Below are 47184 nucleotides of genomic sequence, written 5' to 3' on the forward strand. Positions count from 1 at the left end.
GCTCGCCGGATTGGATTACGCGATGCTTCGGTTTCATCCCCGGTAAGTAACTCCCCGGGCCAGCCGTTGTAGATTGCTGTGCCGTCGGAGCGGATGCGGAGTTCCAGCCCCCTTGTGTAACGCGGATCATATTCGATCCCTGGCTGATAGCGATCCGTTAAAAAATGGAACCGCTGGTTGGTAGAACCGACCCAGTGTCGCTTCGTCTCCGGATGATGGGCGAGGTACGGCCCGTCCACCAACAGATCGGTGGCCGCCAGGAGTTCTTCCACGCCGGGAAGGGAACTGTTGCGAAGGAACTCGATTGTGAAGCCGGTGAAGACCATCACCGAAAGACCGGCACGCCGGGATTCCGTCGCCACCAGGGCAAGCCCTCTGGCCTGGAGCATCGGCTCCCCACCTAGGAAAGTCACACCCTCCAAATGCCAACGCCGATGGGCCTCCAGGATCCACTCCACCACTTGCGGAGCGGGCACAAGATGGCGAGGGACAAACGCCAGCATGTGCGGATTGCAACATCCAGGACAGCGAATGTGGCACCCCTGGACCCAAAGGACAAATCTGCGTCCGGGACCTTCTACTTCTGTACAATCCAGCCAGTGGGCAAGATTCAACCAGGGTGTGTTCATAGGACTTCAAAAAAGAATTTGGGCTCGTTACCCGCCTGATGGACCACAAGTGTGCGTCCCACGTAGGCCGCCGGCTCATCTTCTTCAAATAAAAACAGGGCAAGGGGGTCGAGGAGGTATTTCACCAGTTGATTGAGGACGCCGCGTCCTCCCATCTGACGGTCTACTTGCGCCACAATGGTGCGGAGGGCCTTTGTTTCGTTGTCGAACACCAGGTCTTTAAAACGGTATTTTTCGCGGAGACGTTCGCGAATCGGTTGCAGCTTGGCCTGCGCAATGGCCACCAAGAATTCCTCATTGGTGATGAATTGGAAGGGGACGACGTTGTCCCCGATGCGATTGAGGAGTTCCGGCCTCTGCGCCACATGAATGAAATGGTGACGAACTTTGTCCAAGAATTGCTGGCGGATAGCTTCGGGATCGCTCTGACAAACGATTTCCGAGGCACCAATATTGGATGTGAAAATGATCACCGTTTCGGCAAAGGAAACCGTTTCCCCCTTCCCGTCCGTAAGTCGTCCGTCTTCCAGAATTTGCAGGAATTTGTCCAAAATCCGCACATGGGCTTTTTCTATCTCATCGAAAAGGAGTACGGAAAAGGGCCGCTTTTTCACGGCATTGGTGAGCTGGCCCCCTTCTTCGTAGCCCACATATCCCGGCGGAGCACCAACAAGCCTCTGATCGCTGTGCTCGTGGTTGAACTCGGACATGTCAAAACGGATGCAGGCGTCTTCGTCTCCAAAAAGGAATTGCGCCAGCGCTTTCGCCAGTTCGGTCTTGCCCACCCCCGTCGGCCCCACAAAAAAGAGGACACCTTTAGGAGTTTTCTGCTTGATCGAGTGCTGGAGTCCGGACAGCCCGGTGTAGGCCCGGATAATGACGCTGGCCACTTTTTCAACGGCCTCGTCCTGACCTTTGACCCGTTTTTTGAGTTCCTCGCGAATAGTTGCCAATCGCCCTCGACTCAGATCCTCCCAGGGGCTCTCTTTCTGCCCATATTTATAGAGATTGATGAGATGCTCGAATGACAGTGGCTCCGATGAGTCCACCCGGGAAAGTTTCAGGAGCTGATGGAGATCGCGGATTGTCATTCCCTCGAGGGAATCGACAAACTGGGAGAACTTCACTTCACCGGGCCGGGGCAAAGACTTTAGTCGCCAGGCATCGAGAGTCCGTTGGAGAAATCCCTCCCGTTCCGGGCGTCCGGGCGGTGGGACGAGGACGTCGGCCACGGCTGGGTTGCCCATATAAAGGGCCGGTGGCAGAGCACCGATTTGCGAGCACAGCAGGACGATGAGATTCGCTGGCCGAGTAAGCAGATCCATGTCGGCGACCGAAATCGGAGCGTTGCGAATCGCTTTCGAAATGATGAGCAGCCACTGCCGCTCCTGTTCCGAGAGAGCATTGGCGTTACCGAAAAGATATTGCGACCAGTCGATCACAAAGGCGTAACGCTCTGGCGGTGGGTGCACGAGATGGTGATACACCACGGCAAGAAAATCGTCGGCCTGGGGCACTGTCGTACGAGGTGGCATGGTGGGGGTATCCCCCACGTCATACGCTTCTCCTTGCAGCGCGCTGTGATTTCGCGATTGTAAGGCCGTCACGGTGTTGCGCATCAACCGCTGCCACACGCTTTCCGAGACTCCCTGCACACCGGAAAACCGGTCCCAAACCACCACGTGATCAAAGCCCATGGTTTTGAGAGTATTGACGAGCACTTCACTGACGCACCGATACTGCTGCGTATGGGGACAATAACGAAGATCGTGGATCTCCCCGTGGACGATGAGAGCGCGGCGGATGGCGGCCTGTCGGGTGAAGTGCTCCAGCCAGCGGTTTTCCCGGTTATTAACCATGGCTTTCTCTCCGCTGATTCCAATCCAAGGGGCGTGCCGACTTGGACAAACGGTCGGGATTCTGCCAGAGCAGGCGGGCGTCAGACAACTGAATGCCGTAGACCTGTTCCAGTAACGCGAGGACTTTGTCGATATCGTCTCTGCACTTCATGCCTTCATAGTGATCGAACTTGTATATCATCGTCCCGTTGAGGCGGATCGAGAAACTGGCCTCTGCACCAGCCGGCTTCTTGGCGCGGATCAGCACTTCGTCCGTTTCTGGAATACGTCGCGGCTGATCGACAATGAAACCCGAACGGTTCAGGCTCTCCACGATAGCGCGAACCGCCTGGCGACGGGCCTCTTCTCCGTAGGGAGCCGATTCCGTTGATTCCGTCTCGGCTAGCACACATGCCTGAAACTCTTCGAGCGACAATCCCTGCGACTGGGCCAGCTTATAGAGATTCTCGAGCCGTTCTCGCTTCTGCTGCGCCTGAAGTTGGTTAGGCTGTTTTGCGAGTTCCGCAGTATAAAGATCAAGAAGTTTGCGGCGAGCTTCGTCCTCCATTTGCCGGGCTTTCGCTTCCCGCCATTCTTGAGCCCGACTAGCTCCTTGCGCCCGAAGGTGCCGAATCTTTTCTGTGATCTCACGCTGAATAGCAGGGAGTTCCTCGGGGAGTACCGACCGCCCGGCAAACTCATGCCGCAGGGCCTGCAATTGTTCCAGGACAAGATCCTGTTCCACGGGATCAGTGATTTGGGCGATGGCCTGTTCGAGAAAGCGACCGAGCTCGGATGTCGCTTCCGCCCGCAGTTGCGCCAGACGTTCCTCCTGACGACGGCGTTCCTCCTCGTTCTCTCGTCGGGCCTGTCGGGCACGAGCAGGTAGCCGGCTGATGGTGGGAGCCAGTTGTAGACTCAAATCACGGGCCGCCAGGGGATCGTGCACCAGAAGCCGATCAAGCTCATCGAGCTGTTGTTCGACCTGGGCGAATTCCTGGGGCAGAAACCGGTCCAGACCTTGTGCAAGCAGGTCCTGATAGGTTTCCCTGTAGCGGTCGCGGTACCGTCTGGTTGTCTCGCGGACCCGTTCCAGGTGCTGTGCACGTCGGGCTTCCTCCTGTCGTTTCTTTTGCCGCTTTACTGCGGCTGTCCCACGGGCACTCACCGCCCCAACGATTGTCCACTTAAGAAGTGCCAGTTCGCTCATAGTATCATCTCCTACTCGTTCGGTCTCTGCTGTTTTTGTACGAAAGGCGCTGCCACGGCATAACAAAAAAACAACAGCATTGGCCGAGTCGCAGTACTCTTCCCTCCATGGGTGACCTTCGGGAGCCACTTCGGAACACGCAGCGTTAATTCCCGCTCCCAGGGAACCTGAGCCTGAACTCAGAAGACAGAAGTGAGTCCCAGTTTATTACGGGTTCCCGTCCCGTGTCCCACATATGCCTCTCCGTTCCTGGATGGTGGTATAGCGAGTTTGCAGACGAGCGATGAAAGCCTCCGCCTTAGACACGGAGTAGCCCGCCGCTACTAGCGTCTCTCGCGTTTCAGTCTCAAAGGGGTCTTTTGACTGCCACCAACGGGGGATTAAGAGGTGGTCTTCATTCACCGTTTGCCGTAACTTAGATGCAAGATCGCGGAGGACGTCAAATTGATCAGATTCTGAAGTTGGTTGTGGTGTCCACACACCAGCCGGCAGAAAAACCTCCTCATCCTGGACCCGCACTTGGATGCGACGGCCGATCAGCATCTCTCTTTCGCAGACACACAGTACATTTGGGGGAAATGGCCAGGAGGTCCGCCTTGTCACCTGGCAGGAGTCCCCTGCAGAGTTCCATTGCACAGTCAGATCGCGCGAGAGACGTGGATCAAAGCCGATGATGAGCCGCCCGGGAGCTTGCACCGAAAAAGCCAGTGACTGGAGACTGGGATGCACGATGCACCACCGTGCTGATTCGGGAATCGTCTCGGCAAAACGGGGAAGGACGATCCAATGCCTCGTATCTGAGTCAACCGACGATGGAAGCACCGTCGGCCAAGTCTCTGACTGTTCCCCACCGAACCGGTCTAAACCGAAAACAGGTCTGAGAAATCGCTCCACAATCTCTTGGCTGGAAAGTCGATTGACGTATTCGGTCTCATTTTCATTCGGTAATTGCAACATGATCCGCCCATCATCCAAGTGCACGCCGGCCATGACCTCCCGCCACAGAATTTCTGGTTCTGCAAGTTGTCGCAGCCCCTGGACCCGAGCCTGCGGTCGCCACCACGAGAAACGCGCCTCGGGAATGGCTTTGCGAATGAGGTTTTCAGGAAAAAGATTGCGGAAGGCTTCAGCATCGACCCTGATGGATGGGGGTTGAGGAGAGTATCGGATTAGATCTTCTTCGGGAAGGATTTTCCCAGTGATGGGATCAAAGAGAAACGATTCTTCATGAACTTGAGTCTGGGCTGCTATCTCATTCTCGGCAAGCATCTGCTGTCCCGCTCCGGTTATTTCTAGTTCTTCCAGACGCAGCCACTGTGGATCAGCGTCTTTTCTCTGCGTAACAACGGCTCCTAAAGTGATGAGTTCGTTGATTACGGGGCCGACAATCGGGGCCGCGTCCGGAACGCACAGAAAATCCTCGAAGGCTCTGACCACGGGCAGACGCCGAAACAGCGGGTCGGCAGACAACCGGTCGCACATGAGGAGGGTGATCCGCTCAAAGGCCGTAAGGATCCGCGGTACACTATGCGCAATCTCTACTGCGAATCGCAGGGCGGGCAATCCCACGCGAAACTCGGTCAAACGGATGGCCATGGCTTACCCCCTCTCGCGATGAACTGCGGGCTGCGTCCCATTTGTGGCTGGAACTCTCGGTATGTCTCCACGGACACGATATCGGCAGAGGAACGAAAACATCCCCAGCGCTCGATCTCCTCGATGATATGCCGGTAGACCTCGACATCCCGGTAACCCGGGCGGTCGAGATGAGGCAGCTTTACGGGATAGTGGCGGAAGGTCTGCTCAGCACCGACGATCACCAGCAGTTCCTGGGCCCTGGAAAATGCCACGTTAATGCGTTCAAACTGGGCTGTATTGGCCCGTCGTGACAACCTGTGGTCGGGATTGCGGACGAGGCTGACAAGCACGATCGGGCGTTCCTGGCCCTGATAACGATCCACCGTGTTGACGTCCACCCGGATAGCCTGAAAGTGAAAATTGTATTTTTTCTGGAATCGCCGAAGAGTTTCTCGGATCGTCCGCACCTGTCGGGCATAAAAAGTGATGACTCCCACGCGGCGCGGAGGCTTTTTGCCTGGCCCAAATCCCAGCTCTCGATAGGCCATCTCCATGTCATACAGGCACTGCGCGATGAGCAGTGCTTCCAAGGCGTTTGTTTTGCCTCCTGACCCAGTTCGCTGTTCAAAGTGCGGTTTTCCTAAAGGATCAATGGAAGAATCGATCCAAAGGACATGCTGGTTCGGGAAAAGGTAGGGGCGTTTTCCAGGGCCAAACAGCGTCAGATTGTGAAGGCGATGCTCACGAGGATCAGAATTGGCGTGGGCCCCATCGGGATCGCTGAGGCCACATACGAGCCGATTCTCATAGAAGTGGTTGATGACCTTCATGATTTGAGGATGCATCCGGTACTGCGTGAAGAGAAAAGACTTCAATGTCTCCGGCGCGCTTTCAAAGTGTTCTTTGAAGAGGGAGGCAGTCACCAACTTTCGGAAACGTTCAAACATCTCGCGTGTGAGGGGCACTGACTCCTGACCGTTCTCCTGTTGATCCTCTTCGACTTCTGAAACCAGTTCTTCCCAGGGCAATTCCCGTTCACGAAAGAGGGGCGGCAATTGCCGGTGGTCACCCACCAGGATGGCCGTCCGGGCCAACGAGAGAGGCATGACGATCTCAGGAGGGGTGGCCTTACTGACTTCGTCAACAATGGCCACATCGAAACGGACAAACCCGTAGTTTTCCAGGGTCTTGGGATTCTCGGTGCAGGTCACACCCACCACATTGCAGGCCTTCAGATAAAGGGGGAAAAACTGGTGGTGGTCATGTGCTGCCACGGTAGGGTCCATCAGGGATCTGGTCCAAACCTCTAGGATCTCGCTCCAGGCCTTGCGGATCGGCTCCTGCTGCTGCAGGAAATGGGTGAGCCGGTCAATCTGTTCACAGATACCTTGGCGAATACGTGGCAGATCCTCCCGGGTTGGGGCACCCTCAGAAATCCCCCGGTTTTTGCGCAGCAACTCCACCAAACGTGCCTCTTTTTCGGCCAGTTCCTTTTCCAGAGATGCCAGTTGATCTGTCACATCAGCAAGCTCAATTTCGTGTTTGCGTCGCTCCTCAGCCAAGGGCTCCTGTGGTGCCGGTGCGTTAACAAATTCTGTCACTTTCCTTCGGCACATTTCGAAAACCAGAGCCATTTCCTGACGCACTTCGCCGATCGCGCGAAGAGCCTCCTGGAGACGCGGCAGAACCTCTTGTGGCCGGGCATCAGGGCTGGTGAACTGACGGACAACCGGAACGCCGTCCACCTTGGCGGTAAACACTGCCTCGTAAACTTCGGCCTTTAGACCACTGCCACGCTTTCGAAGTTCGCGGATCTGTTTCTGCACTTCCTGCCAATCGGTGAGCTTAGTGTCATCCTCGGCCAGCTCTTCCAGCAGTTGCCGTGCCTTTCGCTGCAGCTCCTCCATGAGGAGTGCATCGCCTTGCGAGAGAATGCTTTCACTATCTGAAGCTGCCAAACGCTTGGCATCCACCTCCAACTGAGGGATATTTCTTTCCACTTCCTGCCAGCGGCGAAAGATCTGTATAAGTCCCAGAGATTGCTGCCGGGCGGGAAGCGGAACAGTGGTCACCTGCTCGGGATCGAGATCAATTCCCACACTCCGCAGTTTTTGGACCAGCGGCGACAACAGTCCCACGAGCTCGCCCGCAATCTCCGCGGGGAGTTCGCCCGGGGAATCTGTCGCCTCCTCCAGGAACGCTAAAAACTTTTTGGCCCGTACCCGCTTTTCAGCAAGCTGGCGGTTCCGTGCCTCCGCTTGATAGGACTCATCAATCGCCGCCAGGATCTTGTCACGGCGACCTGCGAGCGAATGCCGCTTTTGCTCCATGGCAGCCAGGTCGGCGGCGACGATGTCCAACTGGTTGAGCCATTCCCGAAGCTCCCGAACTGTCCGCTCGGCTTCCTCCCACGGCTGAAGAATTCCTTCCCGACAGGTCTTAGCGATGGCCTCGTAGTAGGTAGCAATGGCCTTACTTTCACTGAAGGGGCAGTTTTCGTCTGCCCGCTGCCCCAGTCGGATCGCTCTGATGCAGGGAAATCCCACCAGGCGTTCCAGAGCGTTATCCACGGCCAGGTTTGCCTGAGAGGCCACCAGGACCGTCTTTTTTTGGTCCACCAGGTGGCAGATGGCTTCTGCGATCATGGTGGTCTTGCCCGTCCCGGGTGGACCTTGTACAAGGGCCAGGTCCGGGGCGCTGATCATTTTGCGGACAGCGAGTTTTTGATCGTCATTGAGGTCCTTCCGGAACCAGCGATCATCAGGTATGGGGACGAGGTCGGCCGGCTGGTTGGCGGCCTGAATATCGAACAAATAACTCGACAATAGCGGGGCATAACCCCCTTGTTCTTGCAAGCGTTTGAGCGCCATCCGCTGCCGATTCACCAGGGCGAGGTCCCCCACAATGGAGAGGGAGAGGAAACCTTGACGAGGAACTCCGCGCAGAACCGCTTCTTCAATTCGCTCCCAACTGGCGCCTTCCTGACGCATCTGGTCGAAGTCCTCCTGCGCCGATTCGGTCAGCCGGTACACAGCATACGCCCACACAGGGTTTTCCCAGGGCATACCCGGTATGTCGACGTCCCCAGGCGGCGCAGATATCCGCTCGACTGTCACAAAATCACCCAACTGGACTTCCTGAGCCCGGCTATCATCTTTGCAGTCAAACGTCCAGGGGTCCTTCGAATAATGGAGGGAATAGGCCCGTACTTCGTCCTGCCGCAATATCCGACGCACGCGTTCCCAATGCTCAAGACCGGGAGCCACCACCAGAAAGCGGAGACACCCCTCCGGGGATTCCCGATCCAACGTGACCTGAATGTAACGGACTCCGTCCAGACTCTTTTTCGCCAGGGTTTCTTTCCAATCGAGATAGTCCCACCAATCGGCGAGGCGCTTTTGGGTCTCCACTGAAATAGGCGGGAGGGCTTCTACGAAAGACCGCGTGAGCACATTTTGCCGTCGCAGCCGTCCAGGATACACTCCGTTAGTACGGGCTGTCACACGGACCTCGCGTTCGAACGCCCGCCTGGGACAGTGCGACAGATCCACGATTCTCTGGACAAGGAGAACGGGATTGTCGGGATCGACACGGTTATCATGAAGCCGACCGCAAATTGCCAAGGTGACCCCGGGCGGAAGTCCCTCCTCCATGCGGGGTGTTATGTCCGCAGGCCGGATCAACAAATACGGCTGATCCTCCCGGTAGCTGATGTTGCACACGAAGTAAGCACGGACCAGTCCATCTGGGAAAAATGCCGTCCGGAACCACGCCAGCGGTTGTTCTGTTAGCGGAGTGTCCGTTTTTCCATAGCGCTCCAGCACCGCCTTCAACTGCGTATTCAGGCCGGGCCATGGATTGCCTTGGGGGTCTGAGTTGTCCTCCGCATTTCTGTCGAAGTCGAGATAGAGAGCGCCTTCAGCCACCGCACTCTGTTGGCTTGGAGCAGCGGAACTCGACGCAATTCGCCCTCCCACCAACTCCCATTTGGTGGCCAGGTTACTAACCGACTGCTCCAAAAGACAGGACACTTCCTTGAGACGATCCGTGCAGATTTGAGCGATCTCCGCAGCCTGCGCAGACTCGGGTAGCGTCACTCCGCAACCCTGCAGTCGAAGTGTGATTTCGTGCCGCCATCGCTCGCATTCGGCACGGCACTCTGTCACGCGGCGATTCGGTTCAGCCAGGCCAGATTTCAGAGCCTCCTCTCGCTGCGCCCGGAGAACCTGCAAAGAAGATTCGGCCTGCGTAAGATTTTGCTCGGCGAGAACTTTCTTCTGCTGCACGGTGTCGCAAGCCTTTTGGGCAGCGTCCAGCGCTTTCTCCGCTTCTGCCAGTAGGTTCTGCCAAGCTTCTTCCATGGCCTGCCCCAAGGCCCGCTCGCGATCGTCCTCGCATTGACCGAGTCTCATGAGCACATTCTGCAGTGCCTGCCTTGCCTTAGCCAGTGCGTTTTCACACTTCTCAAGGTCCTCAGAAATTCGGTTCCGCTTTTCGACAAAGGCCCTGTATTGTCGCTCCCGCTCGTCGCGGCATGCTCTGTCGATCCGTTTCCCTTCCTCCGACATCAAATCATTACGTTTTGACCTGGCTTGCGCGAGGGAACGCACAACCATCGATTCTTCTTTGATAATCTCGTTATAACGAGATTGAGCACTTGCTAACTCGGCCTCGGGGTTGTACAAGAACCGGGCAAGCTTGTGCCATAGGCCGCTCTTTCCCTTGTCTTGTTCCACTTCCCTTCGCAGTTCCTTTATTTCTCGCGTGAGATTGTCCCTCTTCGCGCGAACCTCAGACAGCTTCCTCTCCCACGCAGCGATTTCCTCATCCAATTGGCCGACTTCCTTTTGGTGGGCAGCACGCGTCTGCTCGGCGACTTTTTCCATCGCTCGCCCTACCTCTGGCGGCCACTTTCCGCTGTCCCAGTACTCGGCTTCGCGCTGGACTTTCTCCCACTGCGCTTTCAGGTCTGCCTGTTGGGCTTCCAGTATGCGAACCTTGCTTTTGAGGGCCTCGCCTTCCCTCTTTAGGCGCTTCAGTGTTTCTTCGAAGAACGCACATTTATCCCGTACGGTCTGCTCCACTTTCGCCCTGTCTTGGGGTGCCAACTCGCGGGCCCGGATCTGGGCCACGCGGTTACGGGCAGTTTGGAGGGCCCGCTGGCGTTGCTCGAGGGCTAGCTCGGTCTCGCGAAGCTCGCGCTCGGCAGTGTCACGCCGCTCTTTCTCATCCGCGAGTTTTTTATCCCATATCTCTTCGAGTTCGCGCTGAATTTTGAGGAACTTTTCCACCGCGCTGCGCTGCTCTGCTTCGGCCTTAGCCAGTGACGCTATAGACTCCGCTACCTCTTGGAGAACGCGCTGTTCCTCTTGGAGTAGAATCCACCGATAAGTTGGGGTACGGGTGAGCCGCAATGACTGGGCAATCTCTTCTGGTGAACGGAGCCGCTTGCAACCTTCACGGCCCGCTGTGCTTTGCCCGAAATCTTGCGTGCGCATAAAGGTACTCTCCGAAAAACAAATGGCCTTTTCTGCCCGTTTGTTTTCTCCTTTATAGCCAATACGTTGGAGAGTACAAATGAATAACAGCCGACGCCCCAGGATTTTGTTGACTTCAGCAGTAAACAAAGGAGCCTGGGAATTCTACGTTTCCAGTAGACAAAGGCTTGACCTGATCTGGCACACGGTATAGCAATTATTTAGGAGTCCGAAGTAATGTCCGTTTTCAGTCCGAAGCAACGTCACAGCCTGGGTGGGCAAATTGCGATCGCGCTCTACCGAATCAGCGAAGCCATCCATTACCTCTTTAAAGAGCGAGGAAAGATGAGACGGCTTTCTCCCACGCAGATCCAATCACTCTTGTTTCTCAAGTACGTGCGACCTGTGGCGCGCACGATCGGGGGTCTGGCTGACCGGCTGGGAGCTAGTTACGCCACCTCAAGCGAAGTGGTGGACGCCTTGGAACGAAAGGGGCTCGTCGAACGGAGCCCGCTGCCTGAGGACCATCGGGTCGTCACGTTGAGGTTAACTCCCAAAGGCCGGGTGGAAACGGAGATGGTGGAAAATATCCTCGACGAAATTGAATCAGCGGTCAACGCCTTGCCGGAAGAGGAGCAACGTTCCCTGGTCCACGCCCTCCAATCCGTTGTCCGCCACCTCCAAAGACGCGGCTTCATCCACATTTATGATATCTGCTGGGGCTGCCAGTTTTTTCAGAAGAATGCCCATCCTGATGATCCGCGCGGCCCGCACCATTGTGCCTTTATGGACTCACCCCTTGCCGAACCCGACACCTACTGGGAGTGCCCCGATTTTGTTCCCACAGAGGAACTCGATCAAGAGGAAAGGGGGTGAGGTCCATGGACCGAGGATCAAATTCTCAGAGAACGAGGCATGCGAGCTTACGTATTTCGAGGATCCTAACTACTGGACAACCTTTTCGACTTTTAGGGCAGTTTGCAACCGAGGAATGCGGCTCTGGGAGAGCGGCAACTACTTCGACCGCTTAAGGAACGGTTTTTGTTTACGGACCGGGGGTGGAGGAGGTGATCGGGTTACGAGGTTTGTTCAGTTTCTCTAGGTCTGTTCTCTCAATTAACCAAAGGAGGTATGGACATGTCCGCAACGCAGATCCCCGGTTACACGTATGGGACGACGCAAGTGCCCCGTTCCCCGCTTTCTCTGGAGGATTTGGAAAACCTCAAGAAGGCGCTGCTTTTTGGGCCTGAAGATGAGAAATATCTCCATCTCGCGGGCGAAGTTTTGAAAGACCAAATCGAGCAGATCCTTGATCTATGGTACGGCTTTGTTGGTTCTCATCCTCATCTATTGCATTACTTTACTGATGGCAAGGGGAATCCCAATAGTGAGTATCTTGCGGCCGTACGGAAGCGGTTTGGCCAGTGGATTCTCGACACGTGCAACCGCCCTTACGACCAAGCCTGGCTGGATTATGCCTACGAAATTGGACTGCGACACCATCGCACCAAGAAAAACGCAACCGATGGCGTGAACGCGGTCCCCCATGTGGACTTCCGCTACCTAGTGACCTTCATCTATCCGATCACAGTGACGATTAAACCGTTTCTTGCTAAGAAGGGCCACAGTCCCGAGGAAGTCGAAAAAATGCACCAGGCGTGGTTTAAGTCAGTCGTCTTGCAAGTGGCTTTATGGAGTTTGCCCTACGTTAGAGAAGGGGACTTCTAAGGAGATTTAAAAGCCTCAACTTCTCACGAACATTTTTTCAATTCGCTGATCGCCGGTGATCCGGTGAGCAGGAGCCTGTGCGCCTACTCGATTTTCATCCTTTCTTAAATCATCGGGACTCCGGCGGAGAGAATCGCAACCACCGCCGGGGGCGAACGGCACTGGCGTCCTGGTGGTCCTCCATGCTGGGCGTTTTCCACTCCGGCCTTGACAGGAGGACCGGTCTCTCGCTGGACTGCTCTGCGGTGCAGAACTGCATAATGGACAACGTGTTACAGCCGTATTTGGAACTATTACAATATAAGCTGCGGTCAATGGGCAGGAGGACTCGTTCACTTCGGGAAGCTGCTCTCCACGCTGAAAGGGTGCACTCCTCGGTGAACTGTCCTCGACGAAGCTGAACACGGATTGCGTCCGGGTTCAAAATTGCGTGCGTCCGTGTTCGAGAATAAACTACCAGCCTGGGAGAGCCCGGGATGCTGGCAAGCCCCAATTACCGACATGGCCCCAGGGCTCCTCAGGTTGGGGGAAGAATCCAGGACGTGCAATCGATCGACACGATCGACAATTCTTGACGGGATTCCGACGTTTGACGAGAGAGGCCATTTCAATCGGGCAGAGCTGAAGAAGGTGGCAAGACTTGCTTTTCGGGAGGTGGACCGTGGCTGGCTGAAAGACAGAGATGCCGAAGATCGGCTTGTCAGTTCGGAGGTGGGCCCGAAAGGGGGTGAAGCTGATCCGCAGGACATCCTCCATCGGGCGACGAAGGCTGAGTTTCGAGACACTGGAAGATCGCTGGGTTTTGGACGCGGCTCTGGCGAACATCTTTCCAGGTTTAGCGCTCCATCTCGGAAATGTCGGGCCTGCTTCGGTGGTTATCGGCGACCTCAACGAAGATGGGAATCCCGATCTGGTGACTGCCAACCGCCTGGCCGACACTGTTAGCGTGTTTTTGGGACAAGGTGATGGGCGTTTCACGGAAGCTCAATACGTGGTCGGGGACTCCCTCAAGATGTGAAATTGGGAGACTTCGACGGCGACGGTCACCTAGATCTCGTCGTTTCCAGCGCCGGTGACAATTCTCTCTCTCTTTTTTTTCGGGACCGGTGAGGGAAGTTTTGGAGAGGAAGTCCTGTGGTCTCTAGCATCATCTCCGCGTGATCTGGCTGTGGGGGATTTTGATGGCGATGGCAATCCTGATATGGCGGCCATCCTTGTTGGCGACGATGGGAACTTTGTGGCCGTTTTCACCTCGCAGGGTGATGGTAGTTTCGATCTCTTGTTCGAATCACCTGCGGGTATCTCGCCTGATGCTCTCACAGTGGCTGATGTCAACTGCGATGGGCGTCTTGATTTGATGGTTGGGAATTTTCGCAGCATTGATGTCTACCTCTCCAAGGAAGACGGCACATTCGAATTAGTCAGTACTCCGACGCCTATCCGCAGGGATTCCCTCGCTGTGGCGGACTTTGATGGCGATGGTCTCGTCGATGTCGCGGCCTGTGAGAGGGGATCGCCCTACCTCATTGTTGGGCTGGGTCGGGGGGATGGTGGTTTTGATCTTTTGTCCACTGAAACCCTTGATCGACCGATTGAGTGCGTGCTGACCGGAGACTTCAATGAGGACATGAGCATGGACCTGGTGCTCGTTGTTGGCGATGGGACCATCCTCTCACTGACAGGGCGTGGCGACGGGTCATTCGAGCGCACATCCCATCTGGACCGTCGGCGTCCTGGGGCAGCGCTGCGGGCAGCGTCGGCGATGTCAACCACGATGGACACCTCGACCTGGTAACAGCGAACGCCGATAACGTCTCATTGTCCTCGGTGATGGAACCGGAGCGTTCCCTTCGCGACAGTCCTACACAGCAGGATCCACCCCATCACGAGTTAGCCAGGCCGATCTCAACAATGACGGCTGGACCGATTTACTCGTGGCCAACTGGCTGGGTGGAGATATCTCCATCTTTCTCAATGATCGCCGCGGCCACTTTCTGGAAAACGGGCGTTATCCAGTTGGTTCGTCCGTGGGAGCCGTCACAGGTGGAGATTTTAACGGGGACGGCTTTGTCGATGTCGCTACTGGCAACCGACAGGATCATTCGGTTACCGTGCGTCTGGGAAACGACGACGGGACATTTGACGCCGAAGCCCGTTATCCTGTGGGAAATTTCGTGTCTGATGTGACGGTGGCCGACTTTAACGGCGATGGCCATCTGGACATCGCCACAACGAATAGCGGCTCAAACGACGTCGCAATTCTTTACGGCAAGGGGGACGAGACTTTCCTTTCCGCGATACGTTTCACCGCGGGAGATAGTCCCGAAGCACTCACCGCCATAGACGTGGATCGTAACGGTCGCGTTGACCTGGTGGTCCTCAACCAGTTGACGGATTCGCTCACGGTCCTCAAGAATCTGTTGCCCGATCGTTATCTGATTAACGATCTTGGCACAGTAAGCGACGTGACGATCCCCAATTTAAGCGCATCAAACCCAGCTAATGTCGTTTTCGAAGTGACTGCCGCACGGAATGGCGTTCTCACAATTCTGGCGGAAAGTGTCGAGATTCCCGGGTCTGTGACGGTGCAGCCCTTTGACGATAACCCCTTTGAGAATCCTGGGGCAACACTTGTGGCCGAGTCGGAAGCCACAGGCAGCCAGACTCGCCTGGATTACGAATTCGCCGAGGGTGGACAATCCTATTACGTAATAGTCTCGGAGATCGACACAGAGTTTTCGCTTCGGTTTATAAATCTTCTGGCCGTGCAGCCCCAGGGAGAAACGGGAACTCTGGTCTCCATTTTCGGTACCGACCGCGATGATTTTCTGGTCCTCCAGGCGGGGGCCGTACCAGGAGTGGTCATCAACGCTGTTGCCTACGGAGTCCCGGATATACCGGGGCCTCTCACTGTGCAGGGCGACCTGGGACCTGGTCGGGATATTCTGGTAGCCTACGATGGTGAGGGTGATGATCTTTTCGACTTACGTCCCGGCTCATTGAAGGCAGTTATCCCGGCACCGACTGCCATTACCATTGATGCCATTGTGGCGTTCGAGGAAGCCCACATTTATGCGACCAGCGGTGGCCAGAACACAGCGCGGCTGTACGACTCGGCGGAAGACGCCCCGGTCGGTCTGTCCGTTCGACTCAAATCCGAGCCGCAGTACAGTCATGTCAAAATGATCGGTCCCGACATGTATTATCGGGTCAAACGGTTTGAAGTGGTTCACGGCTTTGCCACGGGTGATGACGATCGCGCAATATTCTTCGACTCCTCGGGTGATGATACGTTCTCCGGCGGCTACGGGCTCAGCCGGATGTCAGGCCCGGGTTACGATGTCCTGGTCCACAACTTTCGAACTGTGACTGCCTTTGCGTCGCAGGGTCTCGACAGGGCAGCCTTGGTGGACTCGGTCTTCAAGGACGAATGCCACGCCAAGGCCGCTAAGCATGAGATCTTCGACCAGGTCACAGGAAAGGCGCGCTACCGGGTAACCGTGCGGGCCTTTGACTACGTGTTTGCTGAAGCGAGCACTGCAGGGAACAACCGGGATACGGTCAAACTCTGGCCAACGGTGGGTGACGACCTGGTGGCTATCAATGGGGACGTGGTGGACCACTTTTGGGTAAGCGGCTCGCAACTTCGCTGGCTCTTCCGTGCTGTAGGCTTCGAATTTGCCAAGCTCCAGCCCACTACCTCCAGCAACGACCGGGTGCAACTGACCGAGCCCGTTGAAATCAGTCTGGACATCGGCAGTGGCTGGCAGGTGACCTGAACGTGACGCTCCGCTGTTGCCAAATCCACTCAGATAGCGCGTTAGGGATTCCAGGGTCTCTCGTGCTGAGCTGGTTTCCCAATGGAAAGCCTGGTCTTCTTTACGGGCTCTGAATGAAACGGAGCCAGCTGCCGACCGGTGTCTGACGATGTTCAATGATCGCACGGCTGGCGAACAAACGTATTCCGGCAAGCTGTTGATAACGGCATCCTGTGGCTATATAACACTTTCGGATACTGACGGCATCTATAAGTCTGCAAGACATGGCCCCGAGGTGTTAAAAGCTGGAGTTTGCCCATGAACAGGTCTCGCTTTTCCGTTACCGGACCACTTATCACAGGGTTGTGCTTCGCATGGGGCATTGCATGTCCGATCGTGCTCGGCGAAGGACAACCGGACTGGATCTTCCACCACGGGAAGATTGTGACTGTGGACGACCAATTTCGGATCATGGAGGCGATGGCTGTGAGCGGCGACCGGGTCGTGGCGGTCGGCCGGAACGAGGAAATCCTCCCGCTCGCGGGTCCCAACACTCAGCTCGTCGATCTCCATGGCCGAATGGTCCTGCCCGGCCTGATCGACTCCCACGTCCATCCACCGACCGCCGCCGTGTACGAGTTTGATCACGAAGTGCCCCCGATGGAGAGCATTGCCGACGTGCTCAATTACATTCGCAATCGAGCCGCAGTGTTGCCTAAAGGAGAATGGATTGTCGTCCAACAAGTTTTTATAACGCGGTTGAAAGAGCGGCGGTTTCCTACACGAAAGGAACTGGATGAAGCGGCACCAGAGCATCCTGTTATGTTCCGAACCGGGCCAGATGCCGCGCTGAATTCTTTAGCCCTGAAACTCAGCGGTATTGATCGAGATTTCCGAATCACCGACGGCCAGCCGGGATTCATTGAAAAGGATCCGGTCACTGGCGAACCCACCGGCATTCTGCGAAGCTGCACTCGTCTCGTCAAAGTGAAATCGTTCGGCAAGTCACCTGATGAGGAACAATCACGCGAAGCTCTTCGTAAACTCCTTCGCGCTTACAACGAGGTGGGGCTCACCAGCATCGTGGACCGGAGCGGGAATGAGCGCACCATTGCCCGTTACAAAGCCCTTTTGGACCGAAACCAATTGACATGCCGAGTATTCATTACCTACTACGTTAATGCCCAGGATCCGCTGGAAAAAATTGAAGCGGCGATCGATCAGGCAGTGGCCCATCCGCTCCATCAATATAACCCGTGGATCTGGGTTCGCGGCCTGAAATTCTTTCTCGATGGCGGTATGCTCACCGGCACTGCCTACATGCGCGAGCCGTGGGGAGTCAGTTCGATCTATGGGATCACCGACCCCAATTATCGCGGCATCCTGTTCGTGGAACCAGAAAAGCTTTACCAGATCGTGAAGTTAGCGCTCGCGAAGGGACTTCAGCCAACCGCCCATGCTGTAGGAGATGGGGCCGTGCTGGCTCTCGCCGAAGCCTATCAGCGGGTCAATCGCGAGTTTCCCGTGCGCGAACTGCGACCTTGTATCTCTCACGCCAATTTTATGAGTCCTGAAGCCATTGCCCTTATGGCCCAGTGCGGGATTGTTGCAGACCTCCAACCTGCGTGGATATACCACGATGGGGCCACTCTCCTTGCGCATTTTGGCGCCGAACGGCTAAGATACTTCCAGCCGTACCGCACGCTTGCGCATCAGGGTGTGATCGTTGGTGGTGGGTCGGATCATATGCAAAAGATCGGCCGACGGCGCTCGATCAACATATACGATCCGTGGCTCGGCATGTGGACGGTCCTCACGCGCCGGCCACGGGGAAGTGACGATCCATTGCATCCGGAAGAGATCATCACGCGGGAGGAAGCGATCAAGTTGTACACAATCAACAACGCCTATCTGACGTTCGAAGAAAAGGTGAAAGGGAGTTTGGAACCCGGTAAGTATGCAGATTTTATTATCATCGATCGCGATATCCTGGCCTGTCCGGTGGATGACCTCGCGGATACTCAAGTCCTGGAGACCTGGGTCGGTGGCCGAAAAGTCTTTCCGTGAGGTCCCATTAATTCGGCCGCTGGTCTGTGTGTTATCTGAAAGGCCGGTTCCCATTGCTGCGGAAATGCGTGACGATAAATTCCTGTCTGCCGTTACTTCACTGTCCGGCTTGCCGAAGTTGCCTGAGAAGATCACTGATCCCCTGATGGGCTTCGTCGTTGGCACGAACAATAAGGGCACGTCTTGGCCGCCAATAATAAACGGCTCCCGGTCCGCCGGCAGGGGCCCAGTGAGATGGTGTGACGTGCCGATAAATGAGGTCCACCAGAGCCTGCCCCTCATTCCCCGGAGTGGCTGGATTTCCCATCCACGGGTTTCCCGTGCCGGGCTGAAGTGGTCCCCGGATCCCAGTATTAAGTCCGCCCGGCGCCTGGACAAATCCGCCTGCACGCGGTCCTCCGAACTGCGGCACCACCCACGCAGGCGGTTGCGCGACAAGACTGGCACCAGTTGTCACGCCCGCGAACACAGACACCGCGAACAGTAATCGAACTCCGGTACCCCGCCACCGCCGGACCAGCCAGTGAATCGTTACCCTGTCCATGCTTGCCGCACCTCCGTACCTGGACATGATTCCCTCACCTGCACTTCATCCTAACCCAAAAGAAGCTCCCGACAATGCCTCTGGGCGTCTAAAATTTTCACACAATTTCCGAAACATTGTAGCGCGACCCCTATTGGCATAAAATCGCCGCCGAGCTCGGCAGGCAGGTTCTCCAGACCCGTCCTTTCCCCTGTGCGTGAGCCTGTCAGACATTTGGAATCAGAACGGAGTTTCGGTTATCAGAAGGAAATTCCCAACCCACTTCAGCAAATCGGATAGACGACAGATAACGGAGGTGCGCATGGTGGCATCATACCGCCCCAGATCCTGCGTTACCGGGCCGATCCTGGTAGGTGCGATCGCTGTGGTGGCGGCCAGCATTCAGGCGGTGCACAGTCGGTGCGAAGTCACGGCCGTGTGGATGGGCCACAGGCAACCGCAGCCGGACGAACTCACCATCTCGTGGACCACAGATCATCCGGAACCGAGCCGGGTCACGTACCAGGAGGGCAACGTTTGGCGGGAGATTCACGATCCTCAGCCCACCATGTGGCATCGGCTCCAAATTCCCCTTTCCGACCCAACCCGCCCCTGTCCGATTCGCGTATTCAGTGGCGTGACAACAACAGAGGTGCTTTTTCCAGGGTATCCCGCGGACGGCTTGCGAATCGCGGTGGTAGCCAACTGGCAGAGCCGCCCCGATCTGAGCGCCATTCTGGCAAACAAGCCCCATCTTCTCCTTAGCGCAGGAGACCATGTAAATAATCTTCACTCGGCTTGCGGACCGGGGCACGCAGAGTGCGTGGAACCGTTTCTTCAACTCATTCGGCAGTACCCGGAGCTTTTCCGTCGGGTGCCGGTCCTGCCTGTACTGGGCAACCATGACCGGGAAATCCGTCCTCGCACGACACGACCGCCGGAGGAGCCTGTGTATGACATCGAAGCACGGGCGTTTCGTCGGGTTTTCGCTTTACCGGATGCTGGCTGGTACTGGCATTTCGCACTCCCGCAAAGTGGACTCTGTATCGTGGGGCTGGATCTCAATCACATCGGTGACCGAGGCACAACCTGGCAGTCCTGCCACGATTTTGGGCCGGATTCTGAACAATTTAAGTGGTACAAGAGGATTGTCACAGAAAACACGATGCCCTTCCTGATCACCCTTCATAATGAGCAGAACATCACCATGCGGAGTCAGTATGGTGGTCTTTGGGAGCAACTCTTCCAGAAAAACACTGCCATAATCTCGGGGTTTGGCCACTTTGGCGAATGCGCTGTGAAAGATAATGTGGCGTACTTTAACACCTCTCTACAGGGCAAAGGCGATCGATACCCCGACCCGAGGTCGGAATTCCTCGCGAGCGAGCACAATTACCTTCTTATGACGATCAATCGAGAACCCCTTTCAATGATCGTCCAGTTGAAATCCCTTCACGGACCAACGCTGTACACGTGGCTGGGGATGGTTCGCACAGGCGGAGGGAACTCGAGATAATCACCCAAGCCATTTGAATGGCATGCCATTGCCAAGTCCTGCTGTATTTTTTCTTTTATTCAGTTGGCTGTTTTTGCCCGCTGTTTTTGCGGACGAGCCGATTTAGGTGCAGGCTGCACAGGACTCGTCTTCTCGCCCGTGGATTCCCGCCACTGTTCGAGGATTCTGCGGTGTTCTTGCAAGACGCCTTGCATATCTGTATTGCCTGCCAGGTTTTTCAATTCCGCCGGATCGCTTTTCATGTCAAAGAGGAGTTCCACCGGATTGCGATTAGCCTGGGCAAGGCGGATGTATTTGTACTGCGCCGTTCGCACCATAAAACTCCGCCCAATCGCAGGTGCATGGGCAATCTCAGAGACCACATAATCCCGCCATGGAGCTTTCGGATTCTCAACTATAGGACGAAGGCTCTGGCCCCGCACATCGGCTGGGGGTGAGATGCCCGCGTAATCGCAGATTGTGGGGAGTACATCCACCGTGGAGACGAGATGTTCTCGGTCGATCCGTGTTGGAGTCACTCCCTCCCAACTGACGATGAGCGGGACGGCCGCTTCAGCGTCAAAGAACATCATTTTCCCGGTCCATTGGTGGCAACCGAGGCCCTCCCCATGGTCGCTGGTGAACACAATAAGAGTGTCTTTCTGGGCACCAATTTCCCCAACGACATCAAGAAGCTGACCGATTTGAGCATCCACGTCTTCTACCATCCGATAATAAGCGTAAATGTACCGCCGCCATTGCGATTCGTCCCAGTCAGGATGCTTGGGGCGCCGCTGTCCCAGCCACTCCGGTTCGTCACCGGGGAGCTGAAAATTTGGGGGAAGCGGTGGCAACTCCACCCCCGCCGGTGGTCCATATCTCTGCCAAATTTGCTCAACGAGGGGACTCGATTCGCCCGCCGGCAAACAGATGTCATGCGGGTTGATTAGGGAAACCACCAAATAGAACGGCTTCTTACGGGGCTGTTTCAAAAAGTCAATGGCGGCCTCGATTGTCGCTGCGTCCACATCCCGGGCAAGTTTTCCCTGCCGTGTCGTCCGATTTAATACCCGGAAACCGGGGATCCCTTCTGTTGGATAGACCGTCGGACAATGCCATTTTCCCGCGTATGCTGCGTCATACCCGGCATCCTGGAACAACTCGCCCGAAACAGGAATTCCCCCACGGATGGCCATGTTGTTGTGATCCACACCAATCTCATGAGGAAATCGCCCGGTGTGAAGACTCGCTCGAGAAGGACTGCACAACGGGTAAGAGCAATACGACTTGGTGAAGTACACACCACGGGAGGCCAGCCGATCGAGGTTGGGCGTTTTCAGCCACCGGTTGCCCACCACACTCGCCGCATCGACCCGCTGCTGATCCGTTGTAATAACAAGAATGTTCGGCCGTCGTGGAGGTTCCGCACCAGTCCATCCCGCTGCCGCTGCGGACCAAGCAAGAATCCCCATCAGAGCGTTCCATCCGCTCCGCCAGTTCAGACAATGTCGCCTTTTTGCATTTGCTTCCTGACGAGCAAGCTGTTCAAGTCGAGTAGTCATTTTCTTACCCTCCCCAGACCAGATTTAAAACGCCGCTTCGGAAACTTGAATAACCCTGATTGTTAAACAGCCGAACAGATTGGACGGCCATAAAAAAGGCTCCGCCACGGCAAATCTGCTATGTATTTAAAAGTGCCGATTATTTTGTTTACTATTCACGTCCAATCTATCTTTCTGCTCACTTAGACGCCTGACTATTCATTCCACCGCCCGACTTGGACGGGGTTTCTGCTGTCCCTGGCCCCGCCTTGGCCGCACATTGTCCGGCCCCGAAAACTCCGCTTTCACTTTTTCGTCAAGCTCAGGCGGGCGGATTCCTTCGTGGCTTTTTAAAACGGAGAGCAGTACCTGGTAGGACCGTGCAGCCTCCGCAGGGAGATCATTGATGTTCAACGGCGATTTCTCGTCCGGATCACTGATAATGTCAAAGAAACGCCCGTCTTTATATAGTTTGAACTGTTTGTTGAAGGCAAACTCAGTCGCCCTCAGATCGTTGCTTTGTCGAGGTGAATACCAGCAGTAGATCCATTCCCGCGGTTTACCGGGCCTGCCGCACAACTGAGGCCAGAAGCTTTGCCCGTCCAGAACCAGATCAGGGGGAATAGGGATGCCAGCCGCCTCGCAAATAGTGGGGAGAATATCCGTGCTGTCGATAAGATCACCGCATACCCTACCCGATTGAATTAGCCCCGGCCCGTTGACAATCAGAGGCACATGCATGCCAGCATCGGTAGTCCGCCCTTTGCCCCCCACAATCTCCCGATCCCCCATTTTCGAGCGGATTCCCCCACCGGTCCCGTTGTCACCCAGGAAGACGATGAGGGTGCGGTTGCGCAGACCCAGCGACTCCAAATGATCCACCAGCTTTCCAATTAACTTGTCCATATACTCGACCATCTCTCCAAAGTGGCGTGGATGACGATTCACGTTTTCCCCTACGGCATGCGGATCCCAATCCGGGCTGTCAGGGGTCGGTTGATACGGGGCATGAGTGAGGGTCATGGGATAATAGAGGAGAAATGGCTGGTTTTTATGACGGCTAATGAAATCACACGCAAACTGATGGAGCAGGTCCGGCCCGTACTCGCCGTTGGTATAATCCCGTTCCACCCCCATGATCTCCAGACCTGGGTTGGCGTACCTCGGAGGCCGTCGCATGTGCTGCCAGAGATAATACTCCTGAAAGCCGAGCCGTCGTGGTAAGTGCGGCTCTTGGCCTAATTGCCATTTGCCAACGATTGCCGTCGCGTATCCGACCCGTTCGAAAAGGTGGGCAAACGTGGTCACGTCCGGATCAATAACCCCGAACCGGAGATAATTGCGGGCATTGGACCGGCCCGTCATAAGCTGCACACGGGTAGGCGTGCACAATGGCTGGACGTAGCAACGCTCGAATCGGACGCCGGTGGCGGCTAACGCATCCAGCCGTGGAGTGCGGTAGGACGTTCCACCATTCGCGCCAATTGTTTCATACCCGAGGTCGTCAGCCAGGATCACGATGATGTTTGGCCGTGCTGCTGCTCCGCCCTGAGCTACGACGTGCTGTGCAGCCACTCCTACGGTGATGAGGACAGCCACCGTCAGGAACCCTTGTGATGGACACCCAGGTCGCAGCATTTCACGTCTCCCGATCGCCTTGCCGATGAGCTGATCCGAACTTACACCCCACTCGAGCCGCGCCCATTATAGAATGCGCTGGAGATTTTTGCGCGCACGGTCCCCCAATTTCACAGCGCGACAGTGACAAAATCGACGACGCAGTTTGCCCCAAAAAATCACACTGTTGCCTGGGTGCGGTGCTGAGTCACCGCCCGAACCCGAAGATGCACCGTTGTGGCTGGCCCAGCAACACTGCGTCGCAGTTCGACGCGTGCTCCGTAGGGATAGCTTCGCAGAACCCGCGCTCGAACATCGTTGGGCCAGACGACCTCAGCAACAACCTGGGGAAGCTGTTCAAACGGTGGGTCGAAGACGCAGTGGACAAACCGGACGCGCTCGCGATCCTTTAGCTTGACAAAGTGATGGGACTCCCAGCTTTCTTTTCGCTGTCCAACGGCTCTCCAGGCTTTGAAAATGATCCTCCCTGTGCCCTTCGCCGTTACCCGGAACTTGCCACCCCGGCGGCCGGCACTCCCCCATAGCTGGCGTCCGCCACCAGCTCCCTGGCGCAACGCGGGGCGAACGTCGCCCAAAAGTTTTCTAAGAGCAGCAAATTCCCGATGGATCGAGCACGTCGACGTTCCAATCTTCCGTTTTTGCTGCAAGTCAGAGGACGAACCCGGCCACAGTTGTCGCACACACTGCCACTTTCCGAGCACCGTGGCGATCGAAGACCGAGTCCTCAGTCTCAACCCCAAAATCCAACCCATGTAGACCGACGTGACTGCCACGAGAACGAGGAGGACAGACAGCAGTCCCCATCCTGGATTTCGCTCTGCTACCAATTCCTGAAAGGCTATGACGAGGCCACCAGCCAACGCCGTCCCCGAACACAGCACCATCGCGCCCCTTGCTGCGAGCAGGCCCCCGGGGCGGCAGGGCATCATCCTTCCCGCAGCCATCCACACAACATAATGAGCAGCGGCCAGGAGAACGACGACGAGCAGCAAAATCTCGGCGATACCGGACGCCCATCGCCCGTTCCCTGCGTAAAGGATAACGGAGAACACCGTAAGTGCCAGAATGGCCAAGGAGCCGGCCAGGGCACCGCTCGCCCACTCGAAAGCTACTAGCTCCCTTTTATTTATGGATGGGTCGCATCCTGATGGCGATCTGCCTTTCGCAACCGCACCACTTTGGTCCTCCAGAGGCTTCCGAAGCCTACCTCCGCGGGCCAAAGAGACCTCGGCCGATGGCACCGTCTGAAACCATGAAGCGGTCATTTAACAGAGACATGTCCCACAGCATCGAGGAGGTCGGCCGTGCGGTGAGTCTTCTCCCAGGTGAATTCGGGAAGCTCGCGCCCAAAATGGCCGCCAGCGGCTGTCTTGCGATAAATGGGCCGAAGCAAATCCAGGTACTCAATGATGCCTCCTGGTGTCAACGGGAACACCTCGCGAACGGCCTGACACAAGAGGGTCTCATCAACCTTCCCCGTCCCATCCGTATCCACGTAGATGCTGACCGGATCCGCCACCCCGATGGCGTAAGCAAGCTGAACCTCGCAGCGCTCGGCCAAACCCGCGGCCACTATGTTCTTGGCAATGTGACGAGCCATGTACGCCGCACTGCGGTCAACCTTGGTAGGATCTTTGCCACTGAAAGCTCCACCTCCGTGCCGGGCCCAACCACCGTACGTATCAACGATGATCTTCCTCCCGGTCACCCCCGTGTCGCCGTGAGGCCCCCCTGTAACGAACTTGCCGGTGGGGTTCACGTAGTACCTAATCTCCCCGTTCACCAATTCGCGGGGCAAAATGGGCTCCACCACCTTTTCGATTACAAAATCGCGAATTTCTTTCTGAGTCACATCGGGCGCATGCTGGGTGGAAACGACGACGGTATCCACCCGGATGGGCGTGGACCCATCGAACTCGATGGTCACCTGGCTCTTGCTGTCCGGTCGCAACCAGTCCACCACCTTCTGTTGCCGTAAGGCCGTCAAACGCTCCAGAATCCGATGCGCTAGGGAAATGGGCAGTGGCATGAGTTCCGGGGTATGGTTGATCGCATAGCCGAACATCATGCCCTGATCACCAGCTCCAATCGGTTTCCCGCGAGAAGCGTCTGGATCGACCCCCATGGCGATATCCGGGCTCTGCCGCCGCAGCGACACCAAGACAGCACAGGTTTCGTAATTAAACCCCATGCTATCGCTGGTGTAGCCCACCTCTCGAATAACATTTCGCACAACATCGGAATAATTCACGGCCGCCTGCGTGGTGATCTCGCCTGCCACCATGGCAAGTCCCGTGGCCACGAGCGTTTCACAGGCAACGCGACTTTTTGGATCCTCCGCTATCAGCGCGTCGAGAATACCATCGGAAATCTGGTCCGCCAATTTGTCGGGGTGCCCCATGCTCACAGACTCACTGGTGAACAAATACCGGCCTTTAACCACAGGACTGACCTCCTCTCAAGCAAAATCCAGCAATAGCCATGAGACCACCGAACACTGGCCGTATCCCATGCGTCGGGCGTGAAAGCAATCTTCCCGAACGAACTCCCGATTATAGGCCGGGGGATTGGCCAAGAGCAAGAACCACTCCGTCGGGCTCCGGTTTGCACTCATCTTGCCGCCGATTACTCGTCAAACGGAATCCGAGCAACCTGGTCCATCTTCAAAAGGGCATCCCCGGTTCACAACCCGGGAAACTTGCAACGGTCGCGGATGTACCGCGTTTTTATGGGCTCACCAGTGTTTGAAAGTATTGCCTCAGAAAGTTATCATTTTTCGTGCCGATTCGTTTCGACATACAGCGAGTCAGCATGCAATTCCACAGAACAGGGAGTAACTTCATGGACACCTCAGACGTTCGCCACAACCTGCCGGTCAATCGGCGGAACTTTTTGGGATTCGGGATCGCCCTCGCGGCCGGAACTGCCGCCTCCGGTCCTCGGCCGGTATTTGCTATAATCTCGGCCCTAAGGGCAGCTCAGGGAAAAGCAACCCTCTGGCCTGTTACCTGCCGGGACGCCATGTTACGGCGCTCCGGAGCAGCCCACTGCTGGGAAGCCATGACGCTGTATGGCGTGGATGGCGTCGAGTCGGACATCACTGATGATCTCACTTTGCCAAATCTTTATGGTGACGTTTCTCCCTTCAGTGTGAGTTCACGAGAGGACCGGGACCGGCTTCGTGCTGCCCTGGAGAAGGCTGGCAAGAAAATCACCGCCTTCTGCATGCACAATCGCTTGGACGAACGTCCTGAGTTCGAAGTGGAGTGGTGTTCTCGGGTTGCCGAGGCGGCCTCCGACCTGGGTGTTCCGGCGATCCGTATCGATGTCGTGCCCCGGAAGATCCCGCGCGAAGAGTTTTTGCCTTTCGCCGCGGAAATACTTCGCAAAGTCATCGCAGCCACCGAGAAGACGGGAATTCGCTTCGCCATTGAGAACCACGGGAATACCACCAACAATCCAGAGTTTCTGGACGCTCTTTTCAGCCGGGTTGGCTCGCCGCGGCTGGGTTTGACGCTTGACACAGGGAATTTCTACTGGTTTGGCCACCCGCTCAGCCACCTTTACGAAATCTATGAACACTTCGCACCCCGGGTTTTTCATACTCACTGCAAAAGTATCAATTACCCGGCCGAAGAGCGGGAAAAACAGCGTCCCATGGGCTGGGAATATTCGAAGTACCACTGCCCGATCTATCAGGGAGACATCGACTTCGGCAGGGTTCTGGCCATCCTTAAGAAAGCCAACTACAGCAACGACCTGTGTATCGAGAATGAAATGCTGGGACGACTTTCGGCGGAAGAGGCGGCGAAAACAGTTTCTCAGGAAGTGGCTTTTCTGCGGGAAAAGCAGGCTGAACTAGTTTGACAGTCTGGCCCTTAGCCGTCCTGTTGCCCGCCGCTTGCCACAACCTCCGCGGTGGCTGCAATGGGCATACGCTAACGGAGGGAAAGTTTGTACGCACGGCTGTATGGCCAGCCGGATCATTTTCTTGCCCTTCCTGGAAGTCCAGATCCTTTCGGCCGTTTTTGCGAAGATCAAGGATACGCCACCGGTGCGGTCCTTACATTCAGAAAAACCCTCATATTCGCTAAAGTTTTTACAGTCTTACAACGATGCCAAGAAAGGATTCATTGGGGGCGTATTATGGACTCGTTCTCCATTTGAATAAACTATTGATATCCGTCCCCGCATTGAAATGCCAGAAACCAGCGACAAACTCACAGTCCCGAAAGCGATTTCGCCCCTTGGGAGACCGCCGTTTCAACAGGCCGGCCCCTGTGGGAATCCTGAACCTACAAATCGCAAAACTCTCGGGGAAACCAAATTTCCAGGGAACATCTCGCGAATTGAAGAGGAGCTAGCGCTGGCGGAATTCGAGCTTTCTATACAGGGCCATCTGATTGATTCTGCGCCAGCCTCCCAGCTTCTGCGGATTGACGGTCCCCACGCCCAACCCGATGGGCCAGTCCTGCAAAAGGAAAACCCTTCTTCAGCCTATCTCAAAAAGAACACGGAGGGGACAGATTACCGTTGGACGGTATTTCTTCTTGGACTGGGCAGTGCCGTCTGCGGTGGAACAGTTGTCGGCTGGGGAATGACTCTATCCGAACTGAATCTCGTTTACTGGGGCATTCCGATCTTCGTTCTGGGCATGGGACTCATTACGGCAGGGCTGTTTTTCGTTGCGGCCAGAAGACCAGCCGAGGAGTCGGCGCCTGGCCTACATGACTCTCCTCGGGAAATTGTGGCTGCCAGGTTTGCGGCGGAAAGCAGCGGGGACTGATGTCATTGCCCACTGCAACCCCTATCTCTCAGGTGACCAAGCAAAAAGGTTCCAGACTGCGTGCTAATCACCAGCGATGTGCGTCGTGGTACCCTGGTTTTCCGGAACGCCCTAGCCGCCGCAAACTTGCCCCACAGCCTCGTCCGAGGGGACTGATGTTGCGGGCCTTACAATTCAGTCCACTCCCGGAAACAAGCTCACCAGCGGAGCCACGGAGGATGACGTTCGTGCCTGCCGGAAGAATTCCTTGGCCTCAATCACTCGATCGTCACAGTACAGATGGACGGCCAAGAGGAAGAGGAACTCGGCGTTTGTAGGGCTCTGTTCAATGACCAATGCCAAGTCCGCGCGATGATGCCTCGCATCGAGGTCGCGGCCTCCGTAGAGCATTGCTAGGCGAAATCCGCGCGTCGGCCATTGTTCATCCAGTGACAGCCCCTTTTTCAGGGCATCGAAAGCCATCGGATACTGCCGCGTTGCAATGAGGGCAAAAGCCTGGCGAAAGTACGTGTCTGCCACGTCCGGGGCCGCTTTTTCCGCCTCCCGGTACTGGAAGTATGCTGCCCGAAATTGCCCCTCGCGGAACAACTTATCCCCCAACTCAATGAATCGTTGCGCTAACTGACGTTGCCGACTGTTGGTAACACGAACGGGCAGCAGGGTAGGGGGCCGCTCCAGTTGGTCCCTCCGCGCGGCTTCCTGAGGAGAAGAATCGGAGGTCGCCGGTTTGCCAGGTCGACGTTCATCAAAACCTGTCTCGGCCCATCGCATGTCCCCCGGTCCATTCAGCACTGCCCCGGGCATCGTGGAACGCAGGACTCCTAGGTCCCGTAGGATAGGAGCCGCCGGATCATAATAAAGCACCGGCGGGACCACGAAGACGGGCGGATAAACACTACATGGAAGGCATACAGAATAATACCAAGGAACCGGTGCAATCCATTGGCCACACACAGGCGGACCAACCCAGTAGAAAACGTCACTCTCGCAGCCGTACTGATTGACTCGGTACGATAAAACAAGCTCCGACCGAGCTACTCCACACCTCTCGCAACGCTGCACGCCGATCCCCACGAATGCATGCCTGCTCTGGCACCCGCGATGGATGCGATCGACTTCCAGAGAGGTTCCCGGGAAACGATGGTCCACGCCCGAACGAGTTGCATGCCAATTGTCGGCAGCCTGAAGAGGGACCACCCCGCAAATGAGACCCGCCAGGAATAGACTTAGCCGGATGATTTCAGAACGCGCAGACATGATGTTACCCCTCCTCATTGCGGCGGGCGGCGTCTGCGCGGCGTCATCCTGCGGTGCTATGCCGCCTTGTCATTGCCCGCTTTATTATAAAGGTCCCCAAAACGCCCACCAAGTCAGTGGTTTCGGAGGTCGGACTTCTGAGGGGACGAAAATCAACCAAAATCGGCAGGCTGCGGAAGAGGAGCAGAGGCTACGGTCGTCTCTGGAACAGACAGCAGGTTTACGGGTGGCACTGGCGGCTCCACGCTTTCTGAGTGCGATGGCTGAATTCGTGCCTCGCCCGAAGTCGCTTTCTCCTCCAGGGTTTTCACTCTTTGCAACAGTGCATTAAACTCGTCGGCAAACTCCTGCCAGAAGTCGCCCTGGCGGAAACGGATCGGCTCGACGGGCTCGCCTTTTGCCGCTGCGCGAAGGGAACGCCGAAGACGTACGAGGGGACCGGCGAACCGGTTGCTGACCCGAATCACATCGACAACCACCAAAGGCAGAATCAGCAAAGAAGCCACCAGCGCCGGTCCCAGGTAAACACGGAGCTCCTCGAAGTGCCAGACAAAAGGCCGGGCCGGGCCGGTGAGAATCCGATAACAGATGACCATAAAAGTGACAGTCAGAAGGCACATCACCCAGTATAGACAGACGCGCCCCACGAGCTGTCCCTGAACCTGCGGATCAACGAAAAGCTTTTTGCGGACGTTTTTCATGGTGGCGGGCATGATGGACGGCCTCGACTCGTTATCAGTTCGATCAGTTTCTCCTGGACGCGCTATTTACCCTGGACGGCAACTCTTCGTCTAACGCGCAGCCTGTCTACTTTCTATTAAAACTGTAGTGTGTAAATCCGCGTGCGGTGGTGCTGGGAAGAGAGAGTCGCTTCGGAACACCCCGACTTTAGGGATCATGATCCTCCCCGATTGAGCAGTTATCATCGTTCCAGTCGTTAAAACACCGAGCGCCGTCCATTTTGAGGTCTCTTGGAGTCCCCGCGTCATGTCGCAAAGTTCCTGCGGCTTATAATTTTGAAAATGAGAATGCCCCGTCTCCAGACGGCAGCTCCCTCACTTTTTGCTGACTAAAACATCTTCTTCCGGGAGAGAAGACTTACCCCATGGCAGGTTCGCTGGCAGCAAAACTTCCGATTCCCTCCAGCGTATGGATTGCCCGCTGGAAACCGCTCCTCCAGAAAATTTCTGCCCTGGAACCGGAACTTCAGCAACTCTCGGATTCTGAGATCCGCAAGAAGAGTCTGGCCTTGCGGTATCGGGCAAGGAGTGGGGAGCCGCTTTCCCGGTTGCTGGTGGAAGCGTACGCCCTGGTGAGAGAGGCTGGGCGGCGGAAACTCAACATGCGGCATTTCGACGTCCAGATCCTCGGTGGGATCGCAATGTTTCACCACGCCATCGTGGAGATGCAAACCGGGGAAGGGAAAACCCTCACGGCGACGCTCCCGATGTACCTTTACGCCCTTGCTGGGCGCGGCTGTCACCTGGCCACGGTTAATGATTATTTGGCAAAACGCGACGCCGAATGGATGGGCCCCATTTACGAACTGCTCGGGCTTACCGTCGGCGTGATCCAAACGCAGATGTCCCAGAATGAACGGCGTAAGGCCTACGCTGCCGACGTGACCTACGGGACCGCCAAAGAGTTCGGCTTCGATTTTCTGCGGGACCGTCTTCTTTTACGTCGCATCCGTGAAGGGCAAACAGATGTCATCGGGGCCATGCTTGGTGACAACGGAGCGGAGCTTGGCGAAAAACCAGTCCAGCGCGAACCATTCTTCGCCCTTGTGGACGAAGCCGACAGCATCCTTATTGACGAAGCCCGCACGCCGCTCATCATCAGCGCTTTACCCACAGAAGAAGAGAAACTGGCCGTCGAGTGCTACAAGTGGGCTGCCAAGGTGGCCGACCAGTTCATTGAAGACGTGGACTACGAGTACGATCACGAAAAGAAAACGGTGGAGCTGACCCGGGAAGGGCGGCGGAAAGCGCGGGCACTCCCGAAGCCTGAAATCATGGCGTCGGTGGGAATGTTTCACATCTACGAGTACGTGGAACGGGCTATCAAGGTGGCACGGGATTTCGTGCGCGACCGTGAATATGTGGTGAAAGATGGGGAAATCGTGATCGTCGATGAATTCACCGGCCGTCTTGCCGAGGGTCGGAAATGGCGGGACGGTATTCACCAGGCAGTGGAGGCGAAAGAGGGTGTGGAGGTGACAATCGCTACCGGGCAGGCCGCGCGAATCACTATTCAGGACTTTTTCCTGCGTTACCGTCATCTTGCAGGGATGACGGGAACCGCCCGAGACTCGGCGTGGGAGCTTCGAAAAATCTACAAATGCCCGGTGATCGTGATTCCCACCAATCGCCCCGTGATCCGCAAACGGTTGCCGGATCTTGTCTTTGGGACTCAGGAAGCGAAGTGGCAGGCCGTGGTCGAAGAAATTTGCGAAATGCACGCCCAGGGACGTCCGGTGCTGGTGGGAACTCGTTCCATCGACAAGTCGGAATACCTGTCCCGTTTGCTCACAGAGAGGGGTATCGAGCATCAGGTTCTCAACGCCCATCACATTGAAGAGGAGGCCAAAATCGTGGCTCAGGCGGGGCAGAAAGGGCGAGTGACGGTCTCCACGAACATGGCCGGACGCGGCACCGACATCCGTCTTGGCCCCGGCGTTGCGGAACTCGGTGGTCTCCATGTCATCTGCACGGAGATGCACGATGCAGCCCGCATTGATTGGCAACTCCGCGGTCGCTGCGGCCGGCAGGGAGATCCCGGTACGTTTCGCCAGTTCCTGGCACTCGATGACGAACTGTTGCTCAAAGCCTTCGGCGCCAAGAAGGCAAAAAAGTACGCGGAAATCGGAAAAAGTCGTCCAGGGCTGTTCAACGAATACGCCCCGATTTTTCGCAAAGCCCAGAAAATAATCGAGCGACGACACTTCCGCGAGCGGCGTGCCCTGATGCATTTTGAAAGGGAACGGAAAAAGATGCAGCGTCAAATGGGCCAGGACCCTTACCTGGACACGCCAGGGTGAAAAGCGAGGCCGTGGATGCCTCGAAAACTTCCTGACCTCGCGACTTCCGTTGACATAGAACCTGCCTCTACGGGTGTACCGGCACGGCGATCACATCCACGCTCAGCGACCGATCCTTCCACCCCACACTATGCACAGTCACCTTCGAGGCCGCCGGTGGCCGATCGGACGCAAAAAACTTCGGCCGAATTGCATCGATTGCGGCACTCGCATCCTTGTCTGTAACAAAGTAGGTCGCTTTGACAAGATGCTGCCAGTCGCTTCCCTGCGCAGTGAGAATGTCGCCTAGCTGTTTAAAGACGTCGGCTGCCTGGACGTCTGCGGCCCCTGTTTCCTGGGAAACAAGACCAGGAAGGAAAATGAGACGATCTGTCTGCACAAAAACGACGCGAGTGAACGTGGGGGAGGGCTTCACGCCAGGAGGATTGTAAAACCGCAGCGGGGCCGTCCCCTCCACCGCTTTTTCGGGAAGCCTTGCCACCATTTCGATCTCTACCGGAGCGGATGCCACCCACTCCGTGTAAACCACAGGCGGAATCGACTTTCCCGAAAAGGCCTTTTCGATCTCTTGAAATACTTGGGCCGCTTTACTTGCCGGCTGAACGAACACCCGTAGCTGAAGAATGTCCCCTTCCGAAATTTGCAGTGCTTGGGCCGTCTCCAATAAACCGCGCAGTGCATTAGCCGCCGCCTGGGGCAGGGGACTTTTATCTGGTTGCCCGCTAAAAAACACGAGTCCTCCCGCCGGAGCGACAATCGCATCGACGCGGTTCAAGCCATCGGGATTTTCGGATTGCCAGCGATTGACCGCATTGACGTCTCCCCCGGGCACAGCGACCGCATCCAGACCAATTTTGACGCCTTTCGCAGGTAACGGAGTCACGACATACGTCACTGCCGGCTCCAATCCCGGGCGGAATACTTTCTCAAGAAATTGAAAAGTAGCTGCCAGCGTTTCCTCATTCGAGGCTGCGACGTTGAGCCGAACGATCCGATCGGCGTTACAGTGGGCTTTGGTTAAAATACCCGTTAATTGCTGCCAGGCGCCCGCAATTTGAGATCGGTCATCTCCATCGACCGGGCCAAAAACTTGCCGCGTCAGTACCAGGGGACACCCCTGAATGCGGGTCACCGACCATGCGGGTCCTGTTTCCGAGATGCGGACATGTTCGAGGATACGGTTTTCCGAGACCAGACCACCCTGCGCCGCGCTTGCTTCGGGTGCGAGCGTTTCCGACCTCGTCGTCTTTGTTTCCCCGCCTTCTTTTCCAGGGGGTGCAGAACGCGGACAGCCTGCCAGGACTGCAATTCCCCCCAGAAAGGCCACGCACGCGAGCGGTTGTATCGCTTTGGTTAACTGCCTCATGGAGTATCACCCGGAATATTCAGAATATACTGCTGTTCTGTTTAGAGTTCAAAAATTTGTTCTGAAGTCAGCCGACACCACTTTTCAAATCTGTTCCGGAATTTCATAGCCCTTTCGTTTGGGACAGTCGAGATACTGGTTTGCTTCGTCGTCTCCCGGAAAGATTTCTTTTTCCGGATCCCACTTCAGACGACGACCAAGCCATCTTGCAATATTCCCCAGATGGCAGAGAGTGGCAATTCGATGTGCCACTTCCACATTGGCGATTGGGTCCTTACGCGTTTTAACGCATTCGAAGAAATTCTCCATATGATTGTCGCTTTCATAGACGCGAACGGCATTTGACGGAAGAGGATCTTTATCTAGGTCTGGTGGGTCACACTCGTATCCGCCCCGGAAGATAGTGATTTTTCCCTTATCACCGATGAACGTTCCCCCTCCGCCCAGGCGCTCGTCTGTACTTTCCAGCTTCAAAATGACATCATTTGGGAACCGATAGTGAATAATGCTCTGACTCATCAAAGTGTCGCCCCGCTTGCGATCTTCAGGCTTTGTGTAAACAAGTTTTTCCAGTTTTTGGGGCGGTTCAACCCAAATTTCCACGGGCCCAGAGTGATCCATTCCCAGTCCCCACAAGACCATACTCAAGCCGTGGCATCCCCAGTTCACCAATTCGCCGCCGGAATACGGCCGGAGAGACATCCAGCCCGGCCCCACCGCTGCTTTTTCCGCCGGCTCGGCGGGATAATTTTCCCGATTATAGGGAATTCGTGAGAGATAGATATTGATATTGAATGGGATAACCTCGTTTTGGCCGCACCAGTGGTCCCAATCCAGGTCGGGGGGCACATCTTCCGCCGAAAACTGGGCGTCCCACGGACTTGGATAGTTATAACCGATCACCGTGTGAACCTTGCCGATTCGCCCGTTGAGAATAAGCTCCACTGCATGACGTGTTTTGGGATGAGACCGCTGTTGTTCCCCCACCTGGAAGACCCGCTTGTACTTCCGCACCGCCTGAACCATGGCCTGACCTTCACGGATCGTATGGCTCAGCTGTTGCTCGCCATAAATATCTTTTCCAGCCTGGCACGCGTGAATGCAGGGAAGGAAATGGGAGTGTTCGGGTGTGGCATAAAATACCACTTCCACTTCCTTTAATTCCAGCAATTTGCGATAGTCCTGAAATGCAGGACATTTATATTTTTCGGCCCACTGATGAGCCCTTTTCAAATTGACGTCCGCTACCGCGACGATTTTCGCCTCCTTGGGCGGCTTGCCCTGACCACCCTTTCCGATCACAAGCTGGCCATTGCGTCGGCCGCATCCGATGATGCCCACACCAATCCGTTCATTTGCCCCCTGTGCCGAGCTTGGGATAACTTCTGGAACGGAAACTTCACTCTTCTTGGGACATCCTCCCACAATCCCCAGGACAAAGCCCGATCCAACGACCAGGGTGGACTTTTTAAGCAGTTGGCGACGGGAAAGTTTCGACATAATAACTCCTTTTGTCAACCTCTTACCTTCTAGAGTAAATCTTTGAGAATAAGCGCTGCGTGAGTTATCATCTCCACCCGGTTATGCCTAACTCATCGCCAGATACACTTTACGGATGGCCTTCACAATGTCTTTCAAGTCGTCTTCCGTAAAATTCGGGTCCATGATCACGCCACCGAAGCGATTGATAATGTCAATCGTTTTGGGGCAGCACTCAGCACCGTAACGGAGCTCGCCCGCCCGCTTGGTCCTGAAAGACGGCCATTCCCGATGTACGGTGGACTTCGCTTCGATACGACGGTCGATCGGGAGGATGACAGAACCCGCGGGCCCCACCGCCGCGATTCCTTCCGCCCGCAATGCCCGGAGGAATCGGTCACGATTCTGGCGATTGCCCAGGTCGAGATAGACAGCGTAGCCAATATCTCCGTCAATGTCTGGGGATTTGCGGAGCTTGATACCGGGCAGGTCGGCAATTCCTTCCCGGACAAAGCGGGCATTCTCTCTCAACCGAGAACAGATGGTTTCCAGTTTTTCCAGTTGCGCTTTGAGCACCGCCCCTGTGAACTCACTCATTCGAAAGTTACACGATGCGTACGGGGCCACGATTCCCCCCTTGAGCATTTCTTGGTAGGGCGATCGAAGGGATCCCACATCGTGAAAGCGGAGTGATCGCTCGAAGAGCACAACGTCGTTGGTGACCACGGCTCCCCCTTCGCCGGAAGTGATCGTTTTGCTCAATTGGAAGCTATTGATCCCGATGTCACCCAGAGACCCGACATAGCGGCCTTTGTACTTACCGCCAACACATTGTGCAAAATCCTCCAACACGCGCAGGCCATACTTTTTCGCGATATCCAAAATCGGTTCAAGATCTGCTGGGGTTCCCTGCAAGTGACAGACAATGATCGCTTTCGTCTGGGGCGTGATCTTGGATTCAATATCTGTGGGATCAATATTGAAGGACTCGTCCACTTCAGCGAACACCGGTAGTCCCCCGGCAAGAACGATCGCGTCATAATCGGCATACCAAGTCCAGGCCGGGAGGATCACTTCATCGCCGGGTCCTACTTCCAGGGCTGCCATGGCCGTTACCAACGCCGTGGTACCCGAGGTCACGCCGAGGGCGTACTTCACTCCCAGGTGCGCTGCATACGCTTTCTCGAACTGGAGGACTTTCGAGTTTTCATGCCACCAGCGGAACGGTTGCCGGGACTCCAAAACCTCAATCAGTTCTTGCTTTTCGCGATCATCGTAGAACTGAGGGCCATAAGGCCTGGCGGACAGCAGCGATTTTCTGACAGGTTCTCCGCCTTCAATCGCCAGCCGCTCGGCAGAAGATTCGATGGCCTTCCCCCGCGTCAGCCGAGAACTCATGGCTGCGCCGCCGAGAATGCCGAGGGTCACCAAAAAGTTCCGCCGATTCGTCTCCTGAAAAAACATGGCAACTCCTCCGTCCATCAACGAGTACCAACAGCCAGTTGGTGAGAAAATGTGGAGCTCTTGTCCCCCCGGCAATTGCCAGTCCTATCGATTTGACCACACATTAGTTTTAAATAGCATAATACTTTGCCACCTTGCGGATCGCTGCGCCTATCTGGCGAATGTACTCCTCTTCCATGAACTCTGTCACAGGCAAACGAATGCAGGTCGCCAAAATGGCCTCCGCCTCGGGGCAGTGGTGCTGAGTGTAGTCCATCTTTGTTAGCCCCATTTCTTTAACAGGCCATCGTCCGGCAAAAAACGCATGTTTCTGGAAAACCGGCTCTCCATACAACGGTTTCCCGATATAACCACCAATTGCAGGGACACCTTCCGCTTGCAGGGCGCGAACAAACTGCGATCGATTACACCGTAACTCATTCGGTTTTAGTCGGAACATGTAATACCAATAGACGGCCCTATCTTCCGGGTGGACCTGATGCGGCAAAATGCCCGGACAATCGCTGATAATGTCTGTGAGGAGGTTGCCCAGGCGTGATCTTTTCTCTGCGATTCCTTCCAGACGGGTAAGCTGTGCAGCAGCGACAGCCGCCTGTGGTTCACTCATCCGGTAATTCGTGGCGAACACCTCCAGCCCCAAGCCGCGAGTTCGATCGTATCCCTTATCGCCAAAACGCTGAATATCCGGTCCGAACTGCTCGCTGTTTGTCCCTACCACACCACCATCCCCGCACGTGACGTGCTTGCTGTTTTGCAGAGAAAAGCAGGCAAAATCCCCAATCGTTCCGATGGGCTTGCCCCGATATTTGGCTCCCCAAGCCTGGCAGCAATCCTCAATGAGCACCAAATTGTGGCGGTCGGCAATTTGGCGAAGCGCCTCCATATCGCAGGGATTTCCCATCAGATGCACAGCGATTATTGCCCGGGTCCGCGGCGTGATTCGCTTTTCCACGTCCGCCGGATCCAGGTTGAAGGTTGCCGGGCCGAGGTCCGCAAATACGGGCACAGCTTGCTGATAGATGACGCCGATGACCGTCCCAATATCGGTAACCGGCGACGTGATGACCTCATCACCCAAGCCGATGCCCGCCGACGCAACTGCGATGTGCAAAGCTGCTGTCCCCGAGGAGCACGTCTGCACATACTTCACCGGGCATACTTCCTGGAACCGCTTTTTGAGGAGTGCGGTCTGGGGCCCGCCCCAGTAAAACAACGTGGTTTGATCGATCATTTCCTGCAGCTGGCGGAGTTCGGGTTCCCCCCAGCGCTTGCCGCTTCCAGCCCCGACGGTCACAGAACGGGGACCACCCTGGATGGCCAGTGTGACGTTCTCTTCAGCATTTGCCGAGCGAAGAACCCTGCTAGTCAAAAACATGCCCAAGGCGACCGCCGAGGAACCCTGGCGAACAAAATCACGGCGGTTCAAGCGGTATTTGGCGCGGTGGTGAGACATTCCTCACTCCTTCGGCATTACGAACTGGCAATTTCACGCCCCAGGACCAGAAAGCTTCGGTGCGTGAGGATAGCTTTCCGGAATCGCGCAACTCAATGTAAGACGCCCCATTTGCCCTGTCAACAGTCCCGCACGAAATTTTTTCGCCCCGTGGGGAGCCCATCTTCGGGCCAACTTCGACGCATGCCAGTTACCGAGAGCCCCAATCCAGCCCCAAGTCCAGCCAAACGGCTTTGTGTGTCAGCGCGCCGACACTGATCCTTTCTACGCCTGTCTCGGCCACCATTCGGACATTGGACAGATCGATACCCCCCGAGGCTTCCAGCTCCACTTCCGGCGCCAAATTGTTGCGAATGGCAACAGCCTCACAAAGCATGGCCAGACTCATATTATCGAGGAGCACGATGTCTGGCCGTTCGGGGAGCACCGCCTCAAGCTGCTCCAGGTCATCCACCTCAATCTCGAGAATGACACGGTGAGCCAATCGAGAGCCGAACTCCCGGGCCAGCGCCACGGCGCGTTTCGCCGCCAGCAGGCGATTTCCCCGAACTGATTCTGTCAGCCACGCCAGATGATTATCCTTTATCAGCATTGCGGCATTGAGTCCTGAACGATGATTATGCCCCCCACCGCACCGGACTGCATATTTCTCAAGTAATCGCCATCCGGGCGTGGTCTTCCTCGTGTCGTAAATCTTGGCTTGGGTGTGACTCACTGCTTGCACATACTGCCGTGTGAGAGTGGCGATTCCCGACAATTTTCCCAGAAAATTCAGGACGATTCTTTCCACAGCGAGGATCGCACGCACGGGACCGGATATTCTGCCGACGACGTTGCCTTTCGTTATGGCAGCGCCCTCCTGGAGGAGCGGCTGCCAACTCAACGGCCACCCTAACTCCTCAAACACGATGGGAACCACTGGAAGGCCAGCCAAAACGCCGTCGCTTCGGCTGACAATTTGGGCTTCTCCTCGAGCATCGGCAGCAACGATTCCCAGTGTGGTGATGTCGCCTTCACTTCCCAGATCTTCATCAATCGCCATCCGCACAAGCTGACGACAGCTCGTCTCTAAATCTGGTCCCCAGTTGATCTGCAGGAAATCTTCCATGGCAAAATCCACCTCTTACCGGAATCTGCAAACGCAATTCGCCGGGCAAACGCCAACTGAGCGTGGTGATAATGGTGGCAGGCTTGATTTGGCCCACGTTCTATCCACGTATCACACGCTGTTTCAACATCTGAAGGGCTGCCAAACTGAGGATTCCGTAGAAAGTGTATTCCACATCACATTGATCATCCCTGTGGTGCCCGAAGAATCCCCCCGACGCGTTCGCCAAAGAAAGGCAATAGTTTTCCGTCTGATTCAAGTTAAAGGAAAGATCCTTCTCCTTTAAATAACTCATGCTGATAAGGGCGGAACAAGTGCTAAGAAGATCGCTTTCGCCCACATGTGCTGACGCGGCAAATCCGCCATCCGGCTTTTGGACAGAGGCGAAAAATTGATGAACACCGTCCAGATCGATAGCCTGCAATCGTCCTAATTGTGCCAGAGCGGTCACCGCCGCGGCCGTGGGATTGGTGCCCGAGTGGCGTAACATCGGCAACTCTACGAACCCCCCATCCGACCGCTGACGTTTCGCAAAGAACCGGGACAATGTGTCCTGATCGGGGAGAGGAAGCTCCAGCAGATGCGCTGCCATGATGGCGAGAAATGTGTGATACGTGCTTCCTGCCGCACTGTGAGGCGCCTTGGCAAAACCTCCATCTTCGCGCTGTAACGACTTCAGAAGCGATCGACCGACCTCTGCGAGTCTGGTCCCGAGGTCGGACAGATCCTGATCTGCGAAGATCGTGGCCAGCGCACAGAGTGTCACGGCAGAATCGAGGTCGACGAGAGTCTTTATCGATGCGTCGTCACCAAGTTGGCTTTTCAAGTAAGTGGCCAGTCGCTGCCACTGTGAGGCGTGGGAACACCCAATCAACGCAAGAAGTCGAGCGGCAAATGCAGAATAATATAGACTTGAACCGCCATTACGGCCTGGAAACCCACCGTCGTCTTGCTGCTGTTGGCCGAGCCAATCCCGATGAACAACGAGAAAAGGAGACGGCAGCCTTTGGATGGCGGTCAGAATCCCCAATGGAATCCCTGGCAAGTGGAAGAACATTGCTCACTCGTAGCGCGAAGGTTCACTCTCTCCAAAAAGCCGATGGCATCCGCAACTAAGTGTTTATGAGACATTCACACCCGGCCCGTTCTGAGGACGGCCTCCGTGAGGTACACCAGAAATTGGCGAACCTCGTCATGGGGGATCGCACTCGCCAAGGCCACAGCCCTCTCTCTTTCTTTCCGAAATATTTTTTCGGCTGCTGCGAAAACCCCGCGACGCTCAAATTCCGCGCGAACTCCGTAAATTCTTTCCAGCATCGCATCCTGACTTGCGTCAGGGGGGAACGCTATCATGTCGGCGAATTGTGCTCCCCAAAAGTGCCAGCCAAGTGCCCAAAATAATGTCGGCCGCCGGGAAAGCAAATCCGTGCCCAGCAATCTTTTGTTGTCTTCCTGCACTTCCCAATCGCTGAGGTCGTTCTGGATTTGAAACGCGATACCAAATGCATGCGCAAATTTGCGAACTTGCCAAACCCACTCCGGCAACGGACCGGCCAGTCGGAGACCAGCCAGAATAGAGACTTCGAACGCCGGCCCTGTCTTCATTGCGTAAATGCGGAGAATCTGAGGGACGCGAACCGGCTCCGATGGGTTGCGAGCCAGCCAGAGCTCTGCGCCCTGTCCAGAACAGAGCTCGACGTGGGCCTGAGAAAACACTCGCACCAGGTCAGCGACGAGCCCTCCTGGCGTCTCACCTGCCGGCGTGTCAATCGATGCAATGGCCGAGTAGCCCAGGCCAATCAGGTAATCGCCCACATTCAACGCAATGGGTATTCCCCAGCGCTCGTGAAGCGTCGTCCGCCCGTAGCGGTAGCGGTCGCCGTCCTCAATGTCATCGTGGATTAAAGAAGCCTTGTGAAAAACCTCTACCGCCAGGGCCACACGCCGCACGTAGTCCGGGACCTCGATTGGGGTATCGCCCAATAGCTTTGCGAGTTTCCCGCCCCCGACAGCATCGTATACTCCCAGGGTGATAAACGGACGATAGTACTTGCCCCCCTCTTTGAGATAGCTGTAGCCAATGTCCTCAGTAATCGCCAGAGGATCTTCAGCCCCGTTTCCCTGGATAGCCGCTGCCACCTGCCGCGGCAAAATGTCCTCCGCATTGTCCCGAACGATCCGCACGGCGAGTCGCATCAGGGGTAGATACGACCGGCCAACCAGTGTCTGCGGAACGTAGGGCGTTTCAATCATTTCGACAATCCAATCCTCGTCGGTGGCCGTATTCTGACAACGATCGACCAGCAACGGGACGGCCATGCACGGGATTCCCGCCATCAGAATGCGTTCCAGAGAACGCTCCAGGGAATTCAAGCACGCCACTCCCAAGAGGGCATCCGCTTCACCACTGAGGATCAGCCGCATCACAACAGGTGAGCCCTCAGCAATGAGGACTCGGTAACCTTTTGCCCGAGCCATTTCCCCAAGCCAGCCCAAACTGCATCCCCCGCAACCGAGACACGCCAGACCTCCTCTGGAATAAGAAGCCGCGCACAGGCTGGCGTTGCGCATGCAATGTGGTAGCAGCAAAAGACGTCTTTCATAGGGGACGTTCATCACCTGCGGTTGCCAAAAAGCCGAGCCGAGGACCACCATGGTCCATCCCAGATAGGCTCGTGGCAATCCGAGTCGATGCAGAAGGGCCTCGGCCGCTCTTTCAAGTCGGGAACGCGTCAGTGGCACTGAATGATCGAAGGTGCCGGCATCTTTGATCGCTTCTCGGCGGATCAGTTCCCGTACCCCTCTGTCGACCGGGACAAGCTTGATTGTTGAGGAATTTTGGTGAGTTGCCGATTCGATCCGCGCATTTGCCACATCGTCGCGATCTGCCATTCGTGCCTCAGTTCGTCACAAATGCCTGGGAGCGGAGCAAGGATAATCACGTCGTTCTTTGAGGTTTCTGCCCGCTGAACTGCCTAGTTACCGGTTGCTGACTGGCGGTACCGCCCCAGTGCTTCCAGCGTAAAAATCAGGGGATAAAGCTCTTCAAAGTACCAAAGTCTTGCAAAGTACAGACCGATCGGGGTGGCTTGGGTCACCTTTCCTTCTTCCGTGGCTTGCACCAACCAGGTCGCTCCCCGCGTCCGTGCCTCCAGTCCGCCGCTATCTGGGGAGGCAGACATCGCAGCAACCGCAAGGGCCGTCTCCTCGACCGACCCAGAATGATCCCGGTAACTCGCCTGGCCTGGTGGGGGCAGACTTTCGGTCCAGAATCCGCGGCCCCAACTTCCATCAGGATTCTGGTTGCCAGCCAACCATCCAATGGCCCGCCTCCAACAATCCGTATTGTGGACGCCCAGTTCTGCAAAAGCAAGTAAGCACTTCGCGGTGCCATAAACTGGACCGGCCTCACCAGGCAGCCACTCGTTTCCGAACCAGAGCGGTAACCAAAAGCCTTCCTCGGTTTGACAATTCACAAGGAATCGCATTCCCTTGTTCAGCGCCTGGACCATCCGTTTCCTGAAGACAGCTCGCCTCTTCCAAATACGTTCAATCAAACGGCAGAGTGCCGGTGAAAAGCGATCCGAAAAATCCAGGTGCGGCGGCTCCTGCTCCTGAACGTCCAGGTGTTCCAACACCCTACTCCAACCGTGTAGTGCCCGAATAGCATGGGCTGTCAGATCAACGGCGCTCCGATCAAAAGGAAAACGCCCCCAACCGCGACAGAAGGTCGGCCAGCCCCCGTCCCGATTCTGCAAGTCCATCAGCCACTGCAGCCCGATGAGAACGTGCGGCCACAGGCGGGCCTTCTGGTCAACCGTGATTTCCGGCCAAAAATTACGCAGCGCCAGCAGGGCTCCGGCGGTATCGTCGGCGTCCGGCACCGCGCCTGTCTGATCCGTCCAGCCCCAACCTCCCGGTGCCGCCCCAGTGAATGGATGTGTATCCAGCCATTGGCACTGCGCAAGCCAGTCCAGAGACACCAAGGAGAGAAAGGGAACATCCGACGACGTTCCTCCCAGCCCAGCGGCATGTGCCGCGTTCATCGTGAGTGTGGTCAACCACGTTGCAAGGTCAACATCGACGGGCCAACTCCCGTCTTCCCGCTGATTCCGAAGTAAAAAATCCAGCGCCCTGGCTACAATCGGATGACTCGTGAGGCCTGCTGTGGCTAGACACATCAGCACAAATGACGTGAGAGGGATCGCCTCGAGATAGCCCCCGCTGCTTGGCTGCATTTTTGAGGCGACCCGGAGACAACGCGACTGAACCGCATCACGAATCAACCGAACCGGCGGGAACGAACTTGGATTCTTTTTGTGGCGCGCCAGGCCTACGGCAACCAAGGCGGGAATTGCGTAACTGACAACCGGCATCCTGAGAAATCGGTAGAACGCCTGGGGAAACACTGCCAGTTCAAAGGGAAGTTGAGGGACGCTTTTCCAGGGAAAAATCCCGGCAATCGCACAGTTGGTTAGGATCGGAGCCACAAACGTCTGGTCGGCCCCATAGCGGTTTCTCAGTCCCCGGAGTTCTCCCTGGGATTTGAGATACGCTTCGGCCTCCGCCAGAATGTACCTACAGTCGTCTAATCGACCAGCCAGGTGGATGGCGGCTACGGCGAGATAGGTTGTCGCAACATTGGATCGGGAACGCTCCGTATCCCCCCAACCCCCGTCGTTTTGGTGGGTTTTCTTAAGATATTCAACGCCCAATGAAATCCCCCTGTTTAAACTGGCCGCGTCCACAGGTGGAACGCTAACTTCCGTCGCGTTTTGCCTGTAAATTGCCAAAGCGGAGATAGCCGTCGCGGTAGCCAGCGGGGAAGAACACAGATGCCCGCGCCAGAAACCCTCAGGTAACCGCCTGGCGTGCAAAAGATCCCAGACAGTCTGAATCGCTCGTTCGATCCGAGCCACTGTCAACGCTTCACTCATCGCCATCCCAAATTCCCACAGTTACTTGCGGGCATGCAGGTCTTGTCTCTGCGGCCGATTCGAGGACCGCCACGAAACATCCGCTGGGCCCCAAGGAAACAAACCGGGTTTTTACCTCGCACCATTCCGTACACGCCGATTGAGCGTATTATAATCGGCAGAGATGAGACATCTGCCGGTGGACAGGCGTGTCGTGATGCCATCCCATTCCGCTGAATAAAAGGAAGCGGGTCTATGATAGTTCCGCGTTTGTTATTTCGGGCAGTGACGAGAGTTTCTCCCCGCAATCTTTACAACGCGTGGCGATTGTGGTTCGTGCCCGGTTTTGCGGCGCTGCGGAAGTTTCGCGAAAGGCAGGCCGAAGGGGAATTCTTCCCGCCTTTTTTCTTTATCGCGCTGACCGATGCGTGTAATCTCCAATGTCGGGGATGCTGGATCACCAGCCAGGGTAAACCTCGGCAGTTGACATTGAATGACGTCACCTCGTTTATCAACTCAGCCAAAACTCAGGGAAACCGGTTCTTCATTTTGCTGGGGGGAGAACCGTTTCTTTATAAGGATCTTGTCACAATCTTGGAAACCAACCTGGATTGCTATTTTCAGATTATCACCAACGGCATGCTCATTTCGAATGAGAGCGTCCGAAAGATCGCTCGTGTGGGAAACGCAACGTTGCTGATCAGTGTTGACGGTTTTCAGTCGGCCAACGATTTTCGTCGGGGAGAGGGGGTGTTCGGTCAAGTTGTCCACGCGATGAAGCTGCTCAGAAAGCATCGGATTCTGTTTGGGATTGCCACAACGTTGACCTCGACTAATTGGGAAGAGGTGTTAAGCCGCGACTTCATTCGTTGGGCGGATTCGCAGGGGGCCATCTATTTGTGGTACTACATCTACCGCCCCGTCGGACCGTCGCCTACTCCAGAGCTGGCCCTAAGCCGCGAGCAAATCGCTGCAGTCCGCCAGCGTCTCCTCGCATTGCGAAGAGAGAGTCCGATCATCCTGATCGACACCTATTGGGATGCCGCAGGACGTGCTTTTTGTCCCGCCGCGGCAGGGCTGGGCTACCATATTGGCCCGGCCGGGGATATCGAGTTGTGCCCGCCCCTTTCCTTCGCTACGGCAACTATCGGCGACAACAGTGGCGATCTTTTGCAAACGATTCGAGAGAACAGTCTCCTCAGAGATTTCCGCGCGTTTGTCCACGCCCGCACTCGTGGCTGCGTCATTCTTGAGCACCCTCAAGACCTGATCCAATTCCTAAGAGAACACGAGGCCCGGGATACAAGCGGCCGGGATGCATACCATGAACTCAGCCAGCTTCAACCGCGCCCCAGTCATCATCTGCCCGAGGCCGAGCTCCCTGAAGATACCTGGCTGTATCGCTGGCTCAAAAAAAACCTCTTCTTCGGCCTGGCAGCCTACGGCTGAACCCTCGGGTAGGCGCCAATAATCGTTATAATGGCACGAAAGTATCCTGTTTGTACCGTATCCGGCAGCTGGGCTGACACCTGTTTTCGAGAATAATCCACCCGGAGCTTGTGTCGATAGCCATAATCATCGAGAGGGGGAAACATCCATGATCATTTACGTCGTTCGACATGCCTGGGCGGAAAAACCTGACAGCTCGCGATGGCCCGATGACAGTCAGCGGCCCCTCACCGAAGAAGGAAGGCGTCGTTTTCGACGCTTTGCCAGACGACTCGTGAAACGGGGCCTCAAAATGGGCTTGATCGGTACCAGCCCCTACCTGCGCTGTGTGGAAACGGCGGAAATTCTCATGTCCGCCACCAGGGAAACCGTGTGCGTTGAGGCGGTCCCGGCCCTGGCTCCGCAGGGTAGTTTCGACGAATTGATGGAGTGGTTGGGAAAGCACTCTTCCGATGCGAAGCAGAATATCGCCCTGGTCGGCCATGCTCCCGATGTAGGCGACCTGATCAGTCGTCTTGTGGGCGGCGGAACGTTCGACTGCGCCAAGGGTTCCGTGGCAGCGATTGAGTTCAAAGAGCAACCCAAGCCGGGGGAAGGACACCTGCTTTTCCTCGTCACAGCGGGCCTGCTCAAATGTTGACGCGGACGTTCATCGGACTGGGAAAGCCGAAAAGCGTCGGCCTTTTCGCATAACCTGTGCCAGGGGATAATGATCTGCAAAGGCCGCAGGTGTGACGGGCCATGTCTTGAACAGTTAAGACCACGGAGAACGCCGCGGATGATTGCTACCTTCGAATATATCGAGCAAATCATCAACACGTGTAAGAAGGCGGCGCAGGCCAATCTGGAGACGCCTAGCCGTCAAGGCAACCTCATCGTGCTCTCCTCGCAAGATGGTACCGACGTGATGATTACCGGCGATTTGCACGGGCATCGACGTAATTTCAATCTCATCAGGCGAATCGCCGCTCTGGACAAGAATCCGAGCCGACACCTCGTCATCCAGGAAGTGTGCCACGGGGGCCTGACGTATCCCGATGGCGGCTGCATGTCTCACACTGTTCTGGAAGACGTGGCGAAATTGAAAACCCAGTATCCGGATCGGGTTCATTTCATCCTCGGCAATCACGAGCTTGCCGAAATGACCGATTACCCCATCCAGAAGAACAAACAGATGCTCAATTTTTTGTTCAGGTTGGGTATTCAGCACGTGTATGGTCCCGCTGCCGATCGGGTCCGTCAAGCTTACATTGAATTTATCCAGACGTGTCCCCTGGGGGTCGTTATTCCGGGAGGTGTTGTCGTGACTCACAGCCTCCCTGAAAACGTGGACAAGCAAGGATTCGACGTGAGCGTTTTCCATCGCCCCCTGGACATTCTGGAG

The 47184-nt window shown here is 56.0% G+C and carries 34 protein-coding genes; 13 read left to right on the top strand and 21 right to left on the bottom strand.

Going from position 1 to position 47184, the window contains the following annotated elements; genetic code table 11:
• The 5 genes from ABJK56_RS03295 to ABJK56_RS03315 form a co-directional block, all read right to left on the bottom strand.
• Nucleotides 1–629, bottom strand: a 629-nt coding sequence (locus tag ABJK56_RS03295) for a 4Fe-4S single cluster domain-containing protein (protein WP_347243240.1), incomplete at its 3' end; no start/stop codon positions are given.
• Nucleotides 626–2488 carry an AAA family ATPase gene (locus ABJK56_RS03300; RefSeq protein ID WP_347243241.1) on the bottom strand — a complete coding sequence of 621 codons (1863 nt, stop codon included), beginning with the start codon at nucleotides 2486–2488 and terminating at the stop codon, nucleotides 626–628. The genes ABJK56_RS03300 and ABJK56_RS03295, both read right to left, overlap by 4 nt.
• Nucleotides 2481–3677 (bottom strand): hypothetical protein, encoded by a 1197-nt coding sequence (locus ABJK56_RS03305; RefSeq protein WP_347243242.1) that lies wholly within the window; start codon nucleotides 3675–3677, stop codon nucleotides 2481–2483. Before ABJK56_RS03305 ends, ABJK56_RS03300 begins: the two co-directional genes overlap by 8 nt.
• A gap of 207 nt (nucleotides 3678–3884) precedes the next feature.
• Nucleotides 3885–5273: a hypothetical protein gene (locus ABJK56_RS03310; protein ID WP_347243243.1), complete on the bottom strand. Its 1389-nt coding sequence runs from the start codon at nucleotides 5271–5273 to the stop codon at nucleotides 3885–3887.
• Nucleotides 5258–10753 (bottom strand): AAA domain-containing protein, encoded by a 5496-nt coding sequence (locus ABJK56_RS03315; RefSeq protein ID WP_347243244.1) that lies wholly within the window; start codon nucleotides 10751–10753, stop codon nucleotides 5258–5260. The genes ABJK56_RS03310 and ABJK56_RS03315 overlap by 16 nt, the downstream gene beginning before the upstream one ends.
• A 216-nt stretch (nucleotides 10754–10969) precedes the next feature.
• Here ABJK56_RS03315 and ABJK56_RS03320 point away from each other — a divergent pair, with 216 nt between their 5' ends.
• The 6 genes from ABJK56_RS03320 (at nucleotide 10970) to ABJK56_RS03345 (ending at nucleotide 18285) form a co-directional block, all read left to right on the top strand.
• Nucleotides 10970–11608 carry a MarR family winged helix-turn-helix transcriptional regulator gene (locus ABJK56_RS03320; RefSeq protein WP_347243245.1) on the top strand — a complete coding sequence of 213 codons (639 nt, stop codon included), beginning with the start codon at nucleotides 10970–10972 and terminating at the stop codon, nucleotides 11606–11608.
• Between the two features lie 261 nt (nucleotides 11609–11869).
• Nucleotides 11870–12460: a protoglobin domain-containing protein gene (locus tag ABJK56_RS03325; protein ID WP_347243246.1), complete on the top strand. Its 591-nt coding sequence runs from the start codon at nucleotides 11870–11872 to the stop codon at nucleotides 12458–12460.
• A 682-nt stretch (nucleotides 12461–13142) separates the two neighbouring features.
• On the top strand, nucleotides 13143–13478 hold the full coding sequence (locus ABJK56_RS03330; RefSeq protein ID WP_347243247.1) for an FG-GAP-like repeat-containing protein: 336 nt from the start codon (nucleotides 13143–13145) through the stop codon (nucleotides 13476–13478).
• A 54-nt stretch (nucleotides 13479–13532) separates the two neighbouring features.
• Nucleotides 13533–14255, top strand: coding sequence for a VCBS repeat-containing protein (locus tag ABJK56_RS03335; protein WP_347243248.1), 723 nt, complete (start codon nucleotides 13533–13535; stop codon nucleotides 14253–14255).
• Between the two features lie 22 nt (nucleotides 14256–14277).
• Complete coding sequence (locus ABJK56_RS03340; RefSeq protein ID WP_347243284.1) at nucleotides 14278–16239, top strand: VCBS repeat-containing protein; 1962 nt, start codon at nucleotides 14278–14280, stop codon at nucleotides 16237–16239.
• A gap of 297 nt (nucleotides 16240–16536) precedes the next feature.
• Nucleotides 16537–18285: an amidohydrolase gene (locus ABJK56_RS03345; RefSeq protein ID WP_347243249.1), complete on the top strand. Its 1749-nt coding sequence runs from the start codon at nucleotides 16537–16539 to the stop codon at nucleotides 18283–18285.
• 97 nt (nucleotides 18286–18382) lie between these two features.
• Here the strand turns inward: ABJK56_RS03345 and ABJK56_RS03350 are convergent, their stop codons facing one another.
• Nucleotides 18383–18856, bottom strand: coding sequence for a hypothetical protein (locus ABJK56_RS03350; protein WP_347243250.1), 474 nt, complete (start codon nucleotides 18854–18856; stop codon nucleotides 18383–18385).
• A 274-nt stretch (nucleotides 18857–19130) separates the two neighbouring features.
• On the opposite strand from ABJK56_RS03350, the gene ABJK56_RS03355 reads away from it, so the two are divergent.
• Nucleotides 19131–20324 carry a metallophosphoesterase gene (locus ABJK56_RS03355; RefSeq protein WP_347243251.1) on the top strand — a complete coding sequence of 398 codons (1194 nt, stop codon included), beginning with the start codon at nucleotides 19131–19133 and terminating at the stop codon, nucleotides 20322–20324.
• A 59-nt stretch (nucleotides 20325–20383) separates the two neighbouring features.
• Here the strand turns inward: ABJK56_RS03355 and ABJK56_RS03360 are convergent, their stop codons facing one another.
• From ABJK56_RS03360 to ABJK56_RS03380, 5 genes are all read right to left on the bottom strand, one after another.
• Nucleotides 20384–21865 (bottom strand): sulfatase-like hydrolase/transferase, encoded by a 1482-nt coding sequence (locus tag ABJK56_RS03360; RefSeq protein WP_347243252.1) that lies wholly within the window; start codon nucleotides 21863–21865, stop codon nucleotides 20384–20386.
• Nucleotides 21866–22063: 198 nt separating this feature from the next.
• Nucleotides 22064–23482 carry a sulfatase-like hydrolase/transferase gene (locus tag ABJK56_RS03365; RefSeq protein ID WP_347243253.1) on the bottom strand — a complete coding sequence of 473 codons (1419 nt, stop codon included), beginning with the start codon at nucleotides 23480–23482 and terminating at the stop codon, nucleotides 22064–22066.
• 158 nt (nucleotides 23483–23640) lie between these two features.
• On the bottom strand, nucleotides 23641–24555 hold the full coding sequence (locus ABJK56_RS03370; protein WP_347243254.1) for a hypothetical protein: 915 nt from the start codon (nucleotides 24553–24555) through the stop codon (nucleotides 23641–23643).
• A gap of 188 nt (nucleotides 24556–24743) precedes the next feature.
• Nucleotides 24744–25925, bottom strand: coding sequence for a methionine adenosyltransferase (gene metK, locus ABJK56_RS03375; protein ID WP_347243255.1), 1182 nt, complete (start codon nucleotides 25923–25925; stop codon nucleotides 24744–24746).
• Nucleotides 25926–25940: 15 nt separating this feature from the next.
• Nucleotides 25941–26096: a hypothetical protein gene (locus ABJK56_RS03380; protein WP_347243256.1), complete on the bottom strand. Its 156-nt coding sequence runs from the start codon at nucleotides 26094–26096 to the stop codon at nucleotides 25941–25943.
• Nucleotides 26097–26323: 227 nt separating this feature from the next.
• Here ABJK56_RS03380 and ABJK56_RS03385 point away from each other — a divergent pair, with 227 nt between their 5' ends.
• Both ABJK56_RS03385 and ABJK56_RS03390 read left to right on the top strand, forming a co-directional pair.
• Nucleotides 26324–27349 (top strand): sugar phosphate isomerase/epimerase family protein, encoded by a 1026-nt coding sequence (locus ABJK56_RS03385; RefSeq protein WP_347243257.1) that lies wholly within the window; start codon nucleotides 26324–26326, stop codon nucleotides 27347–27349.
• 331 nt (nucleotides 27350–27680) lie between these two features.
• The gene (locus tag ABJK56_RS03390) at nucleotides 27681–28268 is read left to right on the top strand and encodes a hypothetical protein (RefSeq protein WP_347243258.1); all 588 of its coding nucleotides are present in this window, start codon (nucleotides 27681–27683) and stop codon (nucleotides 28266–28268) included.
• 174 nt (nucleotides 28269–28442) lie between these two features.
• Here ABJK56_RS03390 and ABJK56_RS03395 read toward each other — a convergent pair whose 3' ends face one another.
• Together ABJK56_RS03395 and ABJK56_RS03400 are read right to left on the bottom strand one after the other, a co-directional pair.
• Nucleotides 28443–29525: a hypothetical protein gene (locus ABJK56_RS03395; RefSeq protein ID WP_347243259.1), complete on the bottom strand. Its 1083-nt coding sequence runs from the start codon at nucleotides 29523–29525 to the stop codon at nucleotides 28443–28445.
• Nucleotides 29526–29677: 152 nt separating this feature from the next.
• A complete protein-coding gene (locus ABJK56_RS03400) occupies nucleotides 29678–30238 on the bottom strand; it encodes a hypothetical protein (protein ID WP_347243260.1) in 561 nt (186 codons plus the stop codon).
• A gap of 392 nt (nucleotides 30239–30630) precedes the next feature.
• Here ABJK56_RS03400 and ABJK56_RS03405 point away from each other — a divergent pair, with 392 nt between their 5' ends.
• Nucleotides 30631–32565: a preprotein translocase subunit SecA gene (locus ABJK56_RS03405; protein ID WP_347243261.1), complete on the top strand. Its 1935-nt coding sequence runs from the start codon at nucleotides 30631–30633 to the stop codon at nucleotides 32563–32565.
• Nucleotides 32566–32632: 67 nt separating this feature from the next.
• Here the strand turns inward: ABJK56_RS03405 and ABJK56_RS03410 are convergent, their stop codons facing one another.
• The 8 genes from ABJK56_RS03410 to ABJK56_RS03445 form a co-directional block, all read right to left on the bottom strand.
• Nucleotides 32633–33931, bottom strand: a complete 1299-nt coding sequence (locus tag ABJK56_RS03410) for a Rid family hydrolase (protein WP_347243262.1) — start codon at nucleotides 33929–33931, stop codon at nucleotides 32633–32635.
• 84 nt (nucleotides 33932–34015) lie between these two features.
• Entirely contained in the window at nucleotides 34016–35431 is a 1416-nt protein-coding gene (locus tag ABJK56_RS03415; RefSeq protein WP_347243263.1) for a Gfo/Idh/MocA family oxidoreductase, read from the bottom strand.
• An 87-nt stretch (nucleotides 35432–35518) separates the two neighbouring features.
• Nucleotides 35519–36874, bottom strand: a complete 1356-nt coding sequence (locus tag ABJK56_RS03420) for a DegT/DnrJ/EryC1/StrS family aminotransferase (protein ID WP_347243264.1) — start codon at nucleotides 36872–36874, stop codon at nucleotides 35519–35521.
• A 109-nt stretch (nucleotides 36875–36983) separates the two neighbouring features.
• Nucleotides 36984–38327, bottom strand: a complete 1344-nt coding sequence (locus ABJK56_RS03425) for a DegT/DnrJ/EryC1/StrS family aminotransferase (protein WP_347243265.1) — start codon at nucleotides 38325–38327, stop codon at nucleotides 36984–36986.
• 190 nt (nucleotides 38328–38517) lie between these two features.
• Nucleotides 38518–39435 (bottom strand): carboxylating nicotinate-nucleotide diphosphorylase, encoded by a 918-nt coding sequence (gene nadC / locus ABJK56_RS03430; protein WP_347243266.1) that lies wholly within the window; start codon nucleotides 39433–39435, stop codon nucleotides 38518–38520.
• A 100-nt stretch (nucleotides 39436–39535) separates the two neighbouring features.
• Nucleotides 39536–40492 (bottom strand): prenyltransferase/squalene oxidase repeat-containing protein, encoded by a 957-nt coding sequence (locus tag ABJK56_RS03435; protein WP_347243267.1) that lies wholly within the window; start codon nucleotides 40490–40492, stop codon nucleotides 39536–39538.
• Between the two features lie 74 nt (nucleotides 40493–40566).
• Nucleotides 40567–42327: a polyprenyl synthetase family protein gene (locus tag ABJK56_RS03440; protein WP_347243268.1), complete on the bottom strand. Its 1761-nt coding sequence runs from the start codon at nucleotides 42325–42327 to the stop codon at nucleotides 40567–40569.
• 83 nt (nucleotides 42328–42410) lie between these two features.
• Nucleotides 42411–44378: a prenyltransferase/squalene oxidase repeat-containing protein gene (locus ABJK56_RS03445; RefSeq protein WP_347243269.1), complete on the bottom strand. Its 1968-nt coding sequence runs from the start codon at nucleotides 44376–44378 to the stop codon at nucleotides 42411–42413.
• A gap of 228 nt (nucleotides 44379–44606) precedes the next feature.
• On the opposite strand from ABJK56_RS03445, the gene ABJK56_RS03450 reads away from it, so the two are divergent.
• The 3 genes from ABJK56_RS03450 to ABJK56_RS03460 form a co-directional block, all read left to right on the top strand.
• Nucleotides 44607–45800 carry a radical SAM protein gene (locus ABJK56_RS03450; protein WP_347243270.1) on the top strand — a complete coding sequence of 398 codons (1194 nt, stop codon included), beginning with the start codon at nucleotides 44607–44609 and terminating at the stop codon, nucleotides 45798–45800.
• 148 nt (nucleotides 45801–45948) lie between these two features.
• Complete coding sequence (gene sixA / locus ABJK56_RS03455; RefSeq protein WP_347243271.1) at nucleotides 45949–46440, top strand: phosphohistidine phosphatase SixA; 492 nt, start codon at nucleotides 45949–45951, stop codon at nucleotides 46438–46440.
• 138 nt (nucleotides 46441–46578) lie between these two features.
• The coding region (locus ABJK56_RS03460; protein WP_347243272.1) for a metallophosphoesterase at nucleotides 46579–47184 on the top strand (606 nt) is incomplete at its 3' end.

Source organism: Thermogutta sp. (assembly GCF_039793925.1).
GTDB lineage: Bacteria > Planctomycetota > Planctomycetia > Pirellulales > Thermoguttaceae > Thermogutta.

Coding starts and splice junctions, on each gene's coding strand:
- ABJK56_RS03305 (WP_347243242.1), bottom strand. CDS start 3,677: ATGAGCGAACTGGCACTTCTTAAGTGGACAATCGTTGGGGCGGTGAGT.
- sixA (WP_347243271.1), top strand. CDS start 45,949: ATGATCATTTACGTCGTTCGACATGCCTGGGCGGAAAAACCTGACAGC.
- ABJK56_RS03300 (WP_347243241.1), bottom strand. CDS start 2,488: ATGGTTAATAACCGGGAAAACCGCTGGCTGGAGCACTTCACCCGACAG.
- ABJK56_RS03450 (WP_347243270.1), top strand. CDS start 44,607: ATGATAGTTCCGCGTTTGTTATTTCGGGCAGTGACGAGAGTTTCTCCC.
- ABJK56_RS03440 (WP_347243268.1), bottom strand. CDS start 42,327: ATGGCAGATCGCGACGATGTGGCAAATGCGCGGATCGAATCGGCAACT.
- ABJK56_RS03425 (WP_347243265.1), bottom strand. CDS start 38,327: ATGTCTCACCACCGCGCCAAATACCGCTTGAACCGCCGTGATTTTGTT.
- ABJK56_RS03410 (WP_347243262.1), bottom strand. CDS start 33,931: ATGAGGCAGTTAACCAAAGCGATACAACCGCTCGCGTGCGTGGCCTTT.
- ABJK56_RS03395 (WP_347243259.1), bottom strand. CDS start 29,525: ATGTCTGCGCGTTCTGAAATCATCCGGCTAAGTCTATTCCTGGCGGGT.
- ABJK56_RS03315 (WP_347243244.1), bottom strand. CDS start 10,753: ATGCGCACGCAAGATTTCGGGCAAAGCACAGCGGGCCGTGAAGGTTGC.
- ABJK56_RS03390 (WP_347243258.1), top strand. CDS start 27,681: ATGCCAGAAACCAGCGACAAACTCACAGTCCCGAAAGCGATTTCGCCC.
- ABJK56_RS03415 (WP_347243263.1), bottom strand. CDS start 35,431: ATGTCGAAACTTTCCCGTCGCCAACTGCTTAAAAAGTCCACCCTGGTC.
- ABJK56_RS03320 (WP_347243245.1), top strand. CDS start 10,970: ATGTCCGTTTTCAGTCCGAAGCAACGTCACAGCCTGGGTGGGCAAATT.
- ABJK56_RS03420 (WP_347243264.1), bottom strand. CDS start 36,874: ATGTTTTTTCAGGAGACGAATCGGCGGAACTTTTTGGTGACCCTCGGC.
- ABJK56_RS03325 (WP_347243246.1), top strand. CDS start 11,870: ATGTCCGCAACGCAGATCCCCGGTTACACGTATGGGACGACGCAAGTG.
- ABJK56_RS03365 (WP_347243253.1), bottom strand. CDS start 23,482: ATGCTGCGACCTGGGTGTCCATCACAAGGGTTCCTGACGGTGGCTGTC.
- ABJK56_RS03405 (WP_347243261.1), top strand. CDS start 30,631: ATGGCAGGTTCGCTGGCAGCAAAACTTCCGATTCCCTCCAGCGTATGG.
- ABJK56_RS03330 (WP_347243247.1), top strand. CDS start 13,143: ATGCCGAAGATCGGCTTGTCAGTTCGGAGGTGGGCCCGAAAGGGGGTG.
- ABJK56_RS03310 (WP_347243243.1), bottom strand. CDS start 5,273: ATGGCCATCCGTTTGACCGAGTTTCGCGTGGGATTGCCCGCCCTGCGA.
- ABJK56_RS03360 (WP_347243252.1), bottom strand. CDS start 21,865: ATGACTACTCGACTTGAACAGCTTGCTCGTCAGGAAGCAAATGCAAAA.
- ABJK56_RS03400 (WP_347243260.1), bottom strand. CDS start 30,238: ATGCCCGCCACCATGAAAAACGTCCGCAAAAAGCTTTTCGTTGATCCG.
- ABJK56_RS03350 (WP_347243250.1), bottom strand. CDS start 18,856: ATGTCCAGGTACGGAGGTGCGGCAAGCATGGACAGGGTAACGATTCAC.
- ABJK56_RS03435 (WP_347243267.1), bottom strand. CDS start 40,492: ATGTTCTTCCACTTGCCAGGGATTCCATTGGGGATTCTGACCGCCATC.
- ABJK56_RS03355 (WP_347243251.1), top strand. CDS start 19,131: ATGGTGGCATCATACCGCCCCAGATCCTGCGTTACCGGGCCGATCCTG.
- nadC (WP_347243266.1), bottom strand. CDS start 39,435: ATGGAAGATTTCCTGCAGATCAACTGGGGACCAGATTTAGAGACGAGC.
- ABJK56_RS03345 (WP_347243249.1), top strand. CDS start 16,537: ATGAACAGGTCTCGCTTTTCCGTTACCGGACCACTTATCACAGGGTTG.
- ABJK56_RS03445 (WP_347243269.1), bottom strand. CDS start 44,378: ATGGCGATGAGTGAAGCGTTGACAGTGGCTCGGATCGAACGAGCGATT.
- ABJK56_RS03385 (WP_347243257.1), top strand. CDS start 26,324: ATGGACACCTCAGACGTTCGCCACAACCTGCCGGTCAATCGGCGGAAC.
- ABJK56_RS03380 (WP_347243256.1), bottom strand. CDS start 26,096: ATGAGTGCAAACCGGAGCCCGACGGAGTGGTTCTTGCTCTTGGCCAAT.